This is a genomic window from Hymenobacter aerophilus DSM 13606, from assembly GCF_000382225.1.
GTDB classification, from domain to species: domain Bacteria; phylum Bacteroidota; class Bacteroidia; order Cytophagales; family Hymenobacteraceae; genus Hymenobacter; species Hymenobacter aerophilus.
This window is the reverse complement of record NZ_KB907829.1, coordinates 1-43,433: the sequence shown is the minus strand read 5'-3', so window position 1 is coordinate 43,433 and position 43,433 is coordinate 1. Positions and strand designations below refer to the sequence as shown.

Below are 43,433 nucleotides of genomic sequence, written 5' to 3'. Positions count from 1 at the left end.
GGGGCAAGAAGTAGTGGCCGATGCGGCCTACGACAGTGATGCGTTGCGGGCCCTGATAGCGCAGGCAGGAGCCAAGGCGGTCATTAAGCCGAATCCACGGCGCAAGAACATGCCTCATTTCGACCCAGTGGCCTATCGGCAGCGACACCACATTGAGCAGACGTTCAGCAAAATGAAGCAATTTAGACGCTTAGCCACCCGCTACGATAAGCTGGACCGCACGTTTGACTCCTTTATCTGTCTACGAGTTATCACGCTCTACCTTAATTGAGAACAGCTCCTAAAGCAACGCTGTCGTCAGGGCTACTTTGGCACGCGGGATTCTGCGCTCTGCTCAGAATGACAATCCTCCTACTTCTCTTTGACTTCGTTCTTATCCGCCTCCGTCACGTTGCGGCCGAACAGGTGCCGGCCCTCGGTGTCGGGGGCTTCGCTGATTTGGTGGAAACCGTTGGCTTCGAGCGTGCGGCGGGCCGGCTCGTTGGCGGGGGCGATGCGGGCCGTGAGGTAGCGCACCATATCGGTGTCGGCGGCGTGGCGCACGAGGCCGGCTACCAGCTCGGCGCCCAGGCCCTGGCGCTGCCAGTCGGTGGCCACGGAAAACCCGATTTCGGCCGTTTCATCGACGGGCGGGCCGTGGAAGCCGCCGGTGCCGATGAGCGTGTTGGTGGCCGTTTCGGAGCCGGCCTTCAGCAGCGCGTACCAGCCGTACCAGCCCGCCGCCTCGCGGCCGCCGGCCGTGAGCTGCTCCAGGAAGTGCTGCTGCACTTCGGCGTCGTACTCGGGTGGGGGCCAGTGCTCGGGCAGTTGGGCGCCCAGCAGCACCGGGAAATACTGGGGCTTGGCGGTTTCGGCAATCAGCAGGGCCCGGCTGGCGGCAATCAGCGTCAGGCGGGGCGTGTAGGTAATCAGAGGAATCATGCCAAAAGATACGCGGCCGGGCCGGTTTTGGGTATGGCCGGGCTTGGGTTGCGGGCTGATGCGGCGCCCCGGCGGGCGGCGTAGCCTACCGGCCAGCCGACACGGGTACGGGCACCGCGCTCAGGTGCTGCTCCACGCAGTCGAGCACGTCCTGCACGGTGCGCAGGGCCTCCATTTCGGCGTCGGCTATTTCAATATGAAAGCGGTGCTCCAGGTTGATGGCCAGCTCCACCAGGTCGATGGAGTCGAGGCCGATGTCCTGCTGCAGGCGGGTGCCGGGGCGCATAACCAGCGCCGGGTTGCGGTGCTTGCGGCGCAGCATCCGCTCGACCTGATACCGAATGATATTTTCCATGGGGAGAAAGAAAATGCGAAAAACAGGCAGCCAGCGCCGCTTAGTCAACGTGGCTGAGCAGCGGCGTAGTATCCGGGGCGGGCAGCGGGGCCAGCCGCGCCACCGGCGAATCGGGCCGGAGTTGGTCGCCGGCCTGGGCCGTGGGCGCCAGCAGCAGGCCATCGGCGGGGGCCGTTACGTACACGAAATTGAGCATGGGCACGGCCCGCGCCAGCTGCTCGCGGGTGGCCGCCAGCCCAGCCTCGGCGGCCGCCAGCTGTCCGGCCGGCGCCAACTGCTGCCGCAGTGCCGCCAGGGCCAACTGCTGCTGGTTTAGGCGCCGCTGCAACTGCAGTTGCTGCACGCTGGGCTGCTTTTGCAGCAGCTTCAGCAGCAACTGCCCCCGGCGCACCGGCTGGCCGGCGTGGTAGAAAACCTCGTGTACGCGGCCGCTCTGGCCGGCCAGCAGCGGCTCGCCGACTGCGGGTTCCGGGGCTACTATTGCGGGCGCTACCGGCTGGGCAGCCGGGGCTTTATGGGAGGGCGCGAGCCAGCGGGGCACTACCGTGCCGCCGGCCGCGAAGGCAATCAGGAGGAGCCCTGTGCCAATTGATTTCTTCATGGGCTGGAACCGGCGGGCCATAGGGGCGGGCCACCTATAAGGGGTGGCCACCGGTAAAAAGGTTGGTTCCGGGTGATTGGCCGGAAGCCGGGAAAGGAAAAAAAGCAGAACGATACCGGCATGGAAGCCGCCGCCAGTCGCGTCAGGCGGAGCTTGAAGGGCAACGGCCGGCCAGCCGCTGATGCAGCTGCTGGTGCACCTGAGCCACCGAAACGGCCGCCAGTGCGGTGCACATGGCCTCCATGGCCGGCCCGAACATGTCTTCGAGCGTCTGCTGCATCACCCGGCCCAGGTCGCAGGCGTGGTTGGGCGTGGTGCTGGCTACCTGAAACAAATCGGGCTCGGCCTGCTGCATGGCCCGGTACACGTCGAGCAGCGAAATAGCGGCGGCCGGGCGGGCCAGCAGCGCGCCGCCGCCGGTGCCGCGCTGGCTGTGCACCAGCCCCGCCGTGCGCAACGCACCCAGCAGCCGGCGCACCACCACCGGGTGCGTGCCGGCACTACCAGCCAGCACTTCCGACGATACCGGCTGCCCCGGCGAGTGCGCCAGATAAGCCAGAATGTGGGTGGCAACGGCAAAACGGGTGTTCATAACCGAGTAAGTAACAGATTCGGTTACAAATGTACGACACAAAAAGGTTGTGCGCAACCGGTCGGCAAAATTGATGCCCCTAAAGGGTACCGCGAAACGGATTTTCGCGGTACCGTTCATTCAGCGCTTACTCGGCCCAGGTGCCGAACAGGCCGGCCTGGTAATCCTGGTAGGCCTGGCGGATTTCGGCTTCGGAGTTCATCACGAAGGGGCCGGCGGCCACGATGGGCTCGCCAAGCGGCGCGGCGTGGCCCAGCAGCAGCACGGCGTCGTCGGTCAGGGCGCGGGCCTCGAACTCGTCGCCGTCGTGGTTGAATTCGACCAGCTGCCGGGCCGCGGCCTCCTGGCCGTTCACCAGCAGCCGCCCCCGAATCACGTAGCAGAAAATGGTGCGCTCGGCCGCAATGCTCATCTGTAGGTGGCCATCCTGCCGGAAGTTGACGGTGGCCAGCGCCATATCGGTGAGCGGCTGTACGGCCCCGGGCATGCCGGCCCACTCGCCCGACACGGCGTGCAGCGTTACGCGCCCTTCATCAAGCGAAACGGCCGGAATCTGCGGCTCCTGCAGGCCGATGTAGTGCGGCTCGGTCATTTTCAGGCGAGCCGGCAGGTTGATCCAGAGCTGCAGGATTTCCAGCGGGCCGCCCGCTTGCTTGAACTCGTCGGACGAAATTTCGGAGTGAATCAGGCCCCGGCCGGCCGTCATCCACTGGATGCCGCCCGGCCCAATAACGCTGCGGTGCCCGCCCGAATCCTGGTGCATAATGTCGCCTTCCAGGATGAACGTCACGGTTTCGAAGCCCCGGTGCGGGTGCGGTCCGAAGGGCAGGCCGCGGTTGCGGGCCGGGTAGGTTTGGGGGCCGTGGTGGTTGAGAAACAGGAACGGGTCGAGGTGCTCGACCGAATTGGTGGGCAGGGCCCGGTAGGTGGTCAGGTCGGCAATGGGGGCGCTCTGGGCGCGGTGCTGGGCTTTGATGGTGCGCATAGTCAGCGGGGGTTAGGGGCGAAACTGGTTGGCCGGCCCGGCAGCCCGTAGAAGGGCGGGAGCAGCCCTGCATAAAACGTTTGCGGCCCGATTTGTTATGGATCGGGCTCCGGCCTGCCTTTTTGTACTTCGATTTAACCCTGTTTTCCCCGCATGATTCATCTGTTTCAGCCCTTTACCCAGCGCGGCGTCACGCTGCGCAACCGCCTTGTCATCTCGCCCATGTGCCAGTACAGCTCTCAGGAGGGCTTCAGCACCGACTGGCACCTGGTGCACCTGGGCTCCCGGGCGGTGGGCGGCGCCGCGCTGGTGCTGCTCGAAGCCGCCGCCGTTTCGCCCGAAGGCCGCATCACGCCCGACGACCTCGGCATCTGGCAGGATGCGCACGTGCCCGGCCTGCGCCGCATCACCGATTTTATCCGCACTCAGGGCGGCGCTTCGGGCATTCAGCTGGCCCACGCCGGCCGCAAAGCCAGCCACGCCAGCACCTGGAAAGGCGGCCACACCCTGGAGCCGGCCGAGGGCGGCTGGACCACCGTGGCCCCCAGCGCCCTGCCCTTCAGCGCCGATTATCCCATGCCCGAGGCGCTGGACCAGGCCGGAATCGAGCAGGTTATCGAGGATTTCCGGCAGGCCGCCCGCCGGGCCGTGGCGGCTGGTTTCGAGGTGATTGAGCTGCACGCGGCCCACGGCTATTTGCTGCACGAGTTCCTGTCGCCCCTGAGCAACCAGCGCACCGATGCGTACGGCGGCTCGTTTGAGAACCGTGTGCGGCTGTTGCTGGAAGTGGTGGCCGCCGCCCGCGCCGAAATGCCCGATTCGCTGCCGCTGTGGGTGCGCATCTCGGCCACCGACTGGACTGAAGGCGGCTGGACCGGCGACGACTCGGTGCGCCTGGCTCGCCTGCTGCAAGCGGCCGGCGTGGATTTGCTCGACTGCTCGACGGCCGCCAACGTGCTCCAGGCCGATATTCCGGTGGGCCCTGGCTACCAAGTGCGCTTCGCCGAGCAGGTGCGCCGCGAAACCGGCCTGCCCACCGGCGCCGTGGGCCTCATCACCGATGCCCAGCAGGCCGAGGAAATCGTGGCTTCCGGCCAGGCCGATGTGGTGCTGCTGGGCCGCGAGTCGTTGCGCGACCCCTACTTCCCGCTGCACGCCGCCCACGAATTGGGAGTTGATGTGAAGTGGCCGGTGCAGTACGAGCGGGCCAAACCCAAGCTGTAGCGCTAGAATAGGAGAACAGTCATTCAGAGCGTAGCGAAGAATCTCGCGTGCTGACGTTGAATTAGTACTTAAATGTCAGCACGCGAGATTCTTCGCTACGCTCTGAATGACTGTTGTTTTCATAAGGATTGCAGCCGGTCAGGTAAAACTGCGACTTTATCTCAGCCCTTGTCTTTATCTTCCTGCATGAAAAACCTTTCCGCACCTCACCGGGCCGGGGCGGCGGCGCTGCTGCTGGCCCTGGCCGGCTGCGCCACCTCCCGGCCCGCGGCCGTTTCGCAAGCCGCTTCACCCACCACACCGGTGCCCACGCCCGCCGCCCAGGAGTTGGGACCCGGCCGGAGCATCAATCTGGCTGACATTGACCGCTCGGTGGAGCCCTGCGACGACTTTTTTCAGTTTTCGGGGGGCAACTGGCTGCGCAACAACCCGGTGCCGGGCTACGCTTCCAGTTGGGGCCCGCGCAACCTGCTCGGCGACCGGACCCAGGCCCGCCTGCGCCACCTGCTCGAAGATGCCGCCGCCGACCAAAGCGCCGCGCCCGGCAGCAACCGCCAGAAAGTGGGCGACTTTTACGCCTCGGGCATGGATTCGGTGGCCTTGGAGCAGGCCGGCCTGAAATACCTCAAGCCCGAGCTGGCCCGCATTGCCGCCATCCGCGACCTGGCCGGCGTGCGCGCCGAAATGGCCCGCCAGCAGACGCTGGGCACCGGCGCATTCTTTCGGGCCGGCGTCACGCCCGACCGCAAAAACAGCAGCCAGTACGTGGTGAGCATGAGCCAGGGCGGCCTGAGCATGCCCGACCGCGACTATTACCTGAAAAGCGACGCCCGCTCGCTGGCCGTGCGCACCGCCTACGTGCAATACCTGACCAACACGTTTAAGCTGCTGGGCGAGAGCGAAACGGCCGCCGCCACGAAAGCCAAGGCTGTGCTGCGCCTGGAAACGCGCCTGGCCAAAGCCAGCAAGGACCGCGTGGCCCTGCGCGACCCCTACGCCAGCTACAACAAGATGACGGTGACCGAAGCCGACAAGCGCTTCCCGGCGCTGGGGCTACCCGCGCTGCTGAAAACCAACGGGCTGGGCGCGGCTCAAGAGGTAATTGTGGGCCAGCCGGAGTTCTTCGAGGAGCTAAGCGAGGTGCTGAAGCAGACGCCGGTGGGCGAGCTCAAAACCTACCTCGACTGGCAGCTGGTATCGTCGCTGACGTCGGCGCTGCCCAAGGCCTTTGGCGACGAGGCCTTCCGGTTTGCCCAGGTGCAGAGCGGCGCCCGCCAGCAGCCCACGCGCTGGAAACGCATGCTGAGCGCCACCGACAACACGCTGGGCGAGGCCTTCGGGCAGCTGTACGTGGATGAGGCTTTCCCGCCCGCCGCCAAGCAGAAGGCGCTGGATATGCTGGCCAACATCCGCGAGTCGATGGCCGAGCACATCCAGACCAACACCTGGATGAGCGCGCCGACCAAGCAGGAAGCCCTCAAGAAGCTGGCCGCGCTCCGGGTGAAAATCGGCTACCCCGACCAGTGGAAAGACTACTCGGCCCTGAATATCAGCCGCGAGTCGTACCTGAAAAACGTGCTGGCGGCCCGGCAGTGGGCTTTCCGTCAGAACACCAGGAAGTTCGGCGGGCCGATTGACCGCACCGAGTGGGGCATGACGCCGCCCACCATCAACGCCTACTACAGTCCGCCGCTGAATGAAATTGTGTTTCCGGCCGGCTACCTGCAGCCGCCCTTCTTCGACCCCGAAGCCGACGACGCGGTGAACTACGGCGCCATCGGCGGCGTGATGGGCCACGAAATGACCCACGGCTTCGACGACTCGGGCCGCAAATACGACTCGGAGGGCAACCTGCGTGACTGGTGGACGCCGGCCGACGCAGCCGAATTCACGAAGCGCGCCGGCATCGTGGGCACCCAGTACTCGGCCTTCTCGCCGCTGGATTCGGTGTTCGTGAATGGCAAGCTGACCATGGGCGAGAACCTGGCCGATTTCGCGGGCCTGACCATCGTGTACGCCGCCCTGCAGAAGCAGCTCGACCAGAAATACGGCAAGGGCAACCGTCCGCTCATCGACGGCTTCACGCCCGAACAGCGCTTCTTCCTGAGCTGGGCCCAGCTGCGGCGCACCAACATTCGCCCCGAAGCCCTGCGCCAGCAAATCCTCACCGACCCGCACTCGCCCGGTCAGTACCGCACCATCGGCCCGCTCATGAACATGCCCGAATTCTACCAGGCCTTCGGCTGCCAGCCCGGCCAGAAAATGGTGCGGCCGGAGAACGAGCGGGCGAAGATTTGGTAGCCCTCACCCCACCCCCGGCCCCTCCCCTCCGGGAGAGGGGTGCCAGACGCGAGTTGGAAGATTCGTTGAACGCACCCCTCTCCCGGAGGGGAGGGGCCGGGGGTGGGGTGCGCCAACAGAACTAAATCACTTCTCTAACCCTCCAACTCCCACCACCTATGACCACTCAACGTACTCTGCTTCTCACCCTGGGCACCGCCGCCGGCCTGGCCTTGGGCGGCTGCGCGGCCAGCACCCCGGCCACTACCACCGCTTCTGCCGGCAAGCAGCTCGGTCCCATTATGCCGGGTGTAGGCCTCGACCCGGCCAACATCGACGCGTCGGTGTCGCCCTGCGACGACTTTTTTCAGTATGCTTCGGGCACCTGGCTGAAGAACAATCCGGTGCCGGCGGCCGAATCGCGCTGGAGCTCCTGGAACGGGCTGATAAATCAGAACGAGGCCGTGATGCGCCAGATTCTGGAGGAGTCGGCGGCTAACACCACGGCGGCGCGGGGCTCGAACCTGCAGAAGGTGGGCGACTACTACGCCTCGGCCATGGACTCGACCACTATTGAAGCGGCCGGCCTCAAGTACCTCAACCCCGAGCTGAACCGCATCGATAACATTAAGGGCCTGAAGGAATTGCAGATGGGCCTCGTGCGGGCCCAGCAGCTGCAAACCCGCTCGGTGTTCGGCTTGGGCGTGGCTCAGGACCGCAAGAAGAGCGACGAGTACGCCCTTTACCTGAGCCAGGGTGGCCTGAGTCTGCCCGACCGCGACTACTACCTCAAGGACGATTCGCGCTCCAAAACTATTCGGGCGGCCTATCTGGTGTACATGAACAACACCTTCAAGATGCTGGGCAACACGCCCGCCGAGGCCGCCAAGCACGCCGCCACGGTGCTACGCATCGAGACCCGCCTGGCCAAGGCCAGCAAGGACCGCGTGGCCCTGCGCGACCCCTATGCCAACTACAACAAGATGAGCGTGGCCGAAGCCAGCCGCGAGTTTCCTAACCTGAACCTGCCGGCCATGCTGCCCGCCCTCAACCTGGCCGGCGCGCAGGAGGTAATTGTGGGCCAGCCGGCTTTCCTGAAGGAAGCCAACGCGGCCCTGACGCAGGAGCCGATTCAGGACTGGAAAACCTACCTGCGCTGGCACCTGGTAAACTCCGTGGCTTCGGCGCTGCCCCAGGCGTACGTGGATGAGCAGTTCCGCTTTCAGCAGGTGCTGAGCGGGGCCAAGCAGCAGCAGCCGCGCTGGAAGCGCATGCTGCGCGCCACCGACGGCGCGCTGGGCGAGGCCTTCGGGCAGCTGTACGTGGATAAGGCGTTCAAGCCCGAAACCAAGGTGAAGGCCCAGCAGATGGTGGCCAACATCAAGGAGGCCATGGGTGAGCATATTAAGGGGCTGGAGTGGATGAGCCCGGCCACCAAGGAAGAGGCGCTGAAAAAGCTGGCCTCGTTCAACGTGAAAATCGGCTACCCCGATAAGTGGAAGGACTATTCGGCCCTCAACATCTCGCGCGAGTCGTATCTGCAGAACGTGCTGGCCGCCCGCGAGTGGGAGAGCAAGGACAACGTGAGCCGCTACGGCAAGCCCATCGACCGCTCGGTGTGGAGCATGACGCCGCCCACGGTAAACGCCTACTACAACTCGTCGCTCAACGAAATCGTGTTCCCGGCCGGCATCATGCAGCCTCCCTTCTTCGACCCCAACGCCGACGACGCGGTGAACTACGGCGGCATGGGCGCAGTCATCGGCCACGAAATCACCCACGGCTTCGACGACCGGGGCCGGCAGTCGGACGCCCAGGGCAACCTGCGCGACTGGTGGACCAAGGAGGACGCCACGGAGTTCACCAAGCGCGCCGACATGGTGGGCGCCCAGTATTCAGCCTTCTCGCCGCTGGATTCGGTGTTCGTGAACGGCAAGCTGACGATGGGCGAGAACCTGGCCGACTTCGGTGGGTTGGCCCTGGCCTACTCGGCCCTCGAAAAGCAGCTCCAGCAGAAGTACGGCAGCACCCCGCCGCCCCGCTACGACGGTTTCACGCCCGAGCAGCGCTTTTTCCTGGCCTGGGCTCAGGTGTGGCGCACCAACGCCCGCCCCGAATACCTGCGCCAGCAGGTGCTCACCGACTCGCACTCGCCCGCCCAGTACCGCACCAACGGCCCGCTGATGAACATGCCCGAGTTCTACGAGGCCTTCGGCTGCAAAGAGCCCGCGAAAATGGTCCGCCGCGAGCAGGAGCGCGCCAAAATTTGGTAGCTTGGTTTGAGCTGTTAGCTGAGAGCTTTTAGCCGTTAGCGCCGGGCAAAAAGGCCGGTCTGGGATTCCTCCCGGACCGGCCTTTTTCTTTACTGTTAAACCTGGAAGCCATGTAAAGCGGCTATTGAACTGAAAAGCCAACAGCTAATAGCTCTCAGCTAACAGCTGAAAAATCAAACTACATCTACTGCCAAAGCTAACAGCAGGCCGGCCAGGGTGGCCAGCAGCTTACGCACGTTGAGGCGGTGGTCGGGGCTGGTTTCGAACAGGATGGTGGTGGAAACGTGTAGGAAATTGCCGGCTACCAGGCCCAGCAGGGCCGCGTAGAGGCCGCTGCCCAGCAGCTGGTCGAGCACCACGTAGTTGCTGAGCACGATGCCCGCCGGACCGGCCAGCGCAAACAGCAGCAGGTAGGGCAGCGCCCGCCGGAACGAGCCCAGCCGCAGCCGCAACAGCGCCATCAGGGCAAAGGCGGCCGGTATATGGTGCAGCGCAATGCCCGTCAGAATGGCATAAAAGTTATGGTTGACGTCGCCGGCCAGCGGGTCTTTAATCAGGATGCTGCCCTCCAGAAACGAGTGAATGGCCAGCGAAAACAGCAGCATAAACGGCACCTGGCCCACGTGTCCGGAGTGCTCGGGGTGATGGTGGACGTGGCCGTGCTCGACGCCCTGCGAGAACACCTCCAGCACCATCTGCCCGAAAAATCCCGCCAGCACAAAGTAGCCCACCTGGTGGCCGGGCCGCAGCTCCAGGGCCTCGGGTAGCAGGTGCGTAACCGTCAGCGTAAACAGGTAAGCCCCGCTGAAAGCCAGCAGCGGCTTCATCCAGACGGTGCCGGCCGTGGGCACGAAGCGCGTCAGCCACCCGGCCCCCAGCACCGTCAGGAACAGCGCAAAAACGGCAAACCACATAAAGTAAAGTTGGTTAGTTGGTCAGAAAGGCCCCCTGTCATCCTGAGCTTGCGAAGGGCCTATACAGAGGGCAATAGTTGATGTTAGCTTCTGAATAGGTCCTTCACAAGCTCAGGATGACAGGCGGTTGTGCTTATTTCTTGAGCACGAACAGCATGCGGGGGCTGGTGGCGGGGTCGAAGGGCCGAAGCTGGTAGTCGCCCAGCGTTTCGGCTAGGCGCAGGCCCGCCAGCCGGAAATACTCCTCGAACCGCTCCGGCGAAAGGGCCCGCACGCGCTCCACGAAGTGCTGCGGTCGGCCCTGCTCATCCTCGAACCGGATGTCCTTCACGATAAAGTCGTGCTGAATGTGGCGGTGCAGCTTAAACGTGGTGCCATCGAGCTGCTGGGTTTCGTGGGCCACCAGCTGCCGGATGGCCAGGTCGGTGTTCAGAAAGTCGATAACCAGCTTGCCGCCTGGCCGCAGCGCGTCGGCGGCGTGGCGCAGGGCCACCACGTTCTCGGCTTCCTCGGCAAAGTAGCCGAAGCTCGTGAACAGGTTCAGCACCAGGTCGAAGGGGCCGTAAGGCAGCTCGTCGCGCATGTCGTGCTCAAAAAAGCGCAGGTGCTCGTGGGCGAACTGCCGGGCGTAGGCAATGCTCTGGGCCGATAAATCGACGCCCGTTACGTCGTAGTCCTGCTCGCTGAGGTAGCGCGAATGGCGCCCCTTGCCGCAGGCCAGATCGAGCAGGCGGGCACCGGGCTTCGGGTGCAGATGGGCCAGCAGCCGCCCCAGAAACTGCTGCGCCTCGGCGTAGTCGCGGTGCTGGTACAGGCGGTGGTAGTAGGGCGAATCGAACCAGGTGCTAAACCATTCGGGAGCAGCAGCAGTCATAGGCAGGGGCTGAAAAACGAAGAAGGGCGTAGCTACGCCCTTCTTCGCATTCGGGAAAACAGGCCGGCCGCAGCCCATCGGGGCGGGTGGCTGGCCGGCGGCTACAGCGTGGCGGCGGGCGCAGCGGCCGGGTTGGGCTCCAGGTCCATTTTGCATACCGGGCACTTGCCGGGCTTGTCGCTGGCGCTGCCTTCGCAGTTCATGGGGCAGATGTAAGCGGCCGTAGAGGCCGGCACTGCCTCGGGGCTGGTGGCCGCGGGGGCCTCGGTGGTCGTGGCGGCCGGCGTTTCGGTGGTGGCCGCCTGCTGCTCGCAGCTGCTCAGCAAACCCAGGGCGGGCAGCAGGCACAGCGTCAGCAGGGCTTTTTTCAGGTGCTTCATAAGCGCGTCGGGCTTAACGGTTTACTGCATGGGGCCGCTCAGGGCCTTGGTAGCGGTGGTATCGGAGCCCTTTTTCACGCTGCGTACGGCCTCTTTGCTGCGCGTAAGCGGCGCCGAGGGGTCGTTGGCGCTGCGCACTTCTTCGGCCGTGGTGCGCTTGCGCTGGTTGGGCTCGTCGAGCGTAACGCCCGAGCTGACGGGCTCGGCAATGGCGCCGCCCATGTGGTTGTCGTGCAGGTCGGTGCGGCCGTAGCCTTCGCTCGAACGGCTGCCGGGGGCTACCATATCAACGGAAACCTTCTTATCGGGCCGCCAGTCCGACGGTTCGGAACTGCAGCTGCCCAGGGCCAGCGTGGCCAGGGCCAAAGCAGAAAAAACGAGTTGCTTGCTCATGAGAAAAGAGTGGTAATGAGTAGTTAGTATGGAGTACCTGGTATTGAGCAAATGGTTGTGGCAGAACAAGGAGCCGGCCCATGGGCCCCACTCACTACTCCGCCCCACTTACTCTCTACTATGCCAACAGGCTTTTGCGGCGCAGCATGGCTTCAAACAGCTTCTGGTCGTTGCCCGAGTTGAAAATGCGGTCGGGTACTTCCACAAAGATAGGCGCATCGAAGGTGCGGGCCATCCAGCGCTTGAAACCTTTCACTTCCTCGGGCAGCTCGGGGCTCTTGAGCAGCAGCAGGTAGCCGGCCGGCTCGCGCTTCACCTCGCCAATCATGTCCCAGGTCAGGCGCATGCCTTCCTTTTCGGAGCGGCGCAGCACAATTTGCTTGTTGTCAAACTCATACGACATCTTCTCGAACAGCGGCTTGCTTTGTTCGACCTGCGTGACGCCCGTTACCTGGGCCGAGCGGAAGAGCACGTACAGCAGCGTGAGGCCCACCGACAGCGCCAGCCACCACCACGAGTGCCAGATGATGGCCGGCAGCAAGCCCACGGCAAACGGAATGAGGGCGTACCACCACTCGCGCCGCCACACCCGGCCCATGGCAATGCTGGTGTAGGTGTTGGTATCGAGCTGGTGCTTTTTGGTACGGATGGCCATCGGCGAGGGGCCCTGCTGCTGCTGCCGGTAGCTCCCGCGCTGGTTGGGTAGTTGCATTGGTCGTTAGGTATTAGGGCTTAGATGTTTAGAGCTTAGGTTTCAGAGCTTGATGAATGGCATCGTTAGTAGGTGGAAGCAGACGATGAAAGAACGTTTACTAAGCCCTAAGCCCCTAAAGCCTAAGCCCTCAATCAAAATGCTTTGAGGCTCATATCCAAGCTGCGGACGGAGTGGGTGAGGGCCCCGACTGAAATGTAGTCGACGCCGGTGGCGGCTACCTCGGCAATGGTTTCCTCGGTGATGCCGCCGCTGGCTTCGAGCGGGAAGCGGCCGGCCACCAGGGCCACGGCCTCGCGCAGCTGGGCCGGCGCCATGTTGTCGAGCATGATGCGGGCAATGCCGCCGGCGTCGAGGGCCTGCTGCACTTCGGCCAGCGAGCGGGTTTCAATTTCGATGGGCAGCTGCCGCCCGGTTTGGGCCAGGTAAGCCTGCGAGGCCTCGATGGCTTGGCGCACGCCGCCGGCGTAGTCTACGTGGTTATCCTTGAGAATAATCATGTCGAACAGCCCGTAGCGGTGGTTGACGCCGCCGCCGATGAGCACCGCCCATTTCTCGGGCAGCCGGAAGTTTGGGGTGGTTTTGCGCGTGTCGAGCAGGCGCGCCTTGGTGCCGGCCAGCAAACTTACCAGGTGGGCCGTGTGGGTGGCAATGCCGCTCATGCGCTGCATGCAGTTGAGCACCAGCCGCTCGGCCGTGAGGATGCTGCGGGCCCGGCCCTCCACGGTGAAGGCCACGTCGCCGTAGCTTACCCGGGCGCCATCCTCCAACCGCCCGTCCACGCGCAGGTCGGCATCCACGAAGGCGAAAATGTGGCGGGCCAACTCCACGCCGGCCAGTACGCCGGCATCCTTGATGATGAGCTGGGCGCGGTTGCGGGCCTCGGCCGGAATGGACGACAGGGCCGAATGGTCGCCGTCGCCGACGTCTTCGGCCAGGGCCGCTTGAATGAAGGCCGTCAGGGCCTCAGGGGTAAGGTAGGAAGGCGTTTGCACGGGACAAAAATAGCAAAAACGGCCCGGTTCCGGCCGCCCGGCCGCAAGCCGGCCCGATTAAGGCCCGCCTAGCCGGCACTGGCGGGCCGCATAAGCCGCCGGGCAGGGCCCGCTGGCGCTATCAGGCAAAAAAATACCGCGCCCGGGGGCGCGGTAGAAATAAGGTGGATAGGCCGGAGCCGGCGGCTATTCTTTGGTGAATTCGATGCTGGCAATTTTAAGCGTGCTGCCGGCCGACTTCATTTTCACGAACATGCGGTAGGCGGCTTCCTTGCCGGTGTAGCGGCCCACCGCGTAGCGCGTGCCCTCGTTGCTGCCGCCGTAATGGATGAATTCGAACGAGGCCGGGGCGTGCTTGGCGAAGAAATCCTTCATCACGAACTCGGCCTGGGTGGCACTGTAGTTCTGCTTGTCGCTGTCGAAGCTCAGCTCGACGCTGGGGGCGAACAGCTGGGCCAGCTCGCGGGCACTGCTGTTGCGGATGGCGCTGCGCACCGGCCCGAAGGCATCGGCCTGCGCCAGCACGCCCACCGTCAGCAGCAGCCCCAGCACGAGCACCGAAGCAAAAGAAATAAGACGTTTCATGTAAAAGCCGAAAGAGTTTAGCTGGCAGTGCGCGAAAATGGTGCCAAGCTGAAGCCGCCCGCGGCCCGATTGCGTTAGCCCAGGCCCGCGGGCCGGTAAGTTACGCAAGAGTAAGCCTTTTTGCCGGGGCTGCCGTATCTTTGCCCCCATGAACAAACAGGTACTGCTGGTGATTCTGGACGGGTGGGGCCTGGCCCAGAACAAGGAAGTTTCGGCTATTGATCAGGCCCGCACGCCCTTCGTCGATTCGCTGTTCGCGCGGTTTCCGCACAGCAAGCTGCAGGCCTCGGGCGAGGCCGTGGGCCTGCCCGACGGGCAGATGGGCAACTCGGAAGTGGGCCACATGAACATCGGGGCCGGCCGGGTGGTGTACCAGGATCTGGTGCGCATCAACAAGGCCGTGCGCGAGCGGAAGCTGGCCGCCGTGCCCGCGTTGCAACAGGCCTTCGAGTACGCCCGCCAGCAGCGCAAGCCCGTGCACCTGATGGGCCTGCTCTCCGACGGCGGCGTGCACTCGCACATCGACCACCTGAAAGCCCTGTGCTCCATCGCCCACGATGAGGACGTGCACAACGTGTTCATCCACGCCTTCACCGACGGCCGCGACACCGACCCCAAGGGCGGCGTGAGCTACGTAAACGACCTGGAGCAGCACCTGCAGCGCGGGGCCAGCGGCAAAATTGCCTCGGTGGTGGGCCGCTACTACGCCATGGACCGCGACAACCGCTGGGAGCGGGTGAAGGTGGCCTACGACCTGCTGGTGAACGGCATTGGCACGCCCTCGCAGAACCTGATTCAGAGCATGCTCGACTCGTACCGCGAAGGTGCTACCGACGAGTTCATGAAGCCCATCGTGAAGGTGAATGCCGACGGCACGCCGCTGGCCACCATCGAGGAGGGCGACGTGGTTATCTGCTTCAACTTCCGCACCGACCGGGGCCGCGAAATCACGCAGGCGCTTACCCAGCAGGATTTTCACGCCTTCCAGATGCACCGGCTGAACCTGCACTACCTGACCATGACCAACTACGACGCCACCTTCACCGGCGTCATTCCCATCTTCGAGAAGGACAACCTGGAGTACACGCTGGGGCAGGTGCTGGCCGAGAACGGCAAGCGCCAGATTCGCATTGCCGAAACCGAGAAGTACCCCCACGTCACGTTTTTCTTCTCGGGTGGGCAGGAGGTGGAGTTTGCCGGCGAAACCCGCATCCTGCGCAACTCGCCCAAAGTGCCCACCTACGACCTGCAGCCCGAAATGAGTGCCTACGAGCTGCGCGACGCGCTGGTGCCGGAGCTACTGGCTAAGTCGGCCGATTTTGTGGTGCTCAACTTCGCCAACACCGATATGGTGGGTCACACCGGCATTTTTGAGGCGGCCGTGAAGGCCGCCGAAGCCGTGGATGAGTGCGCCCAGGGCGTGATAGAGGCTGCCCTGGCCGCCGATTATGCCTGCATCATCATTGCCGACCACGGCAACGCCGACATGATGGTGAACCCCGACGGCACGCCCAACACGGCCCACACCACCAACCTGGTGCCCTGCATTCTAGCCAGCAACGACTACCAGGGCCCCCTGGCCGACGGCAAGCTTGGCGACATTGCGCCCACCGTGCTGGAGCTGATGGGCATTCCGCAGCCCGCCATCATGACCGGCCGGAGCCTGCTCCAGCCCCAGGCCCCCGATGCCCATGCGTAAGGCCGGGCTCGTGCCGGCGGTGGCCCTGGCGCTGCTGCTGGCGGCCTGCGGAACATCGGCCGATGCGCCGGTGCCCAACGAGGCGCTGCGCCAGCACACCAGCTACTTCAACGTGCCGGCTTTCCTGCACGAGCAAAGCACCGCGCTCAACCGCCGCAAGCCCACCGTGGAAAAGCAGGTGCTGCTGCGCGACGGTGGCCTGGAAACCGAGCGCCTCAGGCCCACCGACTGGGCCAAGGAGCTCCAGATTTTCCAGCAGGCCGACATCGACAAGCCCGCTCTGCGCGGCCTCTACCTCGTCGATTCGGTGACCACGCCCGACGGGCTGTTGCGGCGCACCTACCGCCGCCGCCCCGGCGCCGAGCAGCCGGTACGCCAACTGCTGGTCGTCAGCCGCGGCGGGCAGGTGCAGCAGGTGCGCGCCACCGTCGCCCAGGACAACCCGCTGGTGTTTTCAACCAAAACCCTGGAACTCGACAGTCCCAACGGCCAGCTGCAAACCTACCGCGTGCAGGGCGTCCAGAAGCTGATTCTGTTCGACTCGGTGCGCTACGCGGTGCGCGGAACGGTAGGAGAGTAGGGTTGTAGCGCGAAGCTTCCGCTTCGCGTATTGTTGAACAGAATCGTTGGGAGGTCAGCAACGAAACGCGAAGCGGAAGCTTCGCGCTACTCCCCCATCAGCGTAGCCACTACCCAGCGGCGGCCGCCGTGGGTGCGGTGCTCGCCCAAATAAATGCCCTGCCAGGTGCCCAGCAGCAGCTCGCCCCGGCTGATGGGCACGCTCACGGCGTGGCCCAGCAGGCTGGCCTTGAGGTGAGCGGGCATATCGTCGGGGCCCTCCTGGGTGTGCTGGAAGTAGGGCGCGTTTTCGGGCACCAGCCGGCGGAAGAACTGCTCGAAGTCGGCCCGCACGGTGGGGTCGGCGTTTTCGTTGAGGCTGAGGCTGGCGGAGGTGTGCTGAATGAAGAAGTGCGCCGTGCCCACCTGCAGCTGCTCCAGCTCGGGCAGCTCGGCAACCAGCAAATCAGTTATCAGATGAAAGCCCCGGCTCAGCGCCGGCAGCCGCAGCCGTTTCTGGAAGCAGTACATAGTAGAGAAGTGAGATATGAGAAGTTAGAAGTGAGACTACGTTCTTCGGGCTTTGTGTGGTTAGAACGTAGTCTCACCTCTAACTTCTCATATCTCACTTCTAAATCACGGATTCACCCGCTCGTAGGCGCCCATGTCGGGGGTGGTGGGGTGGCGGGGGCGGTTGAGCAGGTCGGTGGGCAGGCCCGGCAGGGGCAGGGCGCGGTTGCTGGCCGGCGAGAGGGTGTCGAGCTCGAAGTTGGGCTTGGGGGTCGCGAAAGTGTTCTTGAAAATGCGGCCGGCAAACTCGTCGGGGTTGAGCAGGTTGCCGTTTTGCTGCTGGCCCAGCGGCCCCGCGTTGTCGTAGCGCTTGGTTTTGAGCAGGCTGTTGCGGATGCTGATGCTGCCCGCGTACTGCTCGCCCTCCACAAACTCCAACTCCTCGCCGGTGCGGCTGTTGCCCCAAACGATGGAGTTGCGCACCAGCAGGCCGCGCGGGGCCACCGCGGGCAGCGGCCGGTCGTTGATAGCCGGGAAAGGCGCCTTGGGCGAAATCAGGACCGAAGGCTGCTCGCGGGCGCCCGAACTGTAGTTGGCAATGGTGCAGTAATCGAGCTGGATTTGGCTGCTTTGCACGGCATACACCGCGTACTGCTCGCAGTTGCTGATGAGCGTGTTGCTGACCGTAAAGTCGCCGCACAAGCTCAGCAGCGCGGCCCCATCAAAAGGCAACGGGCTGTTGAGGCTGGAGATGTTGCGCAGCTGCGCGTGCTCGACCCGCACCTGAGGGCGGGGCTGCTCATCGAAAGGGTTGTAGAGGTACAGGCCCAGCGTGCTGTTCTTGATTTCGGTGTAGCGCACCACGTTGCCCTGGCTGCCCAAATCGAACTCGATGCCGCCCCACTGCCCGGGGCGCTCGGCGTACTCGGCCTCGCGCCGGTCGCCCTGGAAGCGCACAATGTTGAGGTCGTCGGGCTTAATGGGGCCGGTGGGCTGGAAATCGGGGTTGCACAGCAGCCGGCCCTTCACCCCCAGAAATGCCCCGGCATGCGCGTAGATGCGTGCGCCGGCCGCAATAGTGAGCGTAACGCCCGGCGCCACGCCCACCGAGCCGTAGAGCACGTGGGGCTTATCGGCCGCCCAGGTGGTGTTGCGGCTGATGGTTTCGTTGTCGTGGAAGTAGGCGTTCTGGCCGTAGCTGACCACTTTCACGGCCTGCTCGTTGCCGTTGGTCAGGAAGCGCAGGTCGTCTTCCACCAGAAACGGCTTGCCGTCGGCCGCCGTGGGGTCGATGGTGGCCCGCACCAGCACCAGCAAACTATCCTTGCCCCGAATTTCAACGTTGCGGGCGCTGGGGCCGGCGTCGCCGTTTACCAGCAGGTTGTAGGTGATGGCCGGGCGGCTGGGCAGGCTGATTTCGCTTATCCGCACGGCGCGGGCGTTGCGGTTGTACACCCACAAACGCTTGCTCACGGTGCCGGTGGCCACAAACACGGTATCAAACTTCACTGTGTCGAGCGAAAATTCCAGCTTGGCGCTGCTGTCCGTCGTCAGCAAATCCTCCTTCGGCTCGCAGCCCGGCAGCAGCAGCGTCGTCGTCAGGGCGGAAAGCAGGAGCAGCAGCGGCAGCAGGAAGCGCATGAGGTAGGGGACTTAGATGATATTCGGGTAATTTCCTGTCATCCTGAGCTTGCGAAGGACCTTGTAACGTTACACTGACTCGTTCAGGTGTGGCAAGGTCCTTCGCAAGCTCAGGATGACAGATTCTCACCTCAATCCCCAATAGCCTTACCCCACGCCTTCCTGCAGGCGGGCGGCGCTTTCGGCCAGGCGCAACTGCTCTACGAAGTCGTCGATGTTGCCGTCCATTACGCTGGCCAGGTTGTACACCGTGAAGCCGATGCGGTGGTCGGTTACGCGGCCCTGGGGGTAGTTGTAGGTGCGGATTTTGTCCGACCGGTCGCCGCCGCCAATCATGTTCTTGCGGGCCGCGCCTTCGGCCTCGTTCTTCTTGGCCAGCTCGATTTCGTAGAGGCGCGAACGGAGCACGCCCAGGGCCTTGTCGAAGTTCTTGAGCTGCGACTTCTGGTCCTGGCACTGGGCCACGAGGCCGGTGGGCAGGTGGGTGAGGCGCACGGCCGAGTACGTCGTGTTCACCGACTGGCCGCCGGGGCCGCTCGACATGAACAGGTCCTTGCGCACGTCGTTCATATCAATCTGCACGTCGAGCTCCTCGGCCTCGGGCATCACCACAATCGAGGCTACGGAGGTGTGGATGCGGCCCTGGGTTTCGGTGGCCGGCACGCGCTGCACGCGGTGCACGCCGCTTTCAAACTTGAGCTTGCCGTACACGTCCTCGCCCTTCATGGCCAGGATAATTTCCTTGTAGCCGCCCGAAGTACCTTCGGTGGCGTCAATCAGGTCCATTTTGAGGCCGTGCTTTTCGGCGTAGCGCATATACATGCGCTGCAGGTCGCCGGCAAAAATAGCCGCCTCGTCGCCCCCGGCCCCGGCCCGGATTTCCATGATGACGTCCTTGCTGTCGTTGGGGTCTTTGGGGATGAGCAGCTCCTTGATAACGGCTTCCAGGCGCTCCTGCTCGGGGTAGAGCTCTTCGAGCTCGTCCTTGGCCATCTGGCGGAAATCCTCGTCGCGCTCGGTGGCAATTACCTGCTTGCTGCTGTCGATGTTGGCCAGCACGTTCTGGTAGGCCTTGTACTCGACCATAATCTTGCCCAGGTCCTTGTATTCCTTGTTGAGGGCCTTAAAGCGCTTCATGTCGCTCATGGCTTCGGGCTGGGTCAGCTCCTCGCTCACGTCCTCGTAGCGCCGTTGAATGGCCTCCAGTTTATCTAGCATCTTGCCTTCTGAAATTTGTAGTAGGATTGCAAAGATACGGCTACATTCTGAGCCGTGTACTTGAGCTGTTAGCTTTTAGCTGACAGCTATTAGCTTTATAGGTGCCGGCTGATTTATTGTGGCGGAGCATTTTGATTTTGCCTCAGCTTGGAACACTCAATTTCGCGTACCTCTTCATCATCAATCAAAGCTATCAGCTAACAGCTGTCAGCTAAAAGCTATAAAAATGCGTCCCATTCTGCCTTTTGCCGCCCTGCTGCTGCTGCTCTCCGCCTGCCGCCCCGACCAGATTGAGCACCTGAGCAACACCAAGGAGCTGGCCAAGGAAACCGTGAACTGGGAGGTCAAGCGCATTATGCCCGCCGATTTGCTGCGGGCCACGGCCTGGGCCGGCGACTCGCTCACGCGCACCGCCGAACGGGAACTGCGCCAGGTGCTGGCTGATAAGCTGGCCGCGGGCGGCGTAGCGGCGGCTCTGCCCTTCTGCCACCCCGAGCAGCTGCCCCGCACCGATTCGCTGGCCAAAACGATGGAGGCCACGCTCCGCCGCGCCAGCAACCGTCCGCGCAACCCCGCCAACCAGGCTACGCTGTCGGCCGCCGAGCTGAACCCCGCCGACACCGCCCGCCAGGTGGCCCGCCCGAGCCAGGAGGTGTTCACCTACCAGCGTCCGCTGGTGCTCAACGACCAGCTCTGCCTGCGCTGCCACGGCGAAGTGGGAAAGGACATTTCGGCGGCCGATTACGCCCTCATCAAGCAGCAGTATCCGCAGGACCAGGCAACAGGATACCAGCAGGGCCAGGCCATGGGCGTGTGGCGCGTCAGCCTCAGCCGCAGCGGCGCGGCCGAGTTCTGGACCCAGAAAACCCGCAAAATCATGAAGCCCCGCAAGCCGTTGTTTTAGAGGAGCCAGGAGTTAGAAGCTAGGAGCTAGGAGCTAGAAGGGAACGTCATTCAGAGCGCAGCGAAGAATCTCGCGTGCATCGTTGAACGAACCATGCAATGTAACCCGAGCGAGATTCTTCGTCCCTGGCTTGATGCGCCACATGCTCTGAATGACGTTCCTCCCTTCTAGCTCCTAGCTCCTAGCTCCTAGCTTCTAACTCCTGGCTCCTTCAAAACAACCTTCGCGCCCGGTTTGCAGTTTGGGTTTGATATGACCACGACTTCCGCTTCTGCTACCCAACTACCCGTTATCATTATCGGCGCTGGCATGGCCGGGCTGGCCTGCGCCAACTACCTGCACCGCGCCGGCCGCCCGGTGCTGCTGCTCGAAGCCGCCGACGCCGTAGGCGGCCGCGTGCGCACCGACGTCACGGCCGAGGGTTTCCGCCTCGATCGGGGCTTTCAGGTGCTGCTCACCCGCTACCCCGAAGTCGAGCGGCTGATTGACTACGGCGCGCTCGACCTAAAGGCGTTCCGCTCGGGGGCCGTCATCCGGCTGCCCGATGGCAAGCAGACGACCCTGCAAAACCCGCTGCAGCAGCCCACGGCGGCCTTCTCCGCCCTCACCTCCCGCATCGGCACGCTGCCCGACAAGCTGCGCATTCTGAGCCTCGTGCAACACATGCGCGGCTATACCAGCGGGCAGCTGCTGAGCCGTAATTCCACCAACGCGCAGAGTACGCTCGAATTTCTGCGCCACTACGGCTGGAGCGAGCAAATCATCGACAACTTCTTCCGGCCCTTTTTCGGCGGCGTGTTCCTCGACCGCAGCCTGAGCACGGCGGCCAACTTCTTCGAGTTCGTATTTCAGCAGTTTGTGATTGGCGAGGCCGTGGTGCCCGCCCTGGGCATGCAGCAGATTCCGGAGCAGCTGGCCGCCCGCCTGCCCGCCGGCACCGTGCGCCTCAACTGCCCGGTAGCCGCCGTGGAGGGCACCACCGTACGGCTCGCCAGTGGCGAAACGCTCGATGCCGCCGCCGTGGTAGTAGCCGTAGATGGCGAGGCCGCCACCCGGCTGCTGCCCAAAGCCACCGATGAGGCCCTGGTTACCACGCCCAAACCCCTGGCCTGGCGCCGTACCACCTGCACATACTTCGCCGCGCCCGCGCTCAGCGGCAAGCCCGATAAGCTGCTGCGCCTCAACGCTTCGCCCACCGGCCTGGCCCACAACGTGGCTTTCCCCTCGGATGTGGCCCCGGCCTACGCCCCGGCCGGGCAGCGGCTGGTATCGGTGAGCACCCACGGCGAGCATGGCCTCTCGGAAGCCGGCCTTACGGCCCAGCTGCGGCGCGAGCTGACGGCCTGGTTCGGCCCCGAAGCCGCCGGCTGGCCCCACCTGCGCACCTACGCGCTGCCCTACGCACTGCCCGAATACCCCGCCGGCCAGCCTGCCCGCCAGTCGCTCCGCCTCGCCACCAACGTCTTCCGCTGCGGCGACTACGCCGCCTACCCCTCGCTCAACGCCGCCATAGCCTCCGGCCGCGAAGTGGCAGACATGATTTTGGTGGAGCAGTAAACCGTTGTCATTCAGAGCGAAGCGAAGAATCTCGCGTGCCAAAGTAAATCCTGACGACAGGGTTACCATTGCACGCGAGATTCTTCGCTCTGCTCAGAATGACAACGGTTTACTGCTCACTGCTCAAAACCAAGTTCCAGCGAGGCCGGGCAGTGGTCGGAGTGGATGATGCCGGGTAGCAGGTCGGCGTGGCGGATGTGGGGCGCGAGGCGGTTGTCAACCAGCAGATGGTCGAGGCGCCAGCCCACGTTGCGGGCGCGCGAACCGGCGCGGTAGCTCCACCAGGAGTAACGGTCCGGCGCGTCGCCGTGGTGGTGGCGGAACGAGTCGGTGAAGCCGTCGGCCAGAAAATCCTGGAACCACTGGCGCTCCTCGGGCGTGAAACCGGGGCTTTTCTGGTTGGCCTTGGGGTTGTGCAAATCCAGCTCGCGCTGGCAGCAGTTGAAGTCGCCGGCAATAACCAGCGGCGGCCCGCCGGCAGCCCGCAACTCCGCCACGTAGCGCCGGAAAAAGTGCAGCCACTCCACCTTGAACGCCTGCCGCTCGGGGCCGCTGGTGCCCGAGGGCATGTAGGTGTTCAGCACCGAAAAGTGCTCAAAATCGAGCCGCAGCACCCGACCTTCGGTATCGTACAGCTCCTGGCCGCAGCCTTCAATCACGGCCCGCGGCTTTTCCAGGGAGAAAACTGCTACGCCGCTGTAGCCGGGCTTTTGGGCCGGATGCAGGTAGGCGTGGTAGCCTAAGTCGGTGATGGGCGTCACGTCGAGCGGCTCGCGGCCGGCCTTTAATTCCTGCACGCACAGCACGTCGGGCCGGGCCGTGGCCACCCAATCGGCCAGGCCCTTGCCCAGGGCCGAGCGCAGGCCGTTGAGGTTGTAGGAGATGATGTGCATCTAATGGTTTTTCCGGAACAATAGAACGTCATGCTGGGCTGGTCGAAGCATCGCTGCTGCAGTGGCAATTCCTGACGTCAGGTTTACCATTGCGGCAGCGATGCTTCGACCAGCTCAGCATGACGCAATTCGTTTCTGTAGCTGCTACCGCTACTCCTCCTGATTCTGCTCGTCGAAGTACTCCAGCACGTGCCATTTCAGCATGCGCTCCTGCTCTTTCAGGTTGGAGAAGGGCAGCGGCTGCAGCAGCCGGTAGTGGGGCCAGCCTTCGGGGTCCACATTTTCCAGCTCGTAGTAGCCCGAAATACTGAACAGCCGGCAGGTGGCAATGTGCATCAAATCCTGCTTTTGCTCCTTGGTGAACGGGCCCGCGCCCTGGCCCAGCTCCTGCACGCCAATGAGCAGCAGCAGGGCGTTGAGGTCGGGCTTTTTGCCGAAACGGGCGCGCATTTCGGTCATCAGCTCCCACCAGCGGTGCTCGAACTGGGCTTCGGTTTCCTGGGGGTCGAGCATGGCTAGGCGTGGTGGGGATGAACGGGCGGCGGCGTTACGGTTTCCTCCTTGAGCGCCTCCCAGTACTCCACGGCCCGCCGGAAGTGCGGAATCACGATGCTGCCGCCGATGAGGTTGGCAATGGCGAACAGCTCGTACATCTCCTCCTCGCTCACCTTCTCCTCGTAGCATTTGCCCAGGTGGTACTTGATGCAGTCGTCGCAGCGCAGCACCATCGAGCAGGCCAAGCCCAGCAGTTCCTTGGTTTTCACGTCGAGCGCGCCCTCCTGGTAAGTGTTGGTGTCGAGGTTGAAAAACCGCTTGATAACCTTGTTGTCGGCCGCCATGATTTTCTCATTCATGCGCTGGCGGTAATCGTTGAATTCAGTGACGAGGCTCATAGTGGAGAATGTGCGAAATGTGGGAAGTGTGCGGGAATGTGGCAGAAAAACTGTCATTCTGAGCAGCGCGAAGAATCTCGCGTGCCAAAGTAATTTCTGACGACAGAGTTACTCATTGCCCACCAGATTCTTCGCGCTGCTCAGAATGACATCTTCCTCAATGCATTAAAAAAATATGGCTTAAAATTAAGGAGAAGTTTCCCTAATCCACCCGTCAAGTTCTCCGCCGCCATGCCGTTGCCCGCCGTGCTGTCCGATTTCGTGGGCCTGATTTTCCCGCGGGTGTGCTTGGCCTGCCAGGAGCCGCTGGCCCGCGGCGAGGACGACCTCTGCACCGCCTGCCGCGCCCAGCTGCCCTACACCGACTACCACCGCCTGCCCCCCGCCGACAACCCGCTGGCCCGCCGGTTCTGGGGTAAGCTGCCGGTTACACACGTGCTGGGCTACCTCACGTTCCAGAAGCACGGCCGGGTGCAGCACCTGCTGCACGAGCTCAAATACCGCAACCAGCAGCAGGTAGGCCGCGTGCTGGGCCGCCATTTCGGGCAGGAGCTGGCCGAAACGGGCTACGCCGACACGTTTGCGCTGGTGGTGCCCGTGCCGCTGCATCCGCGCAAGCTGGCCCGCCGCGGCTACAACCAGGCCGACAGCTTTGCCGAGGGCCTGGCCACCGCCCTCAACTGCCCCTGGCACCCCGAGGCCCTGCGCCGCACCGCTGCCACCGAATCGCAGACCCGCAAAAACCGTCTCCAGCGCTGGCAGAACGTGGCCACCGTATTCGAAGTAGCCCGCCCCGACCTCATTGCCGGCCAGCACGTGCTGGTGGTGGATGACGTGCTGACCACCGGGGCCACGCTCGAAGCCTGCTGCGCCGTGCTGCTCGCCGCCGGCGCCCGCGAAGTCAGCGTAGCCACCATTGCCGTCGCCTGACCACGGATTAGCCCGGATTTCAGCGGATTTCACGGATTTTGTGGATGGGCCTCGTTGTCCAGCTTGGCCATTGTATTATCAGGCGCAAAAAAGCCACCTCGCTGGAGGTGGCTTTTTCAATCGGCTACAAAATCCGTGAAATCCGCTAAAATTCGGGCTAATCCGTGGTCCTTATTTGTTCGAGCCGGCGTTGATCATGGCGCAGCGGAAGCCGATGGTGGCCGTGGCTGAGTCTTCGGCCATGAAGCGGCGGGTGCCGGGCGAGAGCCAGTAGGCTACGTCGCGCCACGAGCCACCTTTGTACACGCGCACGTGGTCGTCGATGAGCGACTGGTAGCCTTTCTTGTCGTACTTCTCCGAGGGGTCGAGGTAGCCGTTACGACGGAAGGGGTTCAGGTCCTCCACGTCCTCGTAAGACAGCGGACGGTAGATGTCCTGCACCCACTCGTTCACGTTGCCGGCCATGTTGTAGAGGCCGTAATCGTTGGGCGGGTACGAGAACACCTGCTCGGTAATCATGGCGCCATCATTGAGCGAGCCGGCAATACCGGCGTAGTCGCCGCGGCCACGCTTGAAGTTGGCCAGGAACTGCCCACGGTTTTTACCGTAGGGGTTCCGTACCTGCCGGCCATCCCAGGGGTAAATGCGCTTGTTCTCCTGGTTTTCGTTGCCGGTTTCCTGCGTGCCGATGAGGGCCTGCGCGGCGTACTCCCACTCGGCCTCGGTGGGCAGGCGGTAGTTGGGCAGCGTGTTGCCGTTTTCGATGGCGATTTTCACGCCACCATCGTCGGAGGTACCTTCAGCGGCATCGCCACCCTTGTTTTTCTTGCGGCCGAACAAACCACCCTTGCGGGAGCCGCCCCCACCGTCGGAAGCTTCGCCAGCCAGCCGCTCGTTTACCTTGGCGGTGCGCCAGGTGCAGTAGTCGTTGGCCTGCAGCCAGCTAACACCCACCACCGGGAAGTAGCGGAAGCCGGGGTAACGCAGGTAGTAATCTACGTACGGGTCGTTGAACGACAGCTCGCGGGCCCACACGGTGGTGTCGGGCAGCGCCGACATATAGAATTCCTCGGCCGAGTCTTTGCGCACGTAGTGCAGGTACTCCAGCCAGTGAATGTTGGCCACTTCCACCTCGTCCATGTAGAACGACGCCAGCGTAACGGTGCGCTCGAGGTTGTCGTGGGTCATGGCCACGTCTTCCTCGGCCGAGCCGAGTACGGTGCGGCCGCCTTCGATAAACACCAAACCCGGACCCTCAGGGATGCCCTGATAGTCAGACACCTTCATGCCTTCGTCGGTGTTGTACTCAATGCCCGTAGTGGAGCTGTATTTGCCGGGGTTGGTGGCCGAGCGAGGCCCCTTGTTGCAGGCCGATAGGGCACAAGCTCCGACGAGGGCTAAGCCCAGGTACTTGGAAATATTCATGATCAAGTTGAAACTACCTGTTAAGAAAGCATTTAGACAAGGCAAGTCGGGTGCAATAATACAACAATTTAAAAAGCCGGGCAAGGAATTTTCGGGTAATTGCGTCGCTTCAGTCGGCGCCAGGCGGCTTCGAGCGCATTAAACTCGCGCAGCGTGAGCGAAAGCTCGTGCGCGCCGCCCAAATCGGCGCTGAACTGACTGAGGCTGACATCGTAGCTATAACCAAGCCGAAAAGTGCCCGCGCTGATGCCGGCCACCGCCGTGAGTACCTGCTGGGGCCGCGGCGTACCGGGCAGGGGCAGGCCCCGGTACACGGCCCCGAGCGTCAGCGGAGTCGTGGTAAAGTACAATCCGAGGTCGGTGCGTTGCGAGTTGCCCTGGCGGGTGTAGCCGGCCGTGGGGCTCAGGCTGACTTCACGCTGCTCGCGCACGGTGTTCACCTGGGCGAAGTAGAATTTGTAGCCGCCCTGCACGTTCAGGCGCATCGGCAGCACGCCCTGGCCCGCGAAGCCCAGGTCGGGCTGGTTGAGGTGGTGGGCGGCCGCGCCCAGCCAGAACTGCGGCCCGAACAGCAGCCCGCCCACGCCGGCCGTGAGGTAGTTGACGGGCGCAAAATCGGCCGCTTCCTGGCTCAGGTCGCGTATTTGGCCGTCGTCGGAAAGCTGGTCGCCGAAGATGAGGTTGCCGTAGCCCACGCGCTGGCGGCCGTAGCTGAGCGTGGCCCCGCCGCTGAGGCTGAGCTGCTGGTTCAGCCGCACGTGGTAGGCGTACACGGCCCCGGCCTGCAGGCGCGTGTAGCCCACGCTGCCGGTGCGGTCCTGGTTGATCAGCAGGCCCAGGGCGCTGCGCTGGTTGCGCAGGCGGTAGTCGGCGGCGAACTGGGTGGTCTGGAAGGTGCCGGCCAGGGTAGGGAACTGGTTGCGGTAGCTGAGCGTCGCGCCATAATCGTCGAGCAGGCCGGCGTAGGCGGGGTTGAGCTGCATGCGGTTGGCAAAGGGCTGGGCGAAGTACAGATCCTGGGCCACGGCGGCGGGGCCGGCCAGCAGGCCCAGCAGCAGGCCCAGCAGCGGCGCGGCTACCGTGGCGGCCCGCTGTCTGCGCCGCGCCGCCGGCCTCCCCAAAATCCTGGTGCTTCGCATAGATGGGCTGCTAACGAACGGGCCGGCGGTTTTGGTACCTGCCGGGCCCGGAGAACTGTGGAAGGGCCGGCCCCCGTCAGCAACGCAGAAGCCGACGCTGCTGCCGGGCCGGTGTTGCTTTTTAGGGCCGGTTGGAAGTGATACTCAACAGCGAAACGCAAGATAATGCGCCGCTGTACCGTTTACTGCAACCGCAGTCCGGCTGAGTTTCTCCTTACTTTTGCCTGAATCGGTTGCCGGCCTGATCGTTCTGCTGGTCAGTTCGGCTGCCTGAATTTACCTCTTTTAAGCATTCCTCTATGCGCAAGTTTTTTGTCGGCCTCGGGATTTTCCTGGTGGTAGTTGTGGCCTTCCTGGCTTTGGCACCTCTGCTGTTCAAAGATAAAATTAAAGCCGCCTTCGACCAGCAGCTCGCCCAGCGCGTGCGGGCCGACGTGCAGTACGACCCCGACAACGTGGACGTGACGCTGTTGAGCACCTTCCCCGATCTGGCCCTACGCATCAACCAGCTGCGCATCATCGGGCAGGACTCGTTCCGGCGCGATACGCTGGCTTACCTGCCCGAAGCCCGGGTGGGCCTGAATTTGATGAGCGTGATCAGCGGCGACCAGATCAAGATCAAGAATATCACGCTCGAAGAGCCCGATATCAGCATCAAGGTGCTGAAAAGCGGCCGTGCCAACTGGGATATTTTCGTGTCGGACTCGGCCGCCGCTACCAAGGGGCAGGATACGTCGGCGGTAAGCCTGGCTATTAAAGGCTGGAAAATCAACAACGGCCACCTGCGCTACGACGACCGGAGCATCCCGTTCGGCATGGAGCTGCGCGGCATCGACCATACGGGCTCGGGCGACTTCGAGCAGAACATCTTCGATATGGTAAGCCAGACCACGGCCCGGCAGGCTTCGCTGAGCTACGACGGCGTGCAGTACGTGAGCAACAAGCAGCTCGACGCCGACGTGACGATGGCCATGAACCTGGAGCAGATGCTGTTCACCTTTAAAGACAACAAGGTGAAGCTGAACGAGTTTCCGGCCACCTTCCAGGGCACTATCGGCCTGCCCAACGCCACCGATATCGTGTACGACCTCACCTTCAAGGCGCTGGAAACCGATTTCAAGAACATTCTGAGTCTGGTGCCGGGCGCCTACAACGAGCAGTTCAAGGACATCAAGGCCGACGGCAAGGTGGCGTTTGACGGCTACTTTAAGGGCGTGCAGAACGAGCTGAAGATGCCCGGTTACGGCGTGAACCTGCAGATCAAGGACGGCAGCTTCCAGTACCCGGCCCTGCCCGAGCGGGCCCGCAACATCAACGTGGATATGGTGGTGGACAACCCCTCGGGCTTCACCAACAACGTGAAAGTGAACGTGAAGCAGTTTCATCTTGACCTGGGCAAAAACCCGATTGACGGTCAGGTGGCCATCGACGGGCTGGCCCCGATGAAGGTGGACGGCCGCGTAAAAGCCAACGTGGATCTGGCCGAAATGATGAAAGTGTACCCGGTGCAGGACCTGCTGCTGCGCGGCAAGCTGTTCGTGGATGCCACGGCCAAAGGCGTGTATTCGGAAACCCGGATGCCGGTAATTCAGGCCCAGATGAACCTGAGCAACGGCTACGTGAAGAGCAAGCAGTTTCCGGCCCCCATCGAAAACCTGACCCTGACCGGCACCGTCACCAACCCCACCGGCCAACTGAACGACACCAAAGTCAACATCCCGCAGTTTAAAATGCTGCTCGACGGCGAGCCGCTGGAGGGCCGCGTGGCCACCCAGGGCGTGGACAAGCTGGCCTTCGACACCGACGTAAAAGGCACGGTAGACCTCACCAAGCTCACCAAAATCTTCCCGCTCGAAGGCATGACGGTGGCTGGCCGCCTGAACGGCAACGTGGCCGCCAAGGGCAACATGGCCGACATCGAGGCCGGTCGTTACCAGTCGGTGGTAGCCTCGGGCACCGTGAACGCGCGCAACATCGACTACAAGAGCCCCGATTTTCCGCAGGGCATGAAGGTGAGCCAGGCCACGGCTACTTTCAACAACGACCGGATTGTGCTGCGCGACATGCAGGGCTTCGTGGGCTCGTCGGACGTGGCGGCTTCGGGTACCATCAGCAACTACCTGGGCTATTTGTTCGTGCCCGGCCAGCCGCTGCGGGGCGATTTGACGGTGAATTCGCGTCGCTTCAACCTCAATGAGTGGATGGTGGACGAGGTAAGTGCCAAGCCCACGGCCGGCGCCAAGGCCGCCACCAAAGCCCCCGCCACCGCTCAGGCCGACGGCGTGCTGCAAATCCCGAAGGAGTTCGACCTGACCATGAACACCGCCGTGGGCCAGGTGCTCTACGACAACCTGAAACTCAACGACGTGAAGGGCACCGTAACGGTGCACAACCAGGTGGCCACGCTCAAAAACCTCACCTTCAACACGCTCGGCGGCTCCTTTGCCACCAACGGCTCGTACAGCAGCCAGAACCTGGCGCGCCCCAGGTTTGACTTCGGGCTGAACGTGAAGAACCTGAATTTCCAGCAGGCGTTTGCGGCCTTCAACTCGATTAAAACGCTGGTGCCGCTGGCGGCCAACCTGGAGGGCATCTTCTCCACCAACTTCAACGTGAGCGGCGAAATGGGCCCCGACATGATGCCCAAGTACAGCACGCTCACCGGCAAGGGCGTGTTCGACGTGGTGCGGGCCGCCGTGACCAGCTCGCCGGTGCTCACTAAAATCAGCAACCTCACGCAGTTGCAGGACCTGAAGAATTTCGTGGTGACCAACAAGGACGTAGCCGCCGAAATCATTAACGGCAACTTCGTGGTGAAGCCGTTTGATGTGAACGTGGGCCAAATCAAGATGACGGTGGGCGGCTCGAACAGCATCGACAGCGGCGGGCTGGAGTACGTGGCGGCCCTCGATGTGCCCACGGGCCAGGTGGGCAACGCCCTCAGCGGTCAGCTCACCAAGCTCACGGGCGTATCGAACCTGAAAAGTACCGAGCGCGTGACGCTGGGCCTGACCATCGGCGGCACCATCAGCAACCCGCAGGTGAAGCTGAGCAGCGGCAGCGTGAAGGGCCAGGCCAAGGACATTGCCAAGGAGCTGGTAACCGGCATCGTGCAAAGCAAGCTCGACGACTCGAAAGCCGGGGCCGCCGCCAAAATCCTGCTCTCGCAGGATAGCCTCAAGAAGGAAGCCGCCCTGAAGCGGGCCGAGCTGGAAGCCCGGGCCCAGCAGGAAATCGAGAAGCGCAAGCTCGAAGCCGAAGCCAAGCTGCGCGAACAGGCCAAAAAGGGCCTCAATAGCCTGTTCGGCAAGCCCAAGCCGGCCCCCGCCACCCCGGCGCCCACGACACCCAAAACCCCCGCCGATACGACCAAGGCAGGTAACTGAGACAGTACATATCGGCCCTCGGGTTCTCTTGGTTGAAGGGAGCCATAAGCTTTGCTTGAGCTTACGCTGGTTTAGCCGCATTAAAGAAGCGCGCCTCCTCTCAGTTTGAAAGGGGCGCGCTTCTTTTATAGCTGATACCTCCGCATTATAGCCTAGCCGCTGGCGGGCCCTTTCTGCAGCTGGTAGCTTATGCGTGCATCGCTAGTTCGCGGGCGAACTTGACGCGGGTGCCCCGAGCGCCTGCAGGCGTTGCCGGGCGTTATCGTTCTGCGGATTCAGGTCCAAGGAACGCTGGTAGTGAATGATGGCCGCGGCCGGGTTGTGGTTGAGCTCATCGGCTTCGCCCAGACTATCGAAAAGATTGGCGCTACCGGGATAAAGCTCCGTGCCCAAGCGAAAGATGGCGCGCGCAGCCGGCAGGTCGTGTGCCTCGCGCAACAGCTGGTAACCCCAGGAGTTGAGGGCCTCTTCCGGGAGGACAAATGCGGCATCCTGCTGCTGCATCCGGCGGTATACTTGTAGCGCCTGCGCAAAGCCCTCCTTGGCCAGCGCCGCCGCAAAGCCTGCCTGCGTGGGCACCGGGCCGGTTAGCGCGGGCAGGTGGTCGAACCGGGCCATATGGGCAGGTACGCCGTTCTGGGCCGGCGTGCGGTCGAGGAACTGGCGGCCGGTTACGCTGGCTTTAAGGGTGGCATTCAGAAACTCCAGGGTGTAGCGGCAGGCCCAGCGGTAGGCCGCTTCTACCTCGACGCGCGAATACTCGGTGAAGTGGGCCGGGGAGGCCAGGCGCAGGGCTTGCGTGGAGAAATCCACGTGTTCCATCGGGTGCATAACTACGTGGTACCGGTCGGCATACGTAGCTTCGTTCAGCAGAATAGAGGAGGTTTCCATGCCCCTGACGCTAAGTTCGCGCACTGATTCGGGGCGACGCTGAATATAAAGCCACGGCAGCGTGAGCCGCGTGCGGACTACCGGCTTGGTATCGTCGGGGTGCTGGGTCCCGTCGAAGCTGACCAGCGCATCAATGCGCGAATCCTGGGAAGCGGCTAATGCATTGGCCAGCCCGCCCCAACTCCAGCCAGCAGCGGCCACATGGGACATATCGGCCTGGGGGAGTGTATGCGCGTAGGCCAGCAGAAACGCAATGTCGCGCGCCTGAGTGTTGAGTCCTTCCTGGTCGAAGTTCATCAGGCTCGTGCGCGTGCCCAGGCTGCGGCTGGCCAGCACTACGTAGCCATGGCTGGCGAGGTACTCGCATAAGTCGGCTGCTTCGTGCGCCACGCCCCCGCCGCCCGCCGCGTAAATGACCACGGGGAATTTGCCTGTCGCCGCCGAGGCATTTGCCGCGGCCCACATGCGCTGGTCGAGCATTGCCTGTGCTTGCTTGAGGCCTAAATTGGCAACGGCTTTCTGCCGCTGTGCGTCCATAAAAGCGGCTATTTGCGCCTCAGTTCGCTCAAACACTTCATCGGTGGCTTCGGTGCGCAGGTAATCGGCGTACCGCAGGGGCGTGCCTGCTTTTGCGGCCGGGTACCACACCAGGGTTTGTACGGGCCGGGCACGCTCACCTAGGTAAGGTTGACCCGTAACTAGGTCTGTTTTGCCCTTGTAGGAGCGCGCATAGTCATGTTGTTGTACCACCCGCAGGCCAACGCGGTATGGGCCGGGTTGCAGGCCGGCAAAGCCGGGCGCTTGGGCCACGCAGTTCAGCGGAAGGACCAGTAACAGGACAATTCGGCAGAGCCAGGAACATGCCATAAATGCGTTGAAAAGAAGAGTTGGCAATTGTACAGAGAACATTCGCGCAAAACTATGCTTTCTGATGTCTGAAATAATTGGTTCTGCCCTGTTGAGGTCTTGGGGTAGCGAGGCAATATGAGCATTAACGGCCTTCGCCTGCGCGGCCAGGGTGCCGAGTTCAGAATGAGGTAGCCATTGCCCTGATCTCGGCTTTGGGCGGCAGTGCGGGAGCTTCTTGGGGCACTTGGGTTTCCGAAGGTAGATTTACTGCCAGCTTATCACATCCGATTGCTGCCGGACCAGGGAGGCTGGCGGCAACCGCAACCGTCCTTCATATACACTGTCAGAGTGCCATGTTCTACCTGATACCGGGCTTGGGGGCCGACGAGCGGGTGTTTCAGCGGCTGCAACCGTTGCTGCGCGGCCTCAGCGAAGTGCTGCCCTGGCTGCCGCCTGATTCAATCGATGAGCCGCTGGCGCACTACGCGGCCCGGATGGCGGCGGCCATTCCGGCTGATGCTACGGGCTGGCTGGTGGGCGTGTCGTTTGGCGGGATGGTGGCGCTGGAAATGCAGCGGTTGCGGCCGGGGCTGCGCGTGGCACTCATCAGCAGTCTGCCCGATGCGCCGAGCCTGCCGCTGCTATTGCGGCTGGTGCGGGCCTCGGGGCTGTACCGGCTGGTGCCGCCGCAGTGGCTGAAGCTGTTTCCGCGGGCCGGGCAGCTGTACTTTGGCGTGCGCAACGGGGCCGATTACCGGCTGTTCAAAGCCATCCTGCATGACATGGAGCCGCGCTATACCCGCTGGGCCATCAGCAGCCTGCTGCACTGGAACAGCACCGGCGTGGCGCCCGCCGTGCAGCTGCTCGGCACCCGCGACCGGGTGTTTCCGCCCGGCAACCGCGCCATCGACTACCGCATCCAAGGCGGCGGCCACTTCATGGTGCTCAGCCACGCCGCCGAAATTGCGCGGATTCTGAACGGGCTGGGGTTGTAATGAGAGATAGTGGGGTAAAGAAACGTCATTCAGAACGCAGCGAAGAATCTCGCTCGGCTTCGTTGAGTTACTCTGGCAACATCAGCCCGCAAGATTCTGCGCTGCGCTCTGAATGACGTTTCTTTGTGTACTCTTCCCACCCATCACTCCACCCCATGCTCGCCACCTATCCTTACCACGGCCGCACGTTCAGCTTCGACCCCAACGCTCCGCTGGACATTTCGCTGCCGCTGGCGCCGGGCGAGGGGCAGGTGAACTGCTTCTGTGCCGAGCCGGTGCAGTTTGACGTGATTCGGGTAGGCGACTTTGTGGGCAGCGTGGCCCAGGGCGGCAGCACCAACTACCAGCGCGTGCACGTAACGCCCCACGGCAACGGCACGCACACCGAATGCTACGGCCATATTTCGGCCGCGCCCGAGGCCACGCTCAACCGCTGCCTGCGCCGGTTTTTGTTCGTGGCCCGGCTGGTGTCGGTGCAGCCGCGGCCCCAGCCCAACGGCGACGAGGTGGTAATGCTGGCCGACGTGCGCCGCGAGCTGGAAGGCGGCCCCGACGCGGCCGTGCAACCCGAAGCCCTGATTTTGCGCACCCTGCCCAACCACCGCGCCAAGCGCACCCGCCAATATTCGGGCACCAACCCCACCTACCTCGAACCCGCGCTGGCCGACTACCTGGCCCAGCAGCACATCGAGCACCTGCTGCTGGATTTGCCCAGCGTCGACCGCGAAGAGGATGGCGGCGAGCTGCTGGCCCACCACGCCTTCTGGCAGTACCCGCACGCCACGCGCCAGCAGGCTACTATCACCGAGCTCATCTTCGTGCCCGATGCCGTAGAGGATGGTCTGTATCTGCTCAACCTGCAGATAACCAGCTTGGAGCTGGACGCCAGCCCCAGCAAACCGGTGCTGTATGCGCTGGGGAGGTGAAATGGTGAGGTGGTGAAATGGTGAGTTTTATGTTCGGGGGGCCGGGGCTGGCGCGCCAGCCCTGGCGACACATTGGTAGCAGAACGCGCCCGCCCATGCGCGCCAGCCCCGGCGGGGCGACATATCGGTAACAACAAGGGATTTACGAACGGCAAAGCCCCAGCGGGGCGACACCATCGGCTCAACGATTGGTGCCGCCCCGCTGGGGCTCTGTTTTTTTAGCGGATACTTTGCTACCGATATTTCGCCCTGCCGGGGCTGGCGCGCAGCCCGGGCCCCTCGAACATCAAACTCACCATTTCACCACCTCACCATCTCACCTAATTCAGCCACACGGTGAGCAGCAGCTCGAAGCGGTGGGGGGCGAAGGCGTTGTAGTAGGGGGCCTCGCCCTCGAAGCCGAGCACGTGGACCAGGGCAATGCCCTCGGTGCGCGAATCCACTGTGCGCACGGGGTAGAGCTGGCCGGCTTCGGGCCAGTCGCCGACGTGGTTGTAGGGGCGCTGGCCGGCGTCGAGGCAGCGGGCGTAGTCGATGAACGGGGCGTGGCGGGTGGCTTCAGCCAGGGTCAGGTTGTCAACTTCGTGCTTGGCCATATCTTTCTGAATGTGCGAAATGTGGGAGCTCAAATGTGAAAAATGGGCGGAATCCGAAAATGCGGTGAAACATGTATTCTACCACATTTTTCACATTCCGCGCATTTTTACATTGAATCAAAGGCTGAATTTCAGGCTCAGCTTCACCCCAAAGTTACGGGCTTCGGGCCGGGTGCGGTAGGTGAGGCGGTGCAGGAAATCAACCCGCACAATTTTAAAAATGTTCTCGATGCCGTAGCCCACCTCGGCGTAGGGCACGCGGCCCAGCGACTGAAAAGTGGGCAGCGGCTGGCCGGTAACCGGGTCGAAGGTGGGAATGATGCGCCGGTTGGCGTCGCTGACGCTGCCCCACAGCAGGTTGGTGGTGGCTACCAGCCGCCAGTTGAGCTGCTTGATGCCCGGTAGCGAGTTGGTGAGAAAACCGCCGAACTGGTGTTCCAGCTGCAGGCCCGCATACCGGTCGCTCACGAACTCGAAGTAGCGCATCAGGTTGTAGGCCCCGGCGTTGTAGAACACCGACTGGTTGCCCAGGTGGCTCTTGAGCACCGGGTAGGGCACGGTGCTTGGGATATAGCCGGCATCGATGCGGTAGGTGGTGCGGCCCAGCTGGCCCAGGCGCAGGCTGTGGTCGATGAGCAGGTTGAACTTCTGGTAGCGGAAATCGGAGCCCAGTAAATTGTTGAGGCCCAGCGTGTAGCGCACCGTAAACACCGGCCAGCGCTTGAGGCCCACGGCCGTACGGCGGTTCTGGTTGTTGGCCACCAGCACCTCGTCGCGGGCGTAGCGCGACTCCAGCACCACCTCCGAAAGTGTAAAATCGGTGTCGGTGGGGTTGCCGGGGCGGGGCTCCCGGGTGTAGTAGGCGAAGGGGTAAAGCGGCTGGAACTGCTGGCGGCGCAGCATCACGCGCTGGGTAAAGCCCCGGAACAAATCCGACTGCACCGATACGCTGGTCAGGTCGCGCAGCAGCGGGCGGCTGTTGCTGATGTTGCCCAGCCGGGCCGCCGCCTCAAACAACGGGTTCTCGAGGGCGTAATCGTTGTCGAGCAGCGCCACTTGGTCGATGTCGTGGCGGTGCTCGAAGTTGGCCACCGTCCAGTGCCGCCGCTCGATGACGCGCTGCACCCGCAAGCCGTATTTGAAGCGGCCGTCCTGCGTGCCGTAGGCCAGGTAGGGCCGCAGCTGCCAGTCGCGGCTCCACTCGGTGGAGGTACGGAAGCCCAGGCGCAGGCGCACGCCCTCGATGTTGTTGTAGCCCAGCGTGGCCAGAATCGGGCCCGCGTCAATCTTGCCCAGCGGGTAGTAGCCGTTCACCACAATATCGGCCAGCTCCAGCACCGAGCGCACGGCCGGCAGCTGCCGCACTGTGTCGAGCACCACCAGCGTGAGCTGCTCCTGGCGGCTGAGCGTATCGGGCCGGTTGGCGGCAAAGTAGCCGGCGGGCACGTCGTAGGCGTCGGCGGCAATTTCCAGCGGCTTGTCGTAGAAGGCCAGCGGCCGGGGCTGGTTCACCCGGAAATTGGAGTACACCGTGCTGATGCGGGCCAGCACGCCGGTGCTGCCCTTGGTGGGCCGGATGCCGATGGCAAAGCGCGTGACGGTGGGCAGCCAGGGCCCGGCCTCGGTGGGCGCCAGCTCCTGGCGCACGGCAATCTGCTCGATGAAATTCAGGTTGGCCTGGGTGCTCACTTCCACATCGAGCTTGCGCAGCGCGTAGGTATCGGTGGTTATCCAGATGGTGCCCTTGAACGCCAGATCCTGGGGGCGGCGGGGCGTCACTTTCAGCTTATAGCAGTAGTCGTCGCCGACCATAAGCGAATCCTGCAGCTCGTATTCGTAGGAAAACTTCCAGCCCTCGGCAATGGGCGAGATGAAATCCTTGCCCACAATGCGAATCCAGTTGCGGTAAAAATCCCAGTCCTGAAACGAGGAGCCCATAATCTGCGACACCACCGAACCCTCGCGCGGAGCCGCGCCGTGCATCTGGGTTTTGGCCACCTCTTCGCGCTGACGCAGCGGCTCGTTGTTCTGGTAGTAATGGGAGAGGACTTCGGAGGCGAAAATGGGCACCACCGGCCGGCCGTTGGCGTCGCGCTCCAGGCCCAGCGTGTCGGCCACGGCCGTAATCTGGCGCAGCAGCTTGCGGCGGCTCAGCTGGTCGGGCAGGTTGTTGATGAGCAGCTCGTTGCGGGCGTAACTGTCGTAGTCGTAGGCCGTGAGGCTGGTTTTCTGGTTGCGGCGGCGGTTGGCATCCACGCGGCGCAGAATGCGGTAGGCCGGGTTTTCGTAGGGCCGCACCACTACCTCGCCCAGCGCCACGCCGCCGCTGCTGAGCACAAAATTGACGGTCTGCCGGCCGGCCTTGCTGGCAATAGCCTTCTTGAGCGGCGCAAAGCCGATGGCCGATGCCGTGAGTGTATCCTGGGCAGGGCCGGTGAGGGTCAGCTCGTAGTGGCCTTTGTCGTCGGCAGTGGCGCCCTGACTGGTACCGCGCACAAACACCGAGGCAAAAGGCACGGGCTGGCCGTTGGTTTCAGTTACGCGGCCGCTGAAAGTGATGCGCTGGGCCCAGACGGCCGGCCCCGCCAGAAGCAGGAGCAGCAGCAGAACGGGCGATATAACGAGGCGCATAAAGGGAATAAGCAACGAAGCAGCCGGCGGCGGATAAAACTAGCCGCAGTAAGATAGGCGCTTGGGTCGGAAAAACCCAACCGGACCCGGCAAGTTCCCCGCGCCCGGCTTATTTCGGGCACTCTTCCCGGGTCAGGGTTTCGTTGATGCTGATGGCGGCGCCGCTACCCTCGGCGGCGGCCAGTAGCGCTTGCTGGGTGCCGGGCGTGTTGTCGCCGGCCGCGTACAGGCCCGGCACCGACGTCTGGTGCTGCTTGCTTACCCAGATAGCCCCCTTGCTGCTGAGCCGGCAGCCCATTTCCTCGGCCAGTGGGCTACGCTGGTGCTGGTGGGCATGGATAAACAAAGCCGTGCGCGCCAGCTTCTCGCCCGACTCAAACACCAGATGCCGCAGCTCGCCGCCGGCCGTGCCCTCCAGGGCCGCCAGTGGCTGCTCGTGCACGGCAATGCCCTGGCGGCGCAGGCGGCGCCGGGCGTTTTCGGTCAGGTTGGCCGGGTCCTCCACGCACACCACCGTGTCGGCGCTCCAGCGACTCACCAGCAGTGCCAGGCCGGTTACCAGCTTGGCCCGGCCGTACACGGCCAGGGCCTGGTCGCGGTGCTCCCAGCCGTGGCAGTAGGGGCAGTGCAGCACTCCGCGCCCCCACAACTCGCGCATGCCCGGCAGCGGCGGCAGCTCATCCTCGACGCCGGTCGCCAGCAGCACCTTGCGGGCCGTGCGGGTACTGCGGCGGCCGGTTTCGCCCTCCAGCGTCAGCTCGAAGTGCTTGCCGCGCCGGGCCAGCCCCACCACTTTGGCCTGCTTAATTTCGACGGAATCGTAGCCGACCAGCTCCTTGCGGCCCATATCAAGCAGCTGGGCGGGCGCCGTACCGTCGCGCGTGAAAAAGGCCTGCACAGCCGGTGAAGGGGCGTTGCGGGGCGGGCCGCCGTCGAGCACCAATACCCGGCGCAGGCAGCGGCCCAGCACCAGCGCGGCGCTCAGCCCGGCGCTGCCGGCGCCCACAATCGCCACCTCAACATCAGTCGGCACCCGGCCAGGCAGGGGGCGGCGCGTAGTAGTAGGCATAAGCAGTTTGTCAGGAAAGAAGAAGCTGAACAGGAATGAGGGGCGGGCCAGTGCGGCCGGCAACCCTATACCACCAAAGCGGCCCGCTGGTTTTGCGGCCAGGCCAAGCCGGGACTGAAAAAACAAAAACCTCCTGCCAGTTGGCAGGAGGTTTTTGCTAAGCATACCTTCAGTCAGCAATAGCCAACTATTCTTTAACGACGCGGCGGCTGAACGACTGGCCGTTGCCCTGCACCCGCACCAGGTAGGTACCGGCCGGCAGGCTGGTCAGTTGCAGGGGCTGCACCGTACCGCCGTTCTGCGTGAAGCTCCGCAAGGTGCGGCCCGTCATGTCGACCAGCGTTATCTGGTAGCTGCCCGCGGCGGCGCCACTCAAATCGAGCTTAGCATCTTGGGCGGCCGTAGCGGGGTTGGGGTACACGTCCAGTGCGGGACGAGCCGTCAGGGCGAAGCGTACCGTTTTTACTTCGCTCAGGGCCGTGGTGCCGTCGGCGTCTACCTGACGCAGGCGGTAGTACATCAGGCCGTTAGCCGCCTGGGCACCGGCCCGCAGATCGGTGTAGGCGTAGGTGGTAGCCGACTGACTCGTGCCTTGGCCTTTTACCTCACCTACAGCCACAAAGCTGGTGCCATCGAAGCTACGCTCTACCACAAAGTGGTCGTTGTTAAGCTCCTGAGCCGTTTTCCAGCTCAATTGGCCGTTCATGCCGGATGCCTGGGCGCTGAAAGCTACCAGCGTTACGGGCAGCGGCTGAGCGTTCGGCAGGATGGCCGCGTTGCCCGAGAACTCCGACGTAGCCTGGGCCAGCGTTGCCGTGGCCGTCAGCCGGACGGTACCGTTGGCAATGGCTGTCCGCTGCGCGGCGGTCAGGTTGGTCAGGCTGCTAATCGGAATGCTGAAAACGTAGATGGGCGCGCTGATTTCGCTGCCCTGATTAAGGCCGTTAACGGTGCCGTTGTAGCTGCCGGTGCGGGCGGTCTGGTCGGTAACACCACCCACGGTTCCACCTTCCATTGCCGTGAACAGGTAGGTCTGGCCCTGGCCGAAGGCTGCGGTAGTCTTGTCAGAGAGGAAGAACTCAATCGTGCTGCCCTGCGGTGCGTAGCCCGTTATTTCGAGGTTGCCGTTGAGGGTGCTGGCCCGGTAGATAACCGGGAAGTTGAGCACACTGTTGGCTCCGCTGGCGGCCGTTTTGCCGTTGGCGTTGGTCGAAACGAAGCTACCCGAACCTTGGTTAGCGTTGTCAGTCGCCGTGAGCAAGTCGATGCCGATTTGCCCGCTGGCTGCACCACCCGTAGTGGTTTGGATGGTACCGTTGCCCGAAATTGAGTTCTGGCTGAACGTAGAGCGGGTGGTGTTGACCAAGGCCATAATGCCCGCGCCGTAATTGTTGCTAATCACGTTCTGGCTCACCATGTTGAGTGTGCCCTGCAAGCGTACCCCTGGCGTCTGGCCGGCGCCGTTCAGGCCGTTGTTGCTTACAGTATTGTTGGTAAGCATGGCGTTACCCGTGCTGCCAGCCAAATCAATACCTGGTCCTTGGTTTTCCGCGAAGAGGTTGTTACGCACCACGCCACCATTTACACCCAGACGGATGCCGTCCGACGAGGAGTTGCCAATGGCATTGCCCCGGATTTCGTTGTTCTCCACCACGTAGCCCGTAGTGGTGCCGTTGCCGTTGGCTCCGGCATTTACAATCATCTCAATCCCGCCGGCGCTGTTGTAGCCAATTAGGTTGTTGGAGATAGTACCGCTGAACAGCGTCGTATTGTCGTTGCCGGCTTGCAGGTAGATACCGTGGCCAATGCTGCGGGCCGCTGCGCCCGGGTCGGTGAAGCTGGTAGCCCATGTACCGATGATGTTGTTGGTAATCAGAGTACCGGAAGTGGCGCCAGTGGTTACGTAGATGTTGGCGCCGGTAGTATTAGCTCCACTACCCGCATTTGGCGTGTTGCCAAAACCATAAATGGCCAGCCCTTGAATAGTGGTGTTGCTAGCGGCTACCGTCAGGCCGAAGTTGCTGCCGGCCTGGCCGGGCGTCCCCACAATTTGCACCTCCGGGCGGTTTACTCGGTCCAGTGCAATAACATTAGTGCCTACTATGCCGCCCACGCCGAGCAGCCCCGTATTGGTATTACCCACATTGTTGGTTTGCTCGGTACCGTCGATTTTGGTGTTGCTGTCGGTGATGGCCGGCAGCGCAGAGCGCGGCGTGATTACGGCCACTCCATCGGCGCTGAGCTGGCTGTTGAGGCCTGCCCGCAGGCCATTCTTCTGAGTCCCATCGGGAATCATAAAAATACTCGTTTCTACGCCGGGAGCGAGACCCGCCTGCGACAGGTTGGTGTTGGCCAGCGCGTTGCTATTAAGCAGGAACTGGCGCAACGAACCCTGACCTGCGTCGTTGGTGTTGGTCACCACGTCGAAATTGAAGCCAAAGTCGAGGTTGTTATAGCTCGCTCCTCCCAAACCAATAAGGGTCGATACTGATTGGGCCACCGTGGTGGAAGTTGTAAGCTGGGCCAGCGTCAGGCGGTTGTTGAAGTTGGCGACGCCGGGGTTGGCGGCGGCATCCTGCTTTTCGGGAGCCTCGCCCCCTACCCGCCGGTTGTCACCCGCGTTGGCTGGGTTGCCAGCCGCGTTGAGTACCCGGTTGGTTACAAAGGTTTGAACCGGCACCAAGTCGTTAGCCGAAGCGCCCGCTGCCAGCGGACGTACCGACGTAATCGTATTGCTCACCACGCGCACGGCGTAGTCGCCGGCCGCAGGCAGGTTGAAGGAGTAAGTTCCGCTGGCATCCGTCGTGGTAGATGTTACGAACGTGCCATCCGTCGTCCGGCCGGCGGCATCAGTAGCCGTTATACGGTAGAGTTCTACCGTAACCCCGGGCCGCAGAATGCTGGCTGCCGTGTAAGCAGTGCTGGCGGTATTATAATTCCGGCCGTTGCCGCCACCGTAGTTTACATCCTCGAACACGCGGCCACTGAGCATATCTGGCCCCCGCAATGGAATGGAATAGGTCGCTACATTAGAAGCCGTGCCACTGTTGTCAGTGGCCAGGTAGGTGAAAGTAGGCCTATTGGCAGCAGTGGTCGAAGCGCCGTCAGCAGGATCGAAAAGCAAGTTGCCGGCCTGAGCGGCCGTAATTACCTGGCCAGCCGTCACGGCCGTCAGGGTACCGCCCGTTGAAAGAAACAGGGTGCCGGAAGCAGCGGCGGGCAGGGTTACAATGGTGTAGGAATCAACCTGCCCGTCGGGGTCGGTAGCGCTTAGAGGCGCAATAGCCGTGGGGCCGTAGCTGTTCGGAAGGTTTGGCGAGTTGGTTACGTTGCTAGCTGTTGGGGCCTGCGAGGCGCTGGCACACAGTACTGAGTTTGGGACAATCTGGCGACTGACACCAGCATCAGCGCTGGCATATTCCAGCGTAAGGTTATTGCCACCAGTGTTTTCACCATAGATAACTAATAGATTGTGTACTCCGGCTGACAGGGTAAGGACAACTGTTCTCTCTCGCTTTGAGTGGGCACCGCCGTTTTGGATATCAGCATTGGCAGTAGTAGGTGCCAAGGCATTAGCATCCAGCCATAGGTAAGAGGCGTCGTCAGAGTTCAGGTAGAACGTATAGGTTCCCGCTGTGCCGATGTTGATGCTCCCTGTATAGCGGGCAGAGTAGGTTTCCGGGTTGGAAACGGTGCCGGTGGACGCTGCCGTTAGGTCACCCCAGCTATTGTCAGCAGGAAAGTTCAGTGTGGCATCGTAGCGGGCTAGGCCGGCCGTTTTACCGTTGAAAAAGCTCAGATTGTCGTTGAAGTAGCCGGCAAAGTACTCGGCGTACAGGCCGCTGCTACGGTCGGGGCCGTACTGGGGACCCGAGCATCCGTTAGATGGCAGGCTCACTACGGTGCTTACCTGGGCATCAGTATTGCTACCGTTATTGTTAGCGGCATCAGAATCGGTGGTAGTTGAACTGCTCTTGGCCACGCCCGTGATAGTAGTACTGCAGTTGGGCGCGTTGAAGGTTATGGTGTAGTTTACAGAAGTATTGCTAGCCAATAGATTGGTAGTGGGCAGCGTAACTACGCCCGTGCTGTTGTTGTAGGAAATGCCGGTGGACAAACCAGTCAGTAAGAGGCCGGCAGGCAGTTGTACGCTGGGAGCCACGGCGACTGCGCCCGAGGGGCCATTATTCTGCACCGTAGCGGTGTAGGTAAGGCTCTCGCCAGGGGCCGCAGTCGTTTTGTTGGTCGTCAGTGTCGTGACCACGTCAGCTACGGGCGTCACGGCTATTGTTGCCGTTGCCTGGTCTGGGGCCGTGTTGGCTCCCTGGCTGGTGGCCGTGGTTAGGGTTGCAATAGCATTCACCGGGCCAGTAGCCGGCGCGGTAAACGAAATAGTTGAGGAGGCGAACTCATTTGCACTTGCTGGCACACTCGCAATGGTGGTGTAGGAGACGATGCCTGTCGTTGGATCGTAGGTTCCCCCATTGGTGGCCGTTACGTTGGTCAGGCCAGCAGGCAGTTGCACTTGTGCATTAACGGTCTGAGCGGCACTAGGGCCATTGTTCTTAATGGCAACCGTGAACGTACCCGTAGCCCCAGCGTTGATCGGGCTTGCGCCCGCCGTCAGCGTAATGCCCAG

37 protein-coding genes are annotated in these 43,433 nt (G+C 63.0%); 12 read left to right on the top strand and 25 right to left on the bottom strand.

Annotation, left to right across the window (positions count from 1 at the left end; genetic code table 11):
- The coding region (locus tag H145_RS0116570; RefSeq protein ID WP_019949280.1) for an IS5/IS1182 family transposase at nucleotides 1–271 on the top strand (271 nt) is incomplete at its 5' end.
- Nucleotides 272–351: 80 nt separating this feature from the next.
- Here the strand turns inward: H145_RS0116570 and H145_RS21790 are convergent.
- The 5 genes from H145_RS21790 to H145_RS0116545 form a co-directional block, all read right to left on the bottom strand.
- The gene (locus H145_RS21790) at nucleotides 352–921 is read right to left on the bottom strand and encodes a GNAT family N-acetyltransferase (RefSeq protein ID WP_019949279.1); all 570 of its coding nucleotides are present in this window, start codon (nucleotides 919–921) and stop codon (nucleotides 352–354) included.
- Between the two features lie 85 nt (nucleotides 922–1,006).
- Entirely contained in the window at nucleotides 1,007–1,276 is a 270-nt protein-coding gene (locus H145_RS24525) for a phosphopantetheine-binding protein (protein WP_019949278.1), read from the bottom strand.
- Between the two features lie 40 nt (nucleotides 1,277–1,316).
- On the bottom strand, nucleotides 1,317–1,877 hold the full coding sequence (locus tag H145_RS24520; protein WP_169513209.1) for an HlyD family secretion protein: 561 nt from the start codon (nucleotides 1,875–1,877) through the stop codon (nucleotides 1,317–1,319).
- Between the two features lie 142 nt (nucleotides 1,878–2,019).
- Nucleotides 2,020–2,469 (bottom strand): Rrf2 family transcriptional regulator, encoded by a 450-nt coding sequence (locus H145_RS0116550; RefSeq protein WP_019949276.1) that lies wholly within the window; start codon nucleotides 2,467–2,469, stop codon nucleotides 2,020–2,022.
- 127 nt (nucleotides 2,470–2,596) lie between these two features.
- Nucleotides 2,597–3,454, bottom strand: a complete 858-nt coding sequence (locus tag H145_RS0116545; protein WP_019949275.1) for a pirin family protein — start codon at nucleotides 3,452–3,454, stop codon at nucleotides 2,597–2,599.
- Between the two features lie 153 nt (nucleotides 3,455–3,607).
- Here H145_RS0116545 and H145_RS0116540 point away from each other — a divergent pair, with 153 nt between their 5' ends.
- From H145_RS0116540 to H145_RS0116530, 3 genes are all read left to right on the top strand, one after another.
- On the top strand, nucleotides 3,608–4,678 hold the full coding sequence (locus H145_RS0116540) for an NADH:flavin oxidoreductase/NADH oxidase (RefSeq protein WP_019949274.1): 1,071 nt from the start codon (nucleotides 3,608–3,610) through the stop codon (nucleotides 4,676–4,678).
- A gap of 186 nt (nucleotides 4,679–4,864) precedes the next feature.
- Nucleotides 4,865–6,979, top strand: coding sequence for a M13 family metallopeptidase (locus H145_RS0116535; protein WP_019949273.1), 2,115 nt, complete (start codon nucleotides 4,865–4,867; stop codon nucleotides 6,977–6,979).
- A 158-nt stretch (nucleotides 6,980–7,137) separates the two neighbouring features.
- Nucleotides 7,138–9,231, top strand: coding sequence for a M13 family metallopeptidase (locus H145_RS0116530; protein WP_019949272.1), 2,094 nt, complete (start codon nucleotides 7,138–7,140; stop codon nucleotides 9,229–9,231).
- 173 nt (nucleotides 9,232–9,404) lie between these two features.
- Here the strand turns inward: H145_RS0116530 and H145_RS0116525 are convergent, their stop codons facing one another.
- The 7 genes from H145_RS0116525 to H145_RS21775 form a co-directional block, all read right to left on the bottom strand.
- Nucleotides 9,405–10,145, bottom strand: a complete 741-nt coding sequence (locus tag H145_RS0116525; RefSeq protein ID WP_019949271.1) for a ZIP family metal transporter — start codon at nucleotides 10,143–10,145, stop codon at nucleotides 9,405–9,407.
- Between the two features lie 133 nt (nucleotides 10,146–10,278).
- Nucleotides 10,279–11,019, bottom strand: a complete 741-nt coding sequence (locus H145_RS0116520) for a class I SAM-dependent methyltransferase (RefSeq protein WP_019949270.1) — start codon at nucleotides 11,017–11,019, stop codon at nucleotides 10,279–10,281.
- 101 nt (nucleotides 11,020–11,120) lie between these two features.
- On the bottom strand, nucleotides 11,121–11,399 hold the full coding sequence (locus tag H145_RS21780) for a heavy metal-binding domain-containing protein (protein WP_019949269.1): 279 nt from the start codon (nucleotides 11,397–11,399) through the stop codon (nucleotides 11,121–11,123).
- 21 nt (nucleotides 11,400–11,420) lie between these two features.
- Nucleotides 11,421–11,792: a hypothetical protein gene (locus tag H145_RS0116510; RefSeq protein WP_019949268.1), complete on the bottom strand. Its 372-nt coding sequence runs from the start codon at nucleotides 11,790–11,792 to the stop codon at nucleotides 11,421–11,423.
- Between the two features lie 118 nt (nucleotides 11,793–11,910).
- Nucleotides 11,911–12,504, bottom strand: coding sequence for a hypothetical protein (locus tag H145_RS0116505; protein ID WP_019949267.1), 594 nt, complete (start codon nucleotides 12,502–12,504; stop codon nucleotides 11,911–11,913).
- 134 nt (nucleotides 12,505–12,638) lie between these two features.
- On the bottom strand, nucleotides 12,639–13,499 hold the full coding sequence (nadC, locus tag H145_RS0116500) for a carboxylating nicotinate-nucleotide diphosphorylase (protein WP_019949266.1): 861 nt from the start codon (nucleotides 13,497–13,499) through the stop codon (nucleotides 12,639–12,641).
- Between the two features lie 186 nt (nucleotides 13,500–13,685).
- Nucleotides 13,686–14,084, bottom strand: coding sequence for a DUF4783 domain-containing protein (locus tag H145_RS21775; protein ID WP_019949265.1), 399 nt, complete (start codon nucleotides 14,082–14,084; stop codon nucleotides 13,686–13,688).
- Between the two features lie 148 nt (nucleotides 14,085–14,232).
- Here H145_RS21775 and gpmI point away from each other — a divergent pair, with 148 nt between their 5' ends.
- Both gpmI and H145_RS0116485 read left to right on the top strand, forming a co-directional pair.
- On the top strand, nucleotides 14,233–15,783 hold the full coding sequence (gene gpmI / locus H145_RS0116490) for a 2,3-bisphosphoglycerate-independent phosphoglycerate mutase (RefSeq protein WP_019949264.1): 1,551 nt from the start codon (nucleotides 14,233–14,235) through the stop codon (nucleotides 15,781–15,783).
- A complete protein-coding gene (locus tag H145_RS0116485) occupies nucleotides 15,770–16,363 on the top strand; it encodes a hypothetical protein (protein WP_019949263.1) in 594 nt (197 codons plus the stop codon). Before gpmI ends, H145_RS0116485 begins: the two co-directional genes overlap by 14 nt.
- Nucleotides 16,364–16,449: 86 nt before the next feature.
- On the opposite strand, the gene H145_RS0116480 is transcribed toward H145_RS0116485, so the two are convergent.
- The 3 genes from H145_RS0116480 to prfA form a co-directional block, all read right to left on the bottom strand.
- Nucleotides 16,450–16,872: a secondary thiamine-phosphate synthase enzyme YjbQ gene (locus H145_RS0116480; protein WP_019949262.1), complete on the bottom strand. Its 423-nt coding sequence runs from the start codon at nucleotides 16,870–16,872 to the stop codon at nucleotides 16,450–16,452.
- 105 nt (nucleotides 16,873–16,977) lie between these two features.
- Nucleotides 16,978–18,492 carry a hypothetical protein gene (locus H145_RS0116475; protein WP_019949261.1) on the bottom strand — a complete coding sequence of 505 codons (1,515 nt, stop codon included), beginning with the start codon at nucleotides 18,490–18,492 and terminating at the stop codon, nucleotides 16,978–16,980.
- A gap of 147 nt (nucleotides 18,493–18,639) precedes the next feature.
- Nucleotides 18,640–19,710: a peptide chain release factor 1 gene (gene prfA, locus H145_RS0116470; protein ID WP_019949260.1), complete on the bottom strand. Its 1,071-nt coding sequence runs from the start codon at nucleotides 19,708–19,710 to the stop codon at nucleotides 18,640–18,642.
- A gap of 226 nt (nucleotides 19,711–19,936) precedes the next feature.
- On the opposite strand from prfA, the gene H145_RS0116465 reads away from it, so the two are divergent.
- Nucleotides 19,937–20,614: a c-type heme family protein gene (locus H145_RS0116465; RefSeq protein ID WP_019949259.1), complete on the top strand. Its 678-nt coding sequence runs from the start codon at nucleotides 19,937–19,939 to the stop codon at nucleotides 20,612–20,614.
- Between the two features lie 252 nt (nucleotides 20,615–20,866).
- Nucleotides 20,867–22,171, top strand: coding sequence for a protoporphyrinogen/coproporphyrinogen oxidase (locus H145_RS0116460; protein WP_071595226.1), 1,305 nt, complete (start codon nucleotides 20,867–20,869; stop codon nucleotides 22,169–22,171).
- Nucleotides 22,172–22,287: 116 nt separating this feature from the next.
- Here H145_RS0116460 and H145_RS0116455 read toward each other — a convergent pair whose 3' ends face one another.
- The 3 genes from H145_RS0116455 to H145_RS0116445 form a co-directional block, all read right to left on the bottom strand.
- The gene (locus H145_RS0116455; protein ID WP_019949257.1) at nucleotides 22,288–23,064 is read right to left on the bottom strand and encodes an exodeoxyribonuclease III; all 777 of its coding nucleotides are present in this window, start codon (nucleotides 23,062–23,064) and stop codon (nucleotides 22,288–22,290) included.
- A gap of 150 nt (nucleotides 23,065–23,214) precedes the next feature.
- The gene (locus tag H145_RS0116450) at nucleotides 23,215–23,577 is read right to left on the bottom strand and encodes a hypothetical protein (RefSeq protein WP_019949256.1); all 363 of its coding nucleotides are present in this window, start codon (nucleotides 23,575–23,577) and stop codon (nucleotides 23,215–23,217) included.
- A 2-nt stretch (nucleotides 23,578–23,579) separates the two neighbouring features.
- Entirely contained in the window at nucleotides 23,580–23,957 is a 378-nt protein-coding gene (locus tag H145_RS0116445) for a carboxymuconolactone decarboxylase family protein (protein WP_019949255.1), read from the bottom strand.
- 231 nt (nucleotides 23,958–24,188) lie between these two features.
- Here H145_RS0116445 and H145_RS0116440 point away from each other — a divergent pair, with 231 nt between their 5' ends.
- Nucleotides 24,189–24,887, top strand: coding sequence for a ComF family protein (locus H145_RS0116440; protein ID WP_019949254.1), 699 nt, complete (start codon nucleotides 24,189–24,191; stop codon nucleotides 24,885–24,887).
- Nucleotides 24,888–25,058: 171 nt separating this feature from the next.
- Here H145_RS0116440 and H145_RS0116430 read toward each other — a convergent pair whose 3' ends face one another.
- Both H145_RS0116430 and H145_RS21770 read right to left on the bottom strand, forming a co-directional pair.
- Complete coding sequence (locus H145_RS0116430) at nucleotides 25,059–26,312, bottom strand: SUMF1/EgtB/PvdO family nonheme iron enzyme (protein WP_019949252.1); 1,254 nt, start codon at nucleotides 26,310–26,312, stop codon at nucleotides 25,059–25,061.
- A 68-nt stretch (nucleotides 26,313–26,380) separates the two neighbouring features.
- Entirely contained in the window at nucleotides 26,381–27,451 is a 1,071-nt protein-coding gene (locus tag H145_RS21770) for a PorP/SprF family type IX secretion system membrane protein (RefSeq protein WP_083937822.1), read from the bottom strand.
- Nucleotides 27,452–27,750: 299 nt separating this feature from the next.
- Here H145_RS21770 and H145_RS0116420 point away from each other — a divergent pair, with 299 nt between their 5' ends.
- Nucleotides 27,751–30,837 carry an AsmA family protein gene (locus tag H145_RS0116420; RefSeq protein WP_019949250.1) on the top strand — a complete coding sequence of 1,029 codons (3,087 nt, stop codon included), beginning with the start codon at nucleotides 27,751–27,753 and terminating at the stop codon, nucleotides 30,835–30,837.
- Between the two features lie 201 nt (nucleotides 30,838–31,038).
- Here H145_RS0116420 and H145_RS0116415 read toward each other — a convergent pair whose 3' ends face one another.
- On the bottom strand, nucleotides 31,039–32,538 hold the full coding sequence (locus H145_RS0116415; protein ID WP_169513207.1) for a dienelactone hydrolase family protein: 1,500 nt from the start codon (nucleotides 32,536–32,538) through the stop codon (nucleotides 31,039–31,041).
- 392 nt (nucleotides 32,539–32,930) lie between these two features.
- Between H145_RS0116415 and H145_RS0116410 the strand changes: the two genes are divergently transcribed.
- Nucleotides 32,931–33,572: an alpha/beta hydrolase gene (locus H145_RS0116410; RefSeq protein WP_019949247.1), complete on the top strand. Its 642-nt coding sequence runs from the start codon at nucleotides 32,931–32,933 to the stop codon at nucleotides 33,570–33,572.
- A gap of 155 nt (nucleotides 33,573–33,727) precedes the next feature.
- Entirely contained in the window at nucleotides 33,728–34,498 is a 771-nt protein-coding gene (locus H145_RS0116405) for a cyclase family protein (protein WP_019949246.1), read from the top strand.
- Between the two features lie 320 nt (nucleotides 34,499–34,818).
- On the opposite strand, the gene H145_RS0116400 is transcribed toward H145_RS0116405, so the two are convergent.
- The 4 genes from H145_RS0116400 to H145_RS23495 all read right to left on the bottom strand — a co-directional run bounded on the left by H145_RS0116400 (nucleotide 34,819) and on the right by H145_RS23495 (nucleotide 43,421).
- Complete coding sequence (locus H145_RS0116400) at nucleotides 34,819–35,094, bottom strand: hypothetical protein (protein ID WP_157541709.1); 276 nt, start codon at nucleotides 35,092–35,094, stop codon at nucleotides 34,819–34,821.
- A 117-nt stretch (nucleotides 35,095–35,211) separates the two neighbouring features.
- Complete coding sequence (locus tag H145_RS0116395) at nucleotides 35,212–37,725, bottom strand: DUF5686 and carboxypeptidase-like regulatory domain-containing protein (RefSeq protein WP_019949244.1); 2,514 nt, start codon at nucleotides 37,723–37,725, stop codon at nucleotides 35,212–35,214.
- 109 nt (nucleotides 37,726–37,834) lie between these two features.
- A complete protein-coding gene (locus H145_RS0116390) occupies nucleotides 37,835–38,794 on the bottom strand; it encodes an NAD(P)/FAD-dependent oxidoreductase (RefSeq protein WP_071595227.1) in 960 nt (319 codons plus the stop codon).
- Between the two features lie 187 nt (nucleotides 38,795–38,981).
- A complete protein-coding gene (locus H145_RS23495) occupies nucleotides 38,982–43,421 on the bottom strand; it encodes a T9SS type A sorting domain-containing protein (protein ID WP_262489238.1) in 4,440 nt (1,479 codons plus the stop codon).
- Nucleotides 43,422–43,433 lie beyond the last annotated feature (12 nt).

Bases quoted from the DNA above. Each gene is read 5' to 3' on its own strand.
- H145_RS0116430 (WP_019949252.1), bottom strand. From the start codon at position 26,312: ATGAATATTTCCAAGTACCTGGGCTTAGCCCTCGTCGGAGCTTGTGCC.
- H145_RS21775 (WP_019949265.1), bottom strand. From the start codon at position 14,084: ATGAAACGTCTTATTTCTTTTGCTTCGGTGCTCGTGCTGGGGCTGCTG.
- H145_RS0116445 (WP_019949255.1), bottom strand. From the start codon at position 23,957: ATGAGCCTCGTCACTGAATTCAACGATTACCGCCAGCGCATGAATGAG.
- H145_RS0116420 (WP_019949250.1), top strand. From the start codon at position 27,751: ATGCGCAAGTTTTTTGTCGGCCTCGGGATTTTCCTGGTGGTAGTTGTG.
- H145_RS21770 (WP_083937822.1), bottom strand. From the start codon at position 27,451: ATGCGAAGCACCAGGATTTTGGGGAGGCCGGCGGCGCGGCGCAGACAG.
- H145_RS0116455 (WP_019949257.1), bottom strand. From the start codon at position 23,064: ATGCACATCATCTCCTACAACCTCAACGGCCTGCGCTCGGCCCTGGGC.
- H145_RS0116390 (WP_071595227.1), bottom strand. From the start codon at position 38,794: ATGCCTACTACTACGCGCCGCCCCCTGCCTGGCCGGGTGCCGACTGAT.
- H145_RS0116485 (WP_019949263.1), top strand. From the start codon at position 15,770: ATGCCCATGCGTAAGGCCGGGCTCGTGCCGGCGGTGGCCCTGGCGCTG.
- H145_RS0116530 (WP_019949272.1), top strand. From the start codon at position 7,138: ATGACCACTCAACGTACTCTGCTTCTCACCCTGGGCACCGCCGCCGGC.
- prfA (WP_019949260.1), bottom strand. From the start codon at position 19,710: ATGCTAGATAAACTGGAGGCCATTCAACGGCGCTACGAGGACGTGAGC.
- H145_RS0116450 (WP_019949256.1), bottom strand. From the start codon at position 23,577: ATGCTCGACCCCCAGGAAACCGAAGCCCAGTTCGAGCACCGCTGGTGG.
- H145_RS0116480 (WP_019949262.1), bottom strand. From the start codon at position 16,872: ATGTACTGCTTCCAGAAACGGCTGCGGCTGCCGGCGCTGAGCCGGGGC.
- H145_RS0116525 (WP_019949271.1), bottom strand. From the start codon at position 10,145: ATGTGGTTTGCCGTTTTTGCGCTGTTCCTGACGGTGCTGGGGGCCGGG.
- H145_RS0116395 (WP_019949244.1), bottom strand. From the start codon at position 37,725: ATGCGCCTCGTTATATCGCCCGTTCTGCTGCTGCTCCTGCTTCTGGCG.
- H145_RS0116545 (WP_019949275.1), bottom strand. From the start codon at position 3,454: ATGCGCACCATCAAAGCCCAGCACCGCGCCCAGAGCGCCCCCATTGCC.
- H145_RS21780 (WP_019949269.1), bottom strand. From the start codon at position 11,399: ATGAAGCACCTGAAAAAAGCCCTGCTGACGCTGTGCCTGCTGCCCGCC.
- H145_RS24520 (WP_169513209.1), bottom strand. From the start codon at position 1,877: ATGAAGAAATCAATTGGCACAGGGCTCCTCCTGATTGCCTTCGCGGCC.
- H145_RS0116440 (WP_019949254.1), top strand. From the start codon at position 24,189: ATGCCGTTGCCCGCCGTGCTGTCCGATTTCGTGGGCCTGATTTTCCCG.
- H145_RS0116465 (WP_019949259.1), top strand. From the start codon at position 19,937: ATGCGTCCCATTCTGCCTTTTGCCGCCCTGCTGCTGCTGCTCTCCGCC.
- H145_RS0116475 (WP_019949261.1), bottom strand. From the start codon at position 18,492: ATGCGCTTCCTGCTGCCGCTGCTGCTCCTGCTTTCCGCCCTGACGACG.
- H145_RS0116550 (WP_019949276.1), bottom strand. From the start codon at position 2,469: ATGAACACCCGTTTTGCCGTTGCCACCCACATTCTGGCTTATCTGGCG.
- H145_RS0116400 (WP_157541709.1), bottom strand. From the start codon at position 35,094: ATGGCCAAGCACGAAGTTGACAACCTGACCCTGGCTGAAGCCACCCGC.
- H145_RS0116510 (WP_019949268.1), bottom strand. From the start codon at position 11,792: ATGAGCAAGCAACTCGTTTTTTCTGCTTTGGCCCTGGCCACGCTGGCC.
- H145_RS0116460 (WP_071595226.1), top strand. From the start codon at position 20,867: ATGACCACGACTTCCGCTTCTGCTACCCAACTACCCGTTATCATTATC.
- H145_RS0116410 (WP_019949247.1), top strand. From the start codon at position 32,931: ATGTTCTACCTGATACCGGGCTTGGGGGCCGACGAGCGGGTGTTTCAG.
- H145_RS0116505 (WP_019949267.1), bottom strand. From the start codon at position 12,504: ATGCAACTACCCAACCAGCGCGGGAGCTACCGGCAGCAGCAGCAGGGC.
- H145_RS0116540 (WP_019949274.1), top strand. From the start codon at position 3,608: ATGATTCATCTGTTTCAGCCCTTTACCCAGCGCGGCGTCACGCTGCGC.
- H145_RS0116520 (WP_019949270.1), bottom strand. From the start codon at position 11,019: ATGACTGCTGCTGCTCCCGAATGGTTTAGCACCTGGTTCGATTCGCCC.
- H145_RS0116405 (WP_019949246.1), top strand. From the start codon at position 33,728: ATGCTCGCCACCTATCCTTACCACGGCCGCACGTTCAGCTTCGACCCC.
- H145_RS24525 (WP_019949278.1), bottom strand. From the start codon at position 1,276: ATGGAAAATATCATTCGGTATCAGGTCGAGCGGATGCTGCGCCGCAAG.
- H145_RS0116535 (WP_019949273.1), top strand. From the start codon at position 4,865: ATGAAAAACCTTTCCGCACCTCACCGGGCCGGGGCGGCGGCGCTGCTG.
- H145_RS21790 (WP_019949279.1), bottom strand. From the start codon at position 921: ATGATTCCTCTGATTACCTACACGCCCCGCCTGACGCTGATTGCCGCC.
- gpmI (WP_019949264.1), top strand. From the start codon at position 14,233: ATGAACAAACAGGTACTGCTGGTGATTCTGGACGGGTGGGGCCTGGCC.